We start from the raw sequence: 57,671 nt of genomic DNA, 5'->3' as shown, positions 1-57,671 counted from the left end.
CGATACCCTTCCACCCTTCAGCATAGTTACTGAGAATAAAAGGGTCTGGAATGAGTGAATGAGAGGTTGTAAAAATACTGGCGCTTTCTTTAAACGAGCTGACAAACAGCCAAATGACCGGGTACAGCAGTAACACCGCCAGTGTTCCTGTACAAACATGGAACAGTATGCGTTTGGGACTGACGCGCCCGGCTTTTTTTCTTTCAAAAACCGGGGCTTTCCTGACAGGCTCGTTGACCGGCTCCATCCGTCATTCCTCCTTTGACTCGTAATGAACCCAATATGACGATGTTTTAAACAATATGAGCGTAATCAGCCCGACAATGACAAGCATGACCCACGCCATCGCCGATGCGTAGCCCATTTGAAAATAGTTAAACGCACGCTGGAACAAATAAAGCGAATAGAGAAGTGTCCCGTCAAGCGGCCCGCCCTCGCCCTTCGAAATGATATAGGCAGGTGTAAATGTCATAAAAGCAGAAATCGTCTGCATCACAAGATTAAAGAAAATAATCGGTGTAAGAATCGGAAGTGTGATCTTGAAGAAACGCTGCACCCGATTTGCCCCATCCACACTTGCCGCTTCCAAATACGAAGACGGAATGTTTTTCAGCCCGGCCAGAAAAATCAGCATTGACGACCCGAACTGCCAGACGGACAGCAGAATCAATGTCCACAGCGCACTTGTCGGATTCTGGTACCAAAGAATTTTTTGATCAATCCCGACAAAAAACAGCAGCGCATTGATGACCCCGTCATTGCCAAAAATATTGCGCCACATAATCGCCACGGCGACGCTCCCGCCGATGATCGAAGGCAGATAAAAGAGCGTTCTGTAAATGGCCGTTCCTTTTGCTGCATTGTTTAAAATGACAGCGATAAAAAGCGCGAAGCCGAGGCGGAGCGGAACCCCGGCAAGCACATACGTAAACGTCACCTTCAGAGACTGCCAATACTTTTCGTCACCCGTAAACATTTCCTTAAAGTTGTCGAGCCCGATCCATTTCGGCGCCGTAAACAAGTCATAGCTCGTGAAGGACAGAAACAGGGACGCCCCCATCGGAATTACTGTAAAGCATAGGAACCCGATGATAAACGGAGAAATAAAAGCATATCCCGCCAGATTGTCTTTTCTTATACTCCGGCTTTTTTTCATTGCGTCAGCCCCATTTCCCGTCAATTATTCCTTTCTAATATCTCATTGGCCTTTTTCCGGAACGTTTTGGCGGCTTTTTCCGGCGATACCTTCTGATACAGAATCTGATCTGACGTATCCTTCAGCAGCTTGATGACCTCCGCGCTTCCCACAGGCTCTGGCGGATCGGCTTTGCTGATGTTTTTTGACGCGGTTTCTACATACTCCACGATGTTGGCTTCTTCCTCATTCAGCTTCGGTTTAATCGCATCCGCCACCTTGTCGGAGACTGGAACGCCTCGCTCGCCTTTAATCAGCTGGTTCGCTTCCTCATTATTCACGAAGAAATTAATAAATTTCGCTGCCTCTTTTTTATGCTCAGAGCTTTTCGGAATGGAAAACAGCATACTCGGCTTCATTGTCAGCGCCTTTTCCTTCATTTGCTCCGGCGGCAGATAGAGAGACAAAGGCGAGTCTGTCAACCGGGCAAAGCCCAAATATTGGTTGGAGTAGTTCCATGTAATCGCTGATTTGCCTTTGACGATAAAATCGTCTTCCATCCCTTTAATCTGTGCGCTTTCATCAGGTGTTGGGGACGTTTTCGCTTTCACCAGCCTCAGCTGCCGCTCAAAGTAATCGACAAACAGCTGATCATCTTGATACGCGAGGCCAGTGCCGTCTTCTTTATAAAAGCGCTCACCCTTTGTGCGCAAATAATAAGGGAAGAAAATATCAGGCGGATGCATTCCGTTGGAACCGTAGACACCGGCTTTTTCCTGAAGATCATACGCCAGCTTCTCGTAATCCTCCCACGTCCAGTTTTTCTGATTGATAGACACACCGGCTTTTTTCAGCAAATCTTCATTGGCAATCACAGACAGCACGTTGACACCTAGCGTAAATCCATATAGCTTATTGTCGATTTTTCCGCCCGACAGCATATTCTCGTCGATTGAACTGACGTCAATCGTTCCATCCTTTGTATACGGCGTTAAATCCTCCAGCTGGTTCTTCTTTCCGTATTGGGCTAAGTAAGCGGTATCCATTTGAATGACATCCGGAAGCTGGCCGGCGGCAGACATGGGCGCGAGCTTTTTCCAGTAGTCATCCCAGTTCGCAAATTCCGCTTCAATATGGACGTGCGGATTCTTTTTTTCGTAAAGTTCAATTACCTTTGTTGTATAATCATGCCTTGGCTGCCCGCCCCACCACGCGATTCTGAGTGTAACGTCTTCTTTTTTTCCCGAGGCCTCTTCACCTGCTGAACATCCGCTGAAAATAAAGACGCAGACAAGGGATAACAGCACGTAACAAATCTTCTTCAAACCAATCCCCCCTTTTAATGTAAGTGCTTACATTTTATTTTAAAGCGTTCGGATAGGGCGAAACACTCAAAAAACAGTGGCGAAAGTCAAAAAAACAGAGATGGCTATCCTGCGGAAGCGCCTCCCTGTTTTCTTCTGAATTCTGACGGTGTCAGACCGGTATATTTTTTAAAAACAAGACTGAAATACTTCGGATTATCGCCAAACCCGATTTCTTCAGCAATTTCTGATACACTCGCATCCCGCCTCATTTTCATCTGTTTCATCGCATGTTCAAGACGCACTCGTGTAACATATTGGGAAAATTTCTCGCCTGTTTCCTGCTTAAATAACTTCCCGAGATAATCAGGATTCATAAACAGCATATCCTTCGCCGCCCATTTTAAGGACAGATTCGGATTTCCGAGCTCGTCGGCAATAAGCCTGATCATTTTTGAAATCACTGCGCTCCCATGCAGGTCACCAGACGCTTCAGCTGTGTCACGAAACAACTGCCCCGCGTGCCGGAGTTCTCCCGCCTGACTGATGGCCATCTTGCGGTCCGCAAAAACCTCCGCCGCCTTTTCAGCGGCGTTCTCCTCTACGGCGAGCACTGTCCATTCTCCGCTGCTGCAAACCGCTGTCAGTGCCGATCCGAGTGCCTCTCTGGTTGTGGCATCAATAGATTGTTCCCCTTTTAAGATCAAGAGGCGGATCTTTTTTCCGGCAAGTGAAGGCGGCGGAGACAGCTGGGCCACACCGGCGATCAAGCCTTCCAAGTATTGATCGGCTGCAAAGGAACGGATATGGTCCAGCTCGTGTTTCAGATGGGCTGTTTTCTTTTTGTGCACATCTTGCCGCTTCAGCTCAGCAATGATTTCCTCCAGCGAGCTGATAATCTGCTGTTCATTGCAGGGCTTCAGCAAATAATGCTTCACCCCATATTTCATGGCTTCCTTTGCGTACTCAAACTCTCCAAACCCGGACAGGACGATAAATTGCACCGACGGGCTGACGGCTGACACCTTTTTGATCAGCTCAAGCCCGTCCATGCCGGGCATTTTGACGTCTGTGATGACGATATGCGGCTGCTTATGTACAATCTTTTCATATGCTTCATGTCCGTTCTGCGCTTTACCGATCAATGAGGCGCCAAGCGACTCCCACTCAATGATTCCTGCCATTCCATCAAGGATAATCCTCTCATCATCAGCCAGCAGAATTTTATACATCACACCACCTCATTTTGGCACGGTATTGTGATCACAATCCTCGTCCCCTTTCCATGCTCACTATGAATCCGCAATCCGTATGGCTCTCCGAATGTCAGGCTGATGCGCTCGCGAATATTCCAAAGTCCGATTCCTCTTCCGCCCGTTGATTCAAGAATCCGTCCATCCATGCCAGGGCCGTTATCTTCGACCGTAATACAGACACATTCCTTCGCCTTTTTCGCCTGAATCCGGATGGCGCACGGTCTTGTAAAGGGTTCAAGCGCGTATTGAATCGCATTTTCCGCAAGCGGCTGGAGCGTCAGTTTCGGAATGAGGCAATGCTTCACCTCATCGTCAATATCCAACGTGAAATTCAGGCGCTCTTCAAATCGAAATCGCTGAATGGTCATATAGTGACGTACAATGTCCGCCTCCTCCTGAATGGTCACGATATCCTTTTTCATATGTATGCTGTTTCGCAGAAGAAAACCGAGCGATTCCACCATTTTTGAGATTTGCTTTTGCTGATTCGCCTTGGCCAGCCAATTGATGGACTCGAGCGTGTTATATAAAAAATGCGGATTGATCTGGGCTTGCAGTGCTTTCAATTCGGTTTCTTTAATAATGAGCTGTTTTTCCACATTTTCTTCCATCAGCTCATTAATCCGTTTCATCATGACAGTAAAATGGCGGTTCAGCATGCCGGCCTCATCCTGTGTATGTTCCGGCAGAGAAAGCGACACACCCGCTTCAATGCCGCCGTGCTGTACCGATTTCATCGCGGTCACAAGCTGTTCAATCGGCTCCGTGATACTGTTAGCGATTTTCCTTCCGAAAAGCAAAACCACACAGAAAAAGAGGAGAAAGCATGTGCCGATCACTGTTTTCATAAAGGAAATTTTCGCGAACATCTGATCAAAGGGGATAACGTTATAGTAGCTCCAATTTTGGTAGGATGATTGAAGATAAGAAATAAAGTAACGTTTGCCATTCTTTTTTATCAAGTCATAACCGGGGTGCTTCAGCGTCTCTTTTGCTGCCTCAGGAACATGCGCTGATGCATGTGCCGTATACACCAAATTCCCGCCTTGGTCAGCAATCATAATGTCTCCGACTGAATCGCCCCAATCCTTCGGCACATCACGAATCATTTGTTTTACATTGACTTGGATCAGCACCATGCCCAAGCCGTTCAGACTCAGCTGGTGATAGGACCTGATCTGCCGTGCTGAAATCAGGACAGGATCTGACCCGCCGAGCGTCATCCAAAGATTTCTTCCATTTTTCGCTTTCGCTCGCTTAAATACCTCTTCCTGCTCCTGCTGCAAAAGATCTGAAGAACTGCTTCCGGCTGAATACTCTGAGCCGCGGGCATCAATCAAATGAATGGAATCGATGTACTTTTCATCACTGGCATATCCCGCAAGCTGATCCCAAAGCTCCTGCTTCATTTGATATTGATCATACGTATCATCCCGATTTTGCATACTCAGGATGCGCTGAATCTGTTCGTCTGTAATGATTTCATATGACACATCCTCTATCTTCTTCAGCTCGTCTTCGATCCTTTCAGAAGACATGCGAAGCACCTCCGAGGACTTGCGGTAAATCTGCTCATCATACACATGAAAGGCATACTGGACCCCGCTGTATACAAACAGAAAGGATACGGCCATAATCAACGATAGAAACACAAACAGCTTATCCTTAATCTTCATCCGCCTGTACCAGCCAGCAACTCTTTTCTTCATGCCGCCTTTTCTTTCTCCTGCCGCTGATCCATTGACCGAAACGCTTTAAAGGACAGCTTCGTTAAGATCAGGCTGAGTAAACTCCCGCTGAAAAACAATAGAAACGTGACATGAAACAGAACGAGACAAAGCACACCGAGAGCGCCCGCTGCCATCAAAAGCGTCACCGCCGGACGGCTGAAAGCAATCAAAAAGCTGATGCTCAGCACCTCTCTGATTTTTACATCAAAATGAGAAAACACCGGGAACACATACAGCACAACAAACGCGAAAATCAAACTAATGCTCAGGAATACATTGACGAGCACAGGCTGGTCCATCTGAGCCGCTATCCGCATATCCGCAAACAGAAACAGGGCAGCCGTCACAACGATAAGCCCGAGGATCTGTGATGCCCGCCATTCCTTTTTAAACGCCCGAATAAAGACAGAAAACACCGGGGCATCTGTATTCCCCTTCGCCCATTCTCTCGCCACTGTAAACATCGCGGCAGTAGCGGGCATCAGCCCAAACACAACCAGGCCTGCAAGAGAAAACAAAATCCAAAGCACATTCAAATAGGCCAGTCTCATCACCCACGTACAAAAACGATTCAGCCCATTTGTCACACTGTGTATCATCAACATCACCTTCCCGCTTCGGAAAACGCTTTCATTTTAAAGTAATATGTATTTCTCCTTTCGAAAGAAAATTCCTGCCGTTCTGTGAAAATTTCGACATAATGAGAGAAAGCAGCAGCCTTATCCTTTCCTGTAACGTCGGATGGCCTTATCGATCAAATATCCGGCAGTGGCTCCGAAAATGACATTGAATCCAAGCATTCCGAGCGCAGCCCCTTGCCAGCCGCGTACATACACGAGGCTGTACCAGATCGCAAACATACCAAGGACGATCAGCCCGGCCAACATCCATTCCGGCCGACTTTTGTCAGGAAACCTCATCCGCATCAAAACGGATACGCCAGCAAACAGACAAGCCGTCACAACCCTGTCACAAATAAAATTGGCCACAACATCGCCTGCCCTCCCTTTTAGAAAAGACAAAAAAGCCCCCTGCAAAGGACGCTTATTCTGCCGTAATCTCTTTCTCAAACAAATGATATCCGGACGCATCAGCACCCATGAATTCATATCCCATACGCCGATAAAAGGAATGCAGGGCGTCGCTATCAGCGACACAGTCAAGCCGTATCCGCGTTTTTTCCGGAAAGTGTATGCCCGTCTCCGCCCACTGAAGGACGCGGGCTCCAAGCCCCTGTCCCGCAAACCGGCGGCTTACTGCGAGGCGATGCAAATAAATGGACTCCTCATGCCCATCGTCTCCCCAAAGCGTCCGGTCCCACTCGCTCGGTTCAGGCAGCAGCATCACGACAGCCGCAAGCTCTTCATCTTTTTTAAACACAAACACATGTCCCTTTTCAATTGACCCCGTGATATCATGTATATCTTGCCCTTTCAGAAGTCCGCTCCATTGGTTAGAACCCCGATCCCGGAGCCATTCAGCTGTTCGGACGAGCAACCCGGTAATCGATTCTGCATCCTCATAGACGGCCGGACACGCGTAAAATCCATCTGCAATCGTTTCGTTCTCAATCTTAAAAGCTGACATAAAGGCCTCCCAATCAAAAAGTAAGCTTGCACACACACCTTGATTATAATGCAGACCAAACTGCAAAAACAGACCATTTTCTCTGTATGTAAAAGGGTGTATGAAAGAGAGGCCAATCTGCCTATTAGAAAATCTTCTTTTTATCCCGTTCTTCTTTTAAAATTTCAACCGCTTCTCTGAAGCGCATAGAGTGTACGATTTCACGCTCTCGCAAAAAACGCAGGGAGTCGTTTAAATCAGGATCATCCGAAATATCAATCAGCCATTGATACGTCGCCCGCGCCTTTTCTTCTGCGGCAATATCTTCGTATAAATCGGCAATCGGATCGCCCTTCGCTTGGATATAGCTCGCGGTAAACGGCACGCCCGCCGCATTATGATAAAAAAGCGCGCTGTCGTGATTGACGTAATGATCGCCAAGCCCCGCTTCACGCAGTTGCTCCGGTGTGGCGTCTTTCGTTAACTTATAGACCATGGTCGCAATCATTTCCAAATGGGCAAACTCCTCCGTGCCGATATCTGTTAAAAGGCCGATGACCTTATCAGGAATCGTATAACGCTGGTTCAAATACCGGAGAGCCGCGGCCAGCTCGCCGTCCGCTCCGCCATACTGCTCAATCAAATACTTCGCCAGCGTCGGGTTGCACGTACTGACCTTGACAGGGTATTGCAGCTTCTTTTCATACACCCACATTCAGGCATTCCTCCTTATACTTGCCACGGCCATGGCCCTTTTCCCCAATCCCAATCCTTGCCCGCGGGGCTGTTGCCGAACTGCAGAAGCGGTCCGTAAGAGGATTCGAACTGTCTTTTTAAGTGCCTTGAATAGCCGGAATATTGATTGAATTGCTTCAGCGCATCTTCATCATGAGGATGTGTATTTAAATAAAGACTCAGCTCAACAAGCACAAAATCAGCAGCCTGTATTTGCTCTAGCTGACGATAATATTCGGCATCAACCTTTTTTGCCATGTGCGTCTCCCCCTCGATAAGGGTTTTCATAAAAATCATAGAGATCCTTCCAAAGGGTGCCTTTCCTCAAAGCCTCCATCGGCGAAAACTGCTCCATGTGCTCAGGCTGAAAGGTCATATAAAGGTTAGGGGGCGTTCTGTAATATTTCTTCCCTATAGGCGGACAGGGATCAAAACGGCTGTGAAAGGGCGTATATGATTTGACAGGCGTAAACGGCTGCATATCCTTCATTCCGGCTCCTCCTTTCTCAAAAACAATGACCTTAATAGGTATGAGGCAGGGGGCATGATTATGACTGAAACACGGCTTAGCTTTTTCAATAAGAAGACCTTCGGAAGAGCCGAAGGTCTTTCTAGACTATTCAGTCCGAAATGAGGTCAGTGTTTCCAATATGCAGCATGAGCAGCCGCAAACTCTGACAGCGAACGAGGTTCTATTCCCGTCACACGCTTCACTGTATCCGTTACCCGATGTTCCGCACCATGGCTGATTGCCTCATCAAGCTTCGCCATAAAATGGGCATAATCCGCGGGCAAACCTCCTGCCTCCATTTTATGCTGCAGCTCGGAACGAGAAATGCTGACATGCTCCACCCGGCGTCCTGCCGCTGCACCGATCATCTCTGCCGCTTCGGCATAGCTCAGCGCCTCGGGTCCTGTCAGGATATGATGTGTCTGATGAGGGACGGCATCAGTCAAAGCACGCACGGCTGTTTCTGCAATGTCATCAGCATCAATGAATCCTAGCTTTCCCTCGCCCGAAGCCGTGATGATGCGCCCCTCAGTTTGAATCGACATTCGATGCTGGACATTGATGAAATTTTGCATAAAGTATGAAGGCCGCAGCACCGTCCATTCAGGGAATTCGCACACTGCCTGATGAAGCGCGCCAAACACGGGACCATTCTCAGGGACAACAGACGCACTTAGCATCACTACCCGCTTTGCACCGAGACGCTTTGCCTCCTTTAAAAAGGGGAGCACATAGGGAGCCGGATCAAATACACCGACCGGAGCAACAAGATAGATCTGTTTTACCTGTTCTAGAGCAGGCGTAAAACTGGAGGCATCCTTCCAATCAAAATACACATACTCCGCACTTGCAAGCGCGCCCTTTTTCCGGCTCGCAATACGCACCCTGTGCCCCAGCTCTATTAAACGGCTGCAGATGCGGCTGCCGGTTGTGCCGGTCCCGCCTGTAATTAAAATCGGATTCTGTTTCATCGTTTTCCACTCTCCTCTGTTTGCAAAAATGATCCTCCAAAGGCCTCTTTTACAACAAGCGGATTCCAATAATCCTTGTAACGCACAATGCGGCCATCTCTCGTTTCGATGACACTGATATAGCTTTGGCGATAAGGCAGCCCAGTCTCAATCACATGGCCGTCACATTGAAACTCCGCAATCATCGTATTCGTATCTGCTGAACGGTACACTGTCGGAGCGGTAAATGAAGAAAGATGGATCTGCTTAGGATAATCCTTAATATAATTGTAAATGGCCGCTTTTCCTTCTATTCTTTTTGGTGATCCCTCCGGCGCATAAGGAAACTCAAATACAGCATTCTCATCCCAAAGCTCCGTCCAGCTCTTCATGTCCTTCTCAAGCATATAAGCCATAAACTTTCTCAATGTTTCACATGCTTTTTCAAACTCATTCATCAACATTCATCATCACCTCATTTTTATTTCTAGACTATTCAGTCCAAAAAGTACATACATGGGCAAAGAATCCTTTACCACATGTTAATCAAGCACTGATAAACTCACGTCAACATGGTCCTGAAGACGATCAATATCTGCCGTCACTTTTGCAATAAATGTCAGTGACAGCCTACTCTGATTCAGGTACCGGGCGAGCGCAGATATATCAGGATCTTCGCCATTCAATTCTCCTTGATCCTTCGCCCTTAAAAGCGCCTGATAAAAAGCGTCCTCAAGCTGCTTGGATTGTCTTTCAAAATACCGGGCAAGCTCAGGGTCATGCGGAATCTGTTCAATCGCACTGTTAATGATATAGCACGCCTTCGCCCGTTCAGGATCCCTCAAAGCATTGACACCTTCTTGAAAAATATCACGAATGGCTTCCTTTACAGATCCTGGCGCTTCAAGCCTTTCCATAACGGCAGTGTTTTTCCCTTCAAGATACGTTTTCACAGCTGACAAAAACAAATCACGCTTCGTGCCATACGTATCATACAAACTTTGGCGCGCAATGCCTAAATGAGAGAGCAGATCCTGAAGAGACGTTCCTTCGTAGCCATACTCTCCGAAGACCTCTATCGCCCTGTGAAGAACAAGCGCCGTATCAAATTCTTTATTCCTCCCCAAAAAACAATCACCTCCTGAAACAAATGTTACCAGTTTCCAGACTGAACAGTCAAGAAAAAAGGTGAAAAACACTCTTGATCTGCAAGAGTGTCCTCTTTTTATCATCATCTTCTTTATTTATATCCGTCTTTTCCCCAGTGGCCCATATGGTGGTGATGGTGGCCATAATGACCATCATGATGGTGGTGATGATTATCCTTTCCAACATGGTGATGATGGTGATGAAGATTATCTTTTCCATCATGATGATGGTGATAATAGTGGTGATGGCCATCATTTTCATGGTGCATGTTCGGATAACTTACAGTTTCCGGAGAGCCTCCATAGCCGCCGCTTGGGTAACCGCCGGATCCTCCGTATCCTCCGTACGTTCCATATCCCGGATAGCCGCCGACACCTCCATGTATGCCGTGATCTGGGTAGCCTCCATACATGCCAAAGCCCGGGTGGCCTCCATACATGCCATAACCCGGGTGGCCTGTGCTTTGCATGCCATAGCCCGGGTGGCCAATACCAAAGCCCTGATAATGACCACAACCAGGTCCGCCATACATATGTCTTGTATCAGTCATATTCACTCTCTCCTTCACATAGGTTACAGTCCAGAGTATGAGAATATCTTACTGATCGTATAGGCGGCCGCCTACATACAGCTAAAACAATTTCCAGGACAAAAAAAGCAGGCCATAACAGCCTGCTCACTCCTTACTCGCCTAAATCAACGTTATGATATACCTGCTGAACATCTTCCAAATCTTCTAATGCATCAATCAATTTTTCAAACTGTTCCTTTGCATCATCCGGAAGCGTTACTTCACTTTGCGCAAGCATTGTCAGCTCCGCTACTGTAAATTCCTCGACACCCGCGTTTTTAAACGCCTCTTGCACCGCATGGAATTGATCAGGCTCGGCATACACGATCGCGCTGTCATCCTCTTCTAAAATGTCACGTACATCAACATCCGCTTCCATCAGGATTTCAAGCGCTTCGTCAGCAGTTTTGCCTTCCACACCGATTACAGCCGTCGCGTCAAACATGTAAGCAACAGATCCGCTCACACCCATGTTTCCGCCGTTTTTCCCGAACGCCGCACGCACTTCCGGCGCCGTCCGGTTTACATTATTCGTCAGCGCATCAACGATAATCATTGATCCGTTCGGCCCGAAGCCCTCATAACGAAGCTCATCGTAATTCTCTTCCGCTCCGCCCTTCGCCTTCTCGATCGCACGTTCAATGATGTTTTTCGGCACGCTGTAAGTCTTCGCACGCTCAAGCACAACCTTCAGCGCCTGGTTGGATTCCGGATCAGGCTCGCCCTGTTTCGCCGCCACATAAATCTCACGGCCAAACTTCGCATAAATTCGACTCGTATTTGCGTCCTTAGACGCCTTCTTCTCTTTAATATTGTTCCACTTACGGCCCATGATGTTCCACTCTCTTTCATATATATCAATCTAAATACTGTTATTCACTTTATCCATTATACCTCAAATGGTTTGGTTGTTTCGAGTGTCTTGCGTTAGAAATAGAAGGAATGCCGCGATGTGGAAAATGGAACGTCTTCCGTAAAGCAAGAAAAAGCCCTAGCTAAGGGCTTTCTTCTGATCACTAAGTTTGTAAGGGGAATGATCGATATACGTCGTATTTCGATCTGTTGATTCCTTAAATCCACTGGAGTTTGTCAGGAATGGAAACGACATGCTTCCGAAAACTAGAGTAACAGCCAGACACATCATCACTTTTTTCTTAATAGGCATATAAACACTCTCCTTTTAGAATATCTTCTTGGGCTTTCAGCACTTTCCGATAAAACGCAGCAGCTTGTTCAAAGTGACAGCTGCTTTCAAAAACAGCGGCAGCACTCCGGGCACATGCTTCAATGTACGCGTGCAGGTTCTTTTTTTCGAAATAGCTTAAAAGATCATGAATTTTTCGTTCGTCAACAGTCTCCTTGTACACGGCCTGCAAGAACAGAAACAATTCTTTATAAAATTTGTGAGAACGTGCTGTGATATGGTCTAATCCTTCCTCTATGAACTGAAACGCCTTCTGTGTTTGGCCCGCTTTACATAATGTCCAGCTTAACCCAAACAAGACTTTCGGAAGCAGATCAGGCACTTTCTCTCTGCTTACTTTCGCCGCTTTTTGGAAATGTTCTACAGCCATCTGATCGTCTCCTGATCTGTCATAGCTGTTCGCGATGTTCAATAGAGAAATGGCGATAAACCTGTCATTTTGAATGTCCATTGCCAAATCTAGCGCCGCCTCTAAATGCGGGAGCGCTTTATCATAATGTTTGAAATCATCATAGTTGCCGGCGATCACAAACAAGCTTTGTATCGTTCTAATGCTGTATAGGGGATTTTTTTGATAAATGTCTAAGGCTTGAAGAATATGATGCATCGACACATGGGTTTGCTTCATGTGATAATACGCTTCGGCCACTTTAAAATGGAATTCCGCTTTCTCAATTTCATCTGACACAAACGGCAGTTCTTTCTCCGCCTCGCGATAATACCCGATCGCTTCCACATATTCTTTTTGGTCAAATTCATACATGCCGCGGAAAAACAAAGAGTAGTATTTCAAAAGGCCTGTGAGTTTTTTCTGAGGGGTCTCAATCGTTTCAAGAAGCTCTGTCACTGTAGGGCGATTCCCGTATGTTTGTCCCGGCTCCAAATAATCAAGCATCAGCTGGTGCCGAAAACACATCAGAGAATAATAGATCAGCAAATCCTGATCCTCTTCCATCTGCTGAATGTCCTGCTCCACCTCCGCTTTCAGAATCTCAGCATCCGGAACACTGAACTGGCGAATCATCTTGTACCATTCATTAATCTTAACACCTACACGCGAAGACGGTATGGCTTGACTCAACGGCTTCCCTCCTTCTCTATGAGATATGTCATATTCTATCAATCCCAAATTTTGAAAACAATATAGAAGGAAGAAATTGTTTTTTCATCCTGTCAATTTGTTTTTTTTCGTAAAAAAGAACCCTTTATGCAAGGGTCTTTGTCATTCTATTTCATATACGTATTCACTTATTGTCAACCACAACAAAATCCTGCACCTTCACCTGTTCCTCAGGCAAATCAAACTGATAAAGCATCTTCTTAGAATGGATATCAAACACACCCACATACCCGCCGATGCCCTTTTTATGCTCTTCCTGGGCAACTATATACAATAGATTCCCCTTAAACTTTGCTTCCATATAAGGGAAATTCAAACTATATGTATGAAAAGAAAATTCCTTCCCATACTCCAGCAAGTTCGCCTCACCCTTTTTGTCCTCGTACGTAACGTAAAAACTGCCGCTTTCTTTGTCATAATACACAGTATCTGCATATTCAAGATCTTCAGGATACGCAATATATGTCGCCTTCCATGTCCCTTTTTCAATCACAGTCAATTCATGCTCCGAGCTCGCAACAATAAATTCCTTCGAGTCTGCGAATTGATCAGCGTATGAGGCTAAGCTCAGGGTCTCAATCATTTCCTCTGTTTTTCTGTCAATCACGTAAATAGCCATGCTTTGAATGATATAAATATAGTTCTCATCACTGGCCCCCATCGTGACAAGCGAAGGCAAGGTAAGGGTATATTCCTTCTTCATTTTTTTATCATTTATGCGGATCTCATTCCCCGTCGTATCAACATTATAGGCCTTAACAGACACATCCTTCCCCTCATGCCAAAACGCAAATGGATCTGAAAGCGGATGCTCTTTGATCGCATCCTTCTCCAGCGTGTAGTAAAAAGGCTCGTGTTCCGCCAATAATACAAGGTCTGTGGATTTGTATGACTTCATTTGAATATAAGGAACATCCGCCACCTTAAACGTACGCCTGTTAAACCGTTCGCCTGTTGAGGTTGAAAGCAGCACGCTTTCTTTTATGAAAAGATTGGAGTAGATAAAAAAGATCCGGTCTTCTTCGGGGTGGATGACGGGAGATTGGACAGGATGCGTATTCTTATTTTGAAAGGAAATATAGACAGCCAACATAAAAACACTTGCGAACAAACCCAATAATATAAAACGCTTCTTCATATAAACAACTCCCAATATATGGTCCGAAACTCTATATCGTTTTCAACATGCCCTGTACATATCCCTTGTAACCCAATAAAAAAAAGAACTTCTCAATGGAAGTTCTCACTTATTTTTCTCATAGGATTGTTTGATCAATCCCATGATATATTCAATGTGTTCATCATCTTTTATGAAAATCTCATAGTCGCCATTTCCCCAGTGGCCGGTCTCAGAGACATCGCGCATTCTGTCCTCGGGATCATGCAATTCTCCCTTTTTCATATTCACCCACAGCTTAAGTCCGCTTTTTAAAAGAAGAATGTCAGTGAAATTTCGCTTATTTGATGTAAACGCAATATAAAGCTTTGTCGGTTTGATTGAAATATGATCGTCTAAATTAAAAATGAATTCCTTTAGCTGCTGATAAAGCTCTATGATGTCAAACGGTTTATCTGCAAGATGATCCTCTTCAGAAAACACTTTAATTTCTTTGCTGACCTCTTGAATGGTCTCACTTTGCCGTGAAATGGTCTTAATCGACTCGGAGACGCCATCAGCCTTCATTTGATTCAACTGGATCAGATCATTTTCGTATCTTTTAATCTCCCACAATTCAATTGGCAGATCTTTAAAATGGATCGATTGCTTTTGATACACCGTAAATACAGGTGAGATAAAAATGACCTTCGACTGCGACCAGTCTACATCATCCCGCTTTAACGGAAGATCATGATTTTCATTGTACTCAAGAATGAAATCTGCTTTATGATTGAGCATTGCCGCTAAGTAGGCGTAGCCCTGATCAACAACACTGAAGTTTTTCGTATTTTTATACTCGATAATCACAAAAGATTTCGTCTCAGCATCAAACGCTAACGTATCAATGCGGAAATTACTGATTCTGAATTCAGATTTCACAAACCCTAGCCCCAACATTTGCTGAAGATTGGCTTCACATAAATCCTGAATCTCTTTTTCTTTTTTAAACGGTTTCTCGCGAATATCTTCTAGCTGATTTTGGTTGTTTACTTTATAGAGATACATGCTGGGCTCCTTTTATTTTACTAGTTCCATTAAGGTTTCTAAGGATAGACTCGAAACCGGATTTTGCGTTTTTGTTTTCAGTGTACTTCCAATTAAATAAGAATAGTCACGGCACTCTGCCAATTGAAACCGGACTCTATTATTCGTTTTAGTGATCTTGGCGGGTTCTTCAGATTCCCAAGCGTCAACGATCTTGTAAACATTTAAAATCACACCGCTCCGAACAACAATTGCCCGTTTACATTCCTTTGCTCTGGACAATTTCATATCCCAGTTCCCGCAAGCGCGGTTCGTTAGCGTGTCACCTTTTTGAATATCCTTGATCTTTATGATTAAGAAGTCTTTATCCAAATGAGCTCTTCCCCTTTTTATTGATCTATCATCATCTTATCAAAACCATGCACTTAGACACATGCCAAATGACTCATTTTTCCACCAAAACACGTTCTCACCCCCACCCTCATCCCGCCCCGTGGTAAAATTTTGATATTGAGTGAACAAAAGAAGGGAAATGGTCATGAAAGTATTTGAAGCGAAAACACTGCTTTCGGAAGCGACAGACCGTGCAAAAGAGTACAAAGAACTAAGAACGCAAATGGTCAACTTGAGAAAAGCGTTAAAAAGTGTCGCTGATCTCAGTGACAGCGAATTTTCAGGAAAAGGCGCCAGCAACATCAAAGCCTTCTATCACGACCACGTCGGCGTCACCGACCAATGGATCGACTACATCGACATGAAAATCGCATTTTTCAATAGCATCGCCGGAGCCGCGGAGGACAAAGCCCTCTCTGACGCATACATCGAAGAATCCTTCCTGGAGCACGAACTGGCAAATGCCAATAAAAAATCAAAATCCATCATGTCCGAACAGAAAAAAGCGATGAAAGACATCCTGAACGATATCGACGACATCCTCCCGCTCGACCTGTTTTCAACAGAAACCTTCAAAGACGAGCTGGCCGATGCCAACGACAAACGCAAAAAAACACTGGAAAAATTGGACGCCTTGGACGAAGACCTGAAGACAGAATACGCCCTGTCAGAACCAAACGAACAATTCATCAAGTCCGACTTCCAAAAGCTCCAAGAAGCAACGGGCAAAGGCAAAAACGCCACACCCATCCACTACAACGCCAAAGCGTACCGTGAGAGTGACATACATAAGAAAAAAGGCGACATTGAAAAGCGGACTGAGGCTTACTTGAAGATTAAGAAAGAGGAAGCGAAGGAACGCGAGATTGAAAAACTGAAAGAAAGACTGAAAAACTATGATTATGCGGATGCCGATGAATTCTACGAAATGGCAAAAACGATCGGCTATGAAAATCTGACAGCTGAACAACAGAGATACCTCACACAGATTGAAAACACGCGTGAGCTTGAAGCAGGCTTCAAAGGGGTCGCCGTCGGCCTTTATGATTCCGGGAAAGACGCGGTCGTAGGACTATGGGATATGGTCACAGATCCGAGCGGAACCGTTGAAGCGATTACCGGAGCGATGGCTCACCCGATCAAAACGTATGAAGCCATTTCAGCGGCAATCGAAGAATCGTATCAAAAAGACATGGTGAATGGTGACACCTACTCAAGAGCAAGATGGGTGTCATATGCGGTTGGCACTGTTGTCACATCAATTGTCGGCACAAAAGGCGTAGGAGCCGTCTCAAAAACTGGCACAGCCGCCAAAGTGACGACCAAAGTCAAAACAGCAGCAAGCAAATCAGCAACAGCCCAAAAAGCCATAACAGTCTCAAAACAAACCGTTGATCACATCAAACAAAAAGTAAACACAGGCATTGAAGTATCAAAAAAACACGTCAAAACCAAGTTAAATCAAATCGGAAATCTCACTCTAGCTGATATTCTCCCGTATCATCCGCGTCACGACTTAGTGCCGGCGGGCGTTCCTTATAACGCAGTCAACGGGGTCACACTTAAAGAGGGACTTCAGAAATTCGCCAAGGTCATCCTTCCGAAACCATACGGAACGTCATCAAGCGGAAGACGAACTCCAGCGCCACATGTACCGCCGGTAACAGTCAAATACGGCGAGCATTTCGCAAGATGGAGCAGAAAGAAAGTACTGAAGCCTAATATCATCTACAAAACAAAAGAAGGCTACACGTACACGACTGACAACTATGGTAGAATTACAAGTGTCAAAGCAGACTTACAGCTGGGAGAAGCAAAACGAAACCAATATGCACAGACGAATGCTGGAAAGCCCCAAGACCGAAAGCCTGACGATGACGGCGGCCATTTAATCGCCACCCAATTCAAAGGCTCAGGCCAGTTCGACAATATCGTGCCGATGAATTCTCAGATTAATAGGAGTGGCGGCAGATGGTATGAAATGGAGCAAGAATGGGCAAAGGCTCTTAAAGAAGAACCACCGCAAAAAGTTAACGTTAATATAAAAGCCATATATAAAGGTGATTCACTAAGACCAGACAAATTCATCGTTAAGTACAGAATTGGAGATGCTGATTTCGAAAAAGTAACATTAAAGAATCAATCCGGAGGTTGAGATCATGGAAACACCAAAAATGGGTGACTTATATCAAAGAATAGCAAATCAGATAAATGAAATCATTCCCTCTGAATGGGAAAACGTATATCTTTACGCTGAAATATTAGACGACTCTTCGGAAGTGTATTTTTATTTTAATATACCGGGCGAGAATGAATTCTTATACTCACATAACATTCCAGAATATTTTAATGTAAGCGAAGATATTTATGATGATTTATTAATCGAACTTCAAGAATCATTCGAAGAATTACGCGAAGAATACAAGGAAAATAATCCAGAAACTTGGACGAACTTGACTTTGAAACTAGATAGGACAGGCCAGTTTTCTATAGATTATAATTATGAAGATGTAATTGCTTCAGAGCTAAATGGATCTCAAAGAAAGGCTGTTTGGGTGTATAAAAATCTAGGTTTAATGCCAAAAAGGAAAACGGTAAGAGACTTTTTAGAGGATTATATCAAGACTAACGAAGGAAAAATTTAAATTAATTTCTAATATGGGACAGTTATATCAACAAATAGCAGAACAACTTAATGAAATGATTCCATCTGAATGGACAAAAATCGTTCTTTATGCGGAAATATTAGATGATTCATCAGAAGTTTACTTTTTCTTCAATACACCGCAAAGTGAAGAATATATCTATTCTCATGATATACCGAAACAATTCGATGTTAGTAAAAAAATATATGTGAGTTTATTAATTGAACTTCAAGAATTATTCGAGGAGTTAAGAGAAGAATTTAAAGCAAACAACCAAGATATTTGGACTAATTTAACGCTTAAACTAGAGAATATCGGCAAATTCTCAATAGACTACTATTACACCGATGTCATTGCCTCAGACTTAAACGGAACACAACGGCAAGTAGTATGGGAATATAAGAATTTAGGTATCTTGCCTGAAGATAAGGAAGACAAAAAATTTGTAATAAACTACTTTAATCTATAAATAAATAATGGCCCAGCTCCTTTCGGCTGGGTTATATTTTATAAATTTAGAGGTTCTATATGGATATGTTGATTAAAAATAATAAACTCCATAATGATGCAGACCCTTCCCAAGACAATTATCTATCATTATGCAAACAACCTATAACACTACCAAAAGAAATAAAGTCATTTGTAAAAACAATGAAGATACAATTTGAGAATATAAGCATGGGTGAAATATGGCCTTCAGCTGCCTTTCAGTTTGAATTTCCTAAATATGAGAAGAATGAGTTTCATGTAAACTATACCAGTAAACTTATAATTTCAAAACTGGCTCCTGTTTATTACCTGCAGCACCAATTCACAATAGAAAATGTTGATCCCGAAAGAGCAACTCCCGTGTTAGACGGTTTCAGTACACAATCTTATTCTATGCTTCAACAGAAACTAGACACAAAACTGAATCAAATCTTAAAAGAAATGGGATACAACCCTCTAACTTACCAAGAAATGAACGAAGTCATTTGTGATCTTGATATAAAACCAGAGCCTTTATTCGGTCTCCAAGTCACGGTAGAACTGGCATTATTTCATGATTTGCTAGAGCTTTGGCTAGAGTAGCAATGCCGGAGGTTGATTCTTTTTGAAAAATGAATTAAATGCATTATATAGAAGCATAGCTGAAACCGTTAACGAAATGATACCAGAACCATGGGAGAAATTTTTGTTCTATGCTCAGGTTTCAGAGACAGGCGGAGGCACTTACTTTTTTTTATAATTCTCAAAATGAACCTAATCATTTTAAGTACAGTCTTGAAATTCCGTTTGAATTTGATATTGACGAAAATGTATTCGATCAGTATGAGATGGAATTATTTAAACTAAGAGAAAAAATGAGAGATGTTTTCAAAGATCATGATCAAGAATTATTTTACTCCTTCACTCTTAGCCTAGAAAGATCAGGAAAATTAACTGTCCACTTTGATTATACAGATTGGTTTAAGACAGATTATAGTTTCAGTGATCAGCTTATCATCTGGAAATTTAAATATTTAGGGGAAGAACCTAAGGATCCATCATTACAAAAATTAATAAAAAAATATTTAGAAGAATATCCTGAAAATCCAATTTAATAAAGTTGAGATAATGATGTTAGAAAAAACTTATCTACAAATAACTGATGTCATAGGAAAAATAATTCCTGCTGATTGGAGTAAAATTGTTCTTTATGCAGAAATACTAGACGGTTCCAGAGAAGTGTATTTTTTCTTTCAAACACCAGAAAACGATGAATATATATACTCTCACTACATTCCAGAACAATTTCAAGTCAGAAAATTTATACCGAGCTATTCATAGATCTTCAAGAGTTATTTAAACAGTTACACAATGAGTTTAAAGAAAATAATCCTGAAGCATGGACAAATTTGACACTGAATCTTGAAAGCAATGGAACGTTCTCAATTGATTATGATTATGAAGATGTTATTGAATCTACATTGGACGAATACCAAAGACAAATGATTTGGGAGTACAATAACTTGGGTATTTTCCCTGAAGACGAAGAGGATAAAGAATTTGTTAATGAATATCTAAACATAAACTAATGCAATCATCGAATCAGAGTTAGAGGTTAATCGAATGGAAACTCAAAAAATGAGCGAAGTATATCAAAAAATCGCTGAGCAAATAAATGAAATTATCCCCTCTGAATGGGAGCACGATATTCCTGAACATTTTAATGACGAACTTCTATATGAATTGCATGATTATTTCGCAAAGTTACGAAAAAAATTTAAAACAAACAATGAAGGCTTATGGACAAACCTCACTTTACATTTAGAACGAAGCGGGAAATTTTCAATAGATTATGATTACACCGATGTCATTGCCTCAGACTTAAACGGTACTCAACGACAAGTAGTATGGGAATATAAAAATTTAGGAATATTGCCTGAAGTTGAGGATGATAAACAGTTTGTAATAAACTACTTCGGTCTTTAATTCAAAAATAGCTCAGCTTTTTACTGCTGGGCTATTTTTGATTTATAGGCATCGAGCAGAGTAAAAAAGATGGGAAGCTAAAAAATAGATGAATTATATTCATTTACTTTAATATCCCAAAATGTGAGAAATCAAATTCGAATTACTTTGGCTTATATGAGTTGTTGAGCAATTGAGAGATGGTTTGAAGTAAATAATGAACAAGTCTAGACTAAATTAACTTTTAAACAAAAACATTTTTAAAATAAGATAACAACTTCTGAATTTTGATTGACAATAAAAATACTAAACATCTATATTTGTTATAGACATCTATAGACTACTCAAAAAAAGAAACAATAGACTACTTTATATCTTAAGGGAGGATTACTTATGACTATGACTTTTTTTCCTGAAAAATTTTCTTATGTTGATGCTTGTCATCCTCACCCTCCTAACACACAGTATAGAATTGGGGTAGGTGTCGAGAATTGGAATGGTACGTTTGTTCCTGTGTACAAAATTCAGATGGTTTATGATGGAAAGGTTTCTGGTAGAAAGAGTCCTTCATACCCAGTAAACAGTAATGATTTCATTAAAGTTCATACAGAGTTACTAAAATTAATTGACAGTATTAAAAATGAAAAACAATATGAAAAAGAGGTTGAGGTAATTAAATGAATAACTTAAAGTTTATTGACTTATTTGCTGGAATAGGTGGTTTAAGATTAGGATTTGAACAAGCGTTTTTTCAAAACAACATTAAAACTGAATGTGTTTATACATCAGAGATTAAAAAATCAGCTATTAAAGTTTTAAAAGATAACTTCCCTCATAAAAAATTTGGAGGTGACATTACCAAAACTAATCTAGAAGAAATACCAGAATTTGATTTTTTATTAGCTGGGTTTCCATGTCAACCATTTAGTTCAGGTGGTAAAAGACTTGGTTTTGCAGATACCAGAGGAACCTTATTTTTTGAGATTCAACGTATCCTTGAAGCAAGGAGACCCTATGGTTTCTTATTAGAAAACGTAGAAGGTTTAGTAAAACATGACTTAGAAAGTAAAAAAGATCCTATAGGCAAAACACTGGCTACTATACTGAGAGTATTAGAGGACTTAGGATACAAAACCACTTGGAAGGTTTTGGATTCCAAAGATTTTGGTCTTCCGCAATCCCGTAAAAGAATCTTTATTGCGGGAACTAGGGTTGACGAAATACCTCTTGAAGGCTTTGAAGTAAAATCAAGTACGCTACAAAACATTTTACTAAAAGGCTTACCTACTATAGAAAGTGATTTTACCAAAAAACTACTTGAAAAATATAAACCTGAAGAACTTTATGGTAAATCAATCAAAGATAAACGTGGTGGAAAAAACAATATTCATAGTTGGGATATAGGATTAAAAGGTGAAGTTACAACTGAACAAAAACAACTTCTTGAAAAACTTCTTAAAGAAAGAAGAAAAAAACATTGGGCTGAAAAAAAGAAGATGGATTGGATGGATGGTATGCCACTAACATTAGATGAAATTCAAACTTTCTATCCTCATAATAATTTGGAAGAAATACTCGAAGACTTAGTTGAAAAGGGATACTTAAAATTCGAACATCCAAAATCCTTAGTCGAAGAATTTCGTGAAGATGGTAGTTTGGTTAAAGTTCGTAAACCCGATCCTAACATAGAGAAAGGTTACAATATTGTAACCGGAAAGTTAAGTTTTGAGTTCAATAAAATACTAGATCCACATGATTTAGCTCCTACACTTGTTGCAACTGATGTTTCAAGACTTGGAATTGTGGACGGTAATGGTCTGAGAAAATTAACTTTGCAGGAAGGCTTAAAACTATTTGGTTTTCCAGAAAATTTTATTTTTGATGTAAGTGAAGAAGAAGGTTTCGACCTTCTAGGAAATACAGTTTCAGTACCTGTAGTGAAAGCCATTTGTAATAAATTATGTAATTCTTATATCTCTAACCAGTTGGTTACACCTTCTTTTTAATTAAAATCCACCTTCAAATGGAATTGTTTGGACTAATTCCCCTTAAAAGACTATAATGTCTTTATAAAAGGGGGAATTAGTATGAATGAACAGATAAAAAAACCTATAAAAATAAACTTTGATGAATTCAAAAGAACTTATACACCATTTTTTGTTAACAATACATATGAAAACCAAGTTGATGATGAAATCAACACTATTGTAGAAACGTTACATGAAAAAATGCAGCAAATAGGCACTGAAGAAGGCCTGCTTGAATACATAAAGAGCGATGAGGACTCATTAGAAAATATTTTAAGTTTATTAGGTTTTTCTGCCCAAAAATTCATGAGGATTATCTCTATGTTTCGTATGAATGAAGGTGATAATTTTAATAGTGAATGGAATTTAAAACAAATAAGAACAAAAATATTATCAAATAAGTCCTATGCTAACAAAATTAGCAGGTTGTTATTAAACGGTGCTACTGATGAAGAGTTTACTGAATCTATTCCAAAATTCTATTTAGATAATTTAGTTTTAGATGATACCGCTTTAGGACAATTATCCGATAAAACAAGACTTAAAAGATTAGTTAAACAAAAACGTGACGGCAAGTATAACAATGACGTTGGGGATCACGTAGAGAACTTAATTGAAAATCGATTAAACATGATAAAAGCCAAGTATGGGGTAACATACGAAAGAGAGAAGTTTGTTAGTTGGATTGCCAGAAATATGGACTTCTGTGTACCCAGCAAAGAAGACCCTCATGTAATTATTGAGGTATCTTATCAAATTACAACCGCTAGTGCACAAACTACAAAAAGAGAGGTTGAGGTAAAAACTTCGGAAGAGATTAGACGCCATAATATACAGCATGGAAAAGATATTGCCTTTGTTAACTTTATTGAAGGTGGTGGTTGGTTAGGGCGCCAAAGTGATATGAAGAAATTGGTTCATTGTTCTGACTACGTTTTAAATATAAATACTCTTGATATGCTAGAAGCCATCATCATAAAACATGTTCCTGATATATATTTTAATGCTCCAAAACCGGATCTAGTTGATTAAATCAGCTATATATTTTTACACTTTTAGGATTTCAATTGTGAAATCCTTTTTTAATAATTTGATAAGTCATCCTATAAAGGAGGAACTCACCAGAAGTTAATTCAATACAAGAAGTATAATTGTAATATTAGAGATATCAATCCGACAATTAAGAATTAATATCTCTGCTAGAAAAATTAATAGAAAGAGCTTTATTCATATACACTTATTTAATATACGAATAAAGCAAAGTTTCCTGATTTATTTAGGTATAAAACTCACTAAATTATTTTTAGAAGTAAGTTCGCCACACACTCCACATGATTCGTATGCGGAAACATATCCACAGGCTGCACTTCGAGCGTCTGATACCCGCCATCCTCAAGCACCCGCAAATCTCTCGCAAGCGTGCCAGGATTACAGGACACGTACACAACCCGCTTCGGTTTCATCTCTACAATCGTGCGTAGGAGGGCTTCGTCGCAGCCTTTTCTTGGTGGGTCGACGACTAGCGTATCAGCTGTAATGCCTTCTTCATACCACTTTGGAATCACGGTTTCCGCTTCCCCGACTGCAAATTCTGCGTTTGTGATGCCGTTTAATTCTGCGTTTCGCTTTGCGTCCTCAATTGCCTCCGGCACAATCTCTACACCGTACACTTTTTTCGCCTGCTTCGCCAGAAATAGAGAAATCGTTCCGATGCCGCAGTAGGCGTCGATGACGGTTTCTTCACCTTGAAGCTCCGCGTACTCAAGCGCTTTGTCGTAGAGCACTTTTGTCTGCTCCGGGTTGATCTGGTAGAACGATCTGGCGGAAATGGCGAATTTGACGTCTCCGATGAGGTCGTAGATGTATTCTTCGCCCCAGATGACGTTTGTTTCGTTGCCAAAAATGACGTTTGTTTTGTTTGGGTTGATGTTTTGCACGATTGATTTAACGTGCGGGAATTGCCCTGTGATGTCTTCGATGATCTTCGCTTTGTGCGGGAAATCGTTTGTTCTTGTGATGAAGACGATCATCATTTCTCCCGTTACCACACCGTATCTGACCATGATGTGGCGAAGCCAGCCTTTGTGGCGTTCTTCGTTGTAGGCTTTGATGCCATAGTTTGCGCAAATGTCTTTGACAGCTTGGACGGCTTCGTCGTTTTTGGATTGCTGGATCAGGCAGGCGCTCATGTCGATGATGTCATGGCTTCTTTGCTGATAGAATCCCGCGACGAGTCCGCCTTCCCGTTCTCCTACCGGCACCTGTGCTTTGTTTCTGTAGTTCCACGGGTCTTCCATGCCGAGTGTCGGATGCACGGTGACGTTTGAAAGGTCCAGCTTGCCGATGCGTTCTAAGACGTCTTTGACTTGCTTCTGTTTAAACAGGAGCTGGCCTTCGTAGGTCATGTGCTGAAGCTGGCAGCCGCCGCATTGCTTGTAAATCGGGCATGGAGCGTCGGTTCTATGCGGGCTTTCTTCCTTCAGCTCGATCAGGCGGCCGAAGGCGAACCCTTTTTTTACACGTGTCACTTTGATTTGGGCTTTTTCCTCCGGCAGGGCGTTCGGCACGAATATCGGGAATCCCTGTACCTTTGCGACGCCCGCTCCTTCGTGCGTCAAATCCTCAAATGTCACGTCATAGTATTCGTTTTTTTCTACTGGGGGTTTCATTTTCATCTATAATCACCTCTAGTTTTAAGCGAAAGAAAAACTTGGCCTATTCAAGCCAAGTTTCAGCGTGTAGGCAAACCTTCGCATTCGTTGTCAGTCCTGTGCTTCGGTGCTCACGTAAAAAGACCAGCGGCTAAAAACTAGAGCATCCTGCTCAAACGCCGCTGTCACCGCATCCTGCGGAAGTACGCTCCAATGCTCGTCCTTCCTAGACTTCAAAGGTTTTCAATCACGCTGAAAAGATGACAAAATCCTAAAACGAAAACTGTTTTAGGATTTTGTCAACATTCTGAGCTTGGCTTACAAAGCCAAGTTTTAGTCATCCAGCTGTTCCGCTTTCTCCTTCGGCATGACGACGTGAATGTGTCGATACAGATTCACGAATTCGCCCGGCAGCATGCCGCCGTACTCGCCGTCCAGGTTCAGCTGCATCTTTTCTGATACATTGACTTTCACGCGGTTCGCTTTTGTATAAATAATGTGCTGGTCGTTGATATGTTCGCCGCGAAGCGCCATCGTGGCGACCCTGATAAATTCAGCAAGGTTTGCTTTCTTTAATATCATCAAATCAAACATGCCGTCATTCAGGCTGGAATCCGGCGCGAGCTTTTCGAACCCGCCGACGGAATTTGTCAGCGTGACCAAAAACAGCATGATTTCACCTTGAAACAGCTTGCCGTCATATTCAATCTCGACTTCTGTCGGACGAAGTGAAGGCAGCATTTCCATTCCTTTTAAATAATAAGCAAGCTGGCCTAGCATTGTTTTGAGTTTGCTTGGCACGTCGTACGTCAGCTCCGTCAGACGGCCTCCTCCGGCGATATTGATAAAATACTGGCCGTTGACCTGTCCGATATCAATCGGGCGGGCAACGCCGTTAATGACAGTATCTGCCGCTTTTAAAATATCCTCGCGCGGAATGCCGAGCGCTCTGGCGAAGTCGTTCGTTGTGCCGACAGGAATCACGCCGAGTGTCGGACGGTTGTCTAAAGGCGCAAGCCCGTTGACGACCTCGTTGATCGTTCCGTCTCCGCCTGCCGCAATGATCAGGTCAAACTCACGCAATGCCGCTTCCTTGGCAGCGTGTGTAGCGTCTCCTGCGCATGTCGTTGCATGGGTGGAGGTTTCATAGCCGGCTTGTTCAAATTTTTGCAGGACCTGGGCAAGATGCTTTTTAAAGATCTCCCGTCCTGAAGTCGGATTGTATATTATGCGTGCACGTTTCATTATCTCATCATCCTACTTAAGAGTATCCGATCCATTTTTACACTAACAACCTTTAATTATACTATGAGTTAAAAAAATCGCAACAAAATGTACATAATCTTACAGATGAAAACGCACAAAAGCCCCAGCAGAGCTGAGGCTTTTTGTTTTTTTACTCTTCTTCCGTTCCCGGTTTTTTCTTACGGAACTTCGCCAATACTTCATATACGATTGGCACGATCAAGAGCGTCAGAAGCGTCGAACTGATTAAACCGCCGATAACGGTTACGCCGAGTCCTTTTGAAATGACCTGGCTTCCACCTTCAAAGCCGAGGGCTAATGGAATCAAGGCGCCGATTGTCGCAATGGCTGTCATCAGGATCGGACGGAGTCGTGTAGATCCGGCTTCCAAGAGAGCTTCTCTCGTAGACAGGCCTTCCGCTTCCTTATGAATCACGCGGTCAATTAAGACAATGGCATTCGTGACAACGATACCGATTAGCATGAGCATACCGATCATTGCGTTCAGACTGATCGTTTCACCTGATACGTAAAGTCCGACCAGGGCACCGATGACTGTGAACGGCAATGAGAACAGAATCGCAAATGGCGCTAGTGCTCCGCCGAAGGTAATCACGAGCACAAGGTAAACGATCGCTATTGCTGCCAGCATCGCTAAACCGAGCTTCGTGAAGGAATCAGCGATATCCGCTGATACGCCGCCTGTGTCAATCGATACGTTATCAGGATGATCTAGCTTATCGATTTTCTTCTGGATAGCAGCTGATACGGCTGTGACATTGTCAGATGTAACCTCACCTGTGACATCCGCATAGACTTTTCCGTCACGTTTTGACACGGTATCTGATGTTGATCCTTCTTTCACTTTTGCCACATCGCCGATTTTGACTTCCTGGCCAGTCGCGGAAGTGATCTTTTTATTCTCTAAATCTTTCACACTCTTATACTCGTCTTTTTCTGTCTTAATGTTCACATCAAGCTCTTTGCCGTCTTTTTTCACGGTGGTGAGCGGTTCTTGCGATGTTTGTGACATTAAGGCCTGAGAAATTTGAGACGCGGTTAAACCGAGTTTGCTTAGTTTTTCTTGGTCAGCGACAAATGTGTACTCATCATATGTGCTGGAAAGGCCTGAATTTACGTTTTTCAGATCCTTTTCATCTTTCATGATTTTTTCAATGTCTTTGACCGTGTCTTTAATATCGTTTTCAGAATCGCCATACACATAGTATGTTAATTGGTTGTTATTGCCTGAAGAGCTGAAGTCCTGTGACTTCCATTCTCCGCGGTCAGATTGCTTTTGGATTTCCTTCAGAACGTTATCTTTTTCTTTATCAAAGTCAGGTGTGTCGCTTTCATATTTGATATAGAATAACGCACCGTTAGAATCTCCTCCGGCAAGCGGGCTGCCAGAGCCTAATGAATACTGAACCGTATCGACATGCTTGCGGTCAAGCAGGATTTTTTCTGCTTTTTCAGCTTCATTTTCGGCTTCTTTTTTCGTTTCACCCGGTTCTGGGCTGTATGTGAGCTGCATCGTTTTTTCTTCCTCGGACGGCAGATAGCTGGCACCGATTAACGGTACGAGGAACAAGCTTCCGAGGAGCATCAGAACAGCAATGATAGACGTGATCCATTTGTGGCTCAGCGCCCAGTTCAATACTTTTTTATAGATGTTTGCAAGTCTGCCAGGTTTGTGTTCTTTTGCTTTAATCGGCGCGCCCGTTAATGATTTTTTGAACAGGCTGTGTGCAAGCATCGGCACAAGCGTGATCGAAATCACCAGGGATGCGGCAAGCGCAAAAACAATCGTTAAGGCAAATGGAATAAACAATTCACCGATTTGTCCGCCTACAAGTGCGAGCGGCAGGAATACCGCGATTGTCACGATCGTCGATGACATGATCGGCTTAAACATTTCCTTCGTCGCTTCACGAACTAAGGCTTTTCCGCGGAGCGGCTCGTCTTTGAGTCTCATTCGGCGATAAATGTTCTCGATCACAACGATGGAGTCATCGACTACACGTCCGATGGCAACGGTCATTGCGCCGAGCGTCATAATATTTAATGTGATATCAAGCTGCTGCAGCACAAGGAGTGCGATCAGCAATGATAATGGAATTGAAACGACCGAAATTAATGTTGATTTGATATCTCTTAAGAATAAGAGAATAATCACAATCGCAAAAATAGCACCGAAAATGGCTTTGCTTAACATCGTGTCAACTGACTGTGTGATCGGCTCCGCCATGTCGAGAGTTGCGCTGTAATTGAAGCCTTTATGGTCTTCTTTGAACTTCTTCAGCTCAGCTTTGACATCGTCGGCAACCTCTACCGTATTCGCATCGTTTGCTTTGACGATGTTGATGCCGATGCTGTCTTTGCCATTTGTGCGTGAAACGGATTCAGCTTTTTTCACATCTTTAATTGTAGCAATGTCAGAAAGCTTGACCGTCGGCACTGCTGTGCTTGCGCTTTGCTGCGCCTGTGCTGCCGCTTGTGCGCTTTGGGCTGCCTGTGCACTCTGCGCCGCCGCTTGAGATGCTGCGCTGCTGCCTGCACTTGAAGCTGATGCCGTCGGGATTCTCATATTCTTCAAATCTTTAATTGTTTCAATATCGCCGCTGACGACGACAGATTTTTCTTCATTTCCGAATGTGTACAATCCAAGCGGAGTTGTCACATCTGAACCTTGAATCACTTGCTTGACTGTATCTTCATCAAGGCCGTATTCCTTCAGTTTGTCTTCTTTGAAAGAGAATTCAACCTCTTCCACCTGCTGGCCTGATACTTGGACGGACGCAACGCCTTCTATGCCTTCAAGCTTAGAAACGAGGCTGTCCTCCACTTGTTTCGTCAGCTCTTGCAGATTATCTTTATCACTGGACACGCTCAGCGTCAGAATCGGGAATGAATTCAAGCTGTAGCGTGAAATCTCCGGATCCTTCGCGTCATCAGGCAGGCTGACGTTTTCTAACGCTTCAGCTGCTTCTGTTTTCGCTTTGTCCATATCTTTCTCATAATCATATTCAATCATGACCGACGATGCGTTTTCATAGGACGTCGAAGTCACAACACTGACACCGTCCAAGTTCTGCACGGCTTGTTCAACCGGTTTGGTCACTTCATCAGCCACTTGGCTTGGTGTCGCACCCGGATATGTCGTGCTGATCGTCAAGTAAGGCATGTTCACGTCAGGAATAGACTCTTGCTTCATATTCATACCCGCATACAAGCCGGCTGCCGTTACAATAATCGTCATCAGCCATACGGCGAATTTGTTTTTCAGAACGAAATTAATAACGTGATTCATCATATCCTCCATTACATTTTTTATTGACTGACTGGTCATTCTATATAATACTAAACGTTATAATGCAACAACGTCAACTCATATACCAGAAAATTTTACTAAATTTTTCAAGGATTAAGGGGAAGCACGTCATGAATGAAAAAAAAGAGAGAATCATAAAAACCAGCATTCGTTTATTTGCGAAAAAAGGATTCGCAGCTACGACGATCCAAGAAATCGCCAGTGAATGCGGCATTTCGAAGGGCGCTTTTTATTTGCACTTCAAATCGAAAGAAGCGCTGCTGTTATCTGCCTGTGAATATTATATCGGTATGTCTATGAACAAAATGAAAAATATAGAAGAAGATCTCGCAGGAAAGCCGCCTAAAGAAGTTTTGAAAAAACAAATTGGCGCACAATTTGAGGATTTTCGTGATCATAAAGATTTTATCGTTCTTTTGCTTACCGAAAATATCATTCCGGAAAATCAAGAAATCAAGCAATACTTTTACAAAGTAACCATGGAGACGGATAAGCTGTACCGGAACGCCTTGCTGGTATCCTATGGCGAAGGAATCGAGCGGTATGTCGCAGATCTGTCCATCATGGCAAGAGGCATTGTGCATTCTTATATGAACGTGATGGTATTTAACGGTGAGCTTAATATCGATGCAGAAGAAATCTCAGCCTTTATTATTGAGAGACTGGATGATCTTGTACAGGGGCTGAGCCGTTCTGCACTCAATCCGATTGTGTCAAAAGACATTTTCAACCCGATGCCTGCGGGGAAGGACCAGCTGCTTGAGGACATTCAGAAAGTGAAAGAAAACAGCACGCTGCCCGAGGATATCACAGTGTCACTTGATGTTATCGAGGAAGAATTGACTCAGGATAAACCGCGCAAGCCGATTATTAAAGGCATGCTGTCCAATTTGACCGGAACCAACGACAAAGAAGTTGAAAGGCTCCGGGCCCTCATCTCAGTCTTTATCTCAATTTGACCATAAAAAAAGCAGCCTCTGCGGGCTGCTTTTTTATTAGCGTTTTTTAATTTCTTCAAGCAGAATTTTGTTGACCATCGGCGGGTTGGCTTGTCCTTTGGACGCTTTCATAATCTGTCCGACTAGGAAGCCGATCGCGCGGTCTTTTCCGTTTTTAAAGTCTTCGATTGATTGAGGATTGTTGTCAAGCGCCTCAGTGACAAGCTTCAGAAGCACGCCTTCGTCAGAAATCTGAACAAGGCCTTTCTCTTTCACAATCTTCTCAGCGTCGCCGCCTTTTTCAATCAATTCTTTAAACACTTTCTTCGCGATCTTAGAAGAAATGGTTCCTTTTTCAATCAATTTGATCATGCCGGCAAGGCCTTCAGGTGTCAGGGCAACGTCGGCAAGCTCTTTTTGCTCAGCGTTTAGGTAAGCTGACACTTCACCCATCAGCCAGTTAGACGCTTGTTTGGCTTCAGCGCCTTTTTGAACGGTTTCTTCGAAGAAATCAGCCATTTCTTTTGTCAGCGTCAGAACCATCGCGTCATATGCAGGCAAGCCAAGCTCTTCGATATAACGCTTGCGGCGCTCATCCGGAAGCTCAGGAATGCTTGCTTTTACGCGTTCCTTCCATTCATCATCAATGTAGAGCTCGACTAGATCCGGCTCTGGGAAGTAACGGTAGTCGTCAGATCCCTCTTTGACACGCATAAGAATGGTTTTCTTCGTTGCTTCATCATAACGGCGAGTTTCTTGCTGGATGACGCCGCCGGAAAGAAGAACCTGCTCCTGGCGTTTTTCTTCATGCTCAAGGCCTTTTTGAACAAACGCAAAGGAGTTCAAGTTTTTCAATTCCGTTTTTGTGCCGAATTCCTCTTGGCCGATCGGACGAAGAGAGATATTGGCGTCACAGCGAAGTGAGCCTTCTTCCATTTTACAGTCAGAAACGCCTGTATATTGGATGATGGATTTCAGCTTTTCAAGATACGCGTACGCTTCTTCCGGCGTGCGGATGTCCGGCTCTGATACGATCTCAACAAGCGGCGTTCCTTGGCGGTTGAAGTCAACAAGGGAATAGCCGTCGCCCGTATGCGTCAGTTTTCCGGCATCCTCTTCAAGATGAAGGCGCGTGATGCCGATGCGTTTTGTTTTGCCGCCGACTTCAATTTCGATCCAGCCGTTTTCGCCGATTGGCTTATCAAATTGAGAAATCTGATACGCTTTCGGGTTGTCAGGATAGAAATAGTTTTTGCGGTCAAACTTCGTATCCGTTGCGATCTCACAGTTGAGCGCCATAGCGGCTTTCATTGCGAATTCAACGGCTTCTTTGTTCAGGACAGGCAGGACGCCCGGATATCCGAGGTCAATAACGCTTGTCTGCGTATTCGCCTCCGCGCCGAATGGCGTTGGAGAGCTTGAGAAAATTTTTGATTTTGTTTTTAACTCAACGTGGACTTCAAGTCCGATTACCGTTTCAAAGTTCAATTCTTTTCACCCCTTACAGTTCAGGTTTTGCTTTATGATGGTCTGTCGCTTGTTCAAATGCATGAGCAACGCGGTATACAGTGCTTTCATCAAAGTGTTTTCCGATGATTTGCAGGCCGAGCGGAAGACCGTCTGCTAATCCGCATGGCACGCTGATTCCCGGTACGCCGGCAAGGTTGACCGGAATCGTTAAGATATCGTTTGCGTACATTGTGAGCGGATCCTTCGTGTTTTCACCGATTTTAAACGCAGGTGTCGGTGTAGTCGGTCCAACAATAACATCATATTTTTCAAATACGTCTTCGAAATCCTTCTTAATCAACGTACGCACTTTTTGCGCTTTTTTGTAGTACGCATCGTAGTAGCCTGAGCTTAAAGCAAACGTTCCAAGCATGATGCGGCGTTTGACTTCATTTCCAAAACCTTCAGCGCGCGTTTGCTTGTAAAGGTCGATCAGGTTATCCGCATTGTCTGTGCGGTAGCCGTAGCGGATGCCGTCAAAGCGTGCAAGGTTCGCTGACGCTTCAGAAGATGACAGCAGATAATATGTCGCAAGCGCGTATTTACTGTGCGGAAGAGACACTTCTTCCCATGTAGCGCCGAGGCCTTCAAGAACTTTTAGCGCTGCCAGGACAGATTCTCTCGCTTCTTTGCCGACACCTTCACCAAGGTATTCTTTCGGAACGGCGATTTTCAGTCCCTTGATGTCGCCAGTTAATGAAGAAAGAAAATCAGGCACGTCCACATTTGCACTCGTGGAGTCCATTTTGTCTACGCCGGAAATCGCTTGAAGTAAAAACGCGTTATCCTCAACCGTACGTGTAATCGGCCCGATTTGGTCTAATGAAGACGCAAATGCGACCAGGCCGTAACGAGATACACGCCCGTATGTAGGTTTTAATCCGACAACGCCGCAGAAAGATGCCGGCTGACGGATGGAGCCGCCTGTGTCAGATCCAAGAGAAAACGGAACTTCTCCCGCAGCAACCGCAGCCGCAGATCCGCCGCTTGAACCGCCGGGAACTGTATCCAGGTTCCAAGGGTTTTTCGTCAGCTTGTAAGCAGAGTTTTCGGTAGATGACCCCATGGCGAATTCGTCCATGTTCAGTTTTCCGATTGTGACCGCTTCAGCGTCTTGAAGGCGCTGAACGACAGTAGCGTCATAGATCGGATCAAAGTTTTCGAGAATTTTGCTGGAGCATGTTGTGCGCAGCCCTTTTGTTACAATATTATCTTTTACGCCGATCGGCATACCGAAAAGAAGACCGTGCTCAGAACGGCCGTCAACCGCCTCATCAAGCTCCTTCGCGTATGCGCGCGCTCTTTCTTCATCTAATGCCAAAAAGGCTTGTACCTTATCATCAACCGCTTGGATGCGTTTATAAGATTCGTCAACCAGATCAGAAATCTTAATCTCTTTTTTATGTATGAGCTGTTTTAATTCTGTGATTTTATGATCAAATAATGACATTCTTGTGTCCCTCCTTTAGTCCAGAATTGATGGCACACGAATATAGCCGTCTTTATGGTCAGGCGCATTTTTCATGACATCCTCAACCGGAAGACCTTTACCCGCTTCATCTTCTCTCATGACATTTTTCATTTTCAGCACGTGAGTTGTAGGCTCCACATTGTCTGTGTTAACCTCATTAAGCTCCTCGGCAAATGAAATGATACTGTCGAGCTGTTCAGTGAACATTTTTGCTTCTTCTTCAGTAATCGCAAGTCTTGCAAGGTGCGCAACGTGCTTTACTTCTTCTATTGAAATTCGTGACATATGATCCACCTCCACATATTTCTCCGTTAAGTCATATAATACTGATCATATCAAAAACAAGCCCTTTAAAGCAACAAAACGCCTTAAGACAGGCCTGTGTTTTCGAAACAATACCCTATATATTTTATACTAAAATGAGGAGAAGGAGAAACGAAATATTTTTCTGAATATTTTTACTTTAATTATTTTTTGAAAGCGTTTTATTCTTTATTCCCTTCTAGGTTTGTAACGCTATTTCTCGCTCATGATCAAGGTTTCATCGCTTGAATGGCCGGGAATACTTTGTTAGGTTAAGTTACCAAGTGCACCCGCAAAAGAATTTCTTTTGATTTGCACTTACGCCAGGCTGCTTAACTGGCACCATCAATTTGAGAGGTGATGCAACATTATTAGAAATGAAGAGAGGGTAAAACGTGAGTATTGAAATTATTATATCTTTAGGAATTTACTTTATTGCCATGCTGTTAATCGGCTGGTATGCATTCAAGAAAACCACTGACATCAATGATTACATGCTTGGAGGAAGAGGCCTCGGACCATTCGTTACTGCTTTGTCTGCCGGTGCGGCCGATATGAGCGGATGGATGCTGATGGGTGTTCCCGGCGCGATGTTTGCGACAGGGCTGTCCACCTTATGGCTTGCTTTAGGTCTTACAATCGGAGCGTACTCAAATTACTTGCTGCTGGCTCCAAGGCTGCGTGCTTATACGGAAGCGGCGGATGATGCGATTACGATTCCTGATTTCTTTGATAAACGATTCCAGCATTCTTCATCACTGCTGAAAATCGTATCTGCATTGATCATCATGATCTTTTTCACATTGTATACCTCTTCCGGTATGGTATCTGGCGGACGGCTGTTTGAATCTGCTTTTGGTGCGGATTACAAATTAGGCTTGTTTCTGACCACTGCAGTTGTCGTGTTATACACACTGTTTGGCGGTTTCCTTGCTGTCAGTCTGACTGACTTCGTGCAGGGTGCGATCATGTTTGCAGCACTAGTGCTTGTGCCGATCGTTGCTTTTACCCATGTGGGCGGCGTTGCTCCGACTTTCCATGAAATCGACGCTGTTAATCCACATTTATTGGATATTTTTAAAGGCGCGAGCGTCATTAGCATTATTTCCTATTTAGCCTGGGGGTTGGGCTACTACGGCCAGCCTCATATCATCGTCCGATTTATGGCCATTAAAGACATTAAAGATTTAAAACCTGCACGCCGAATCGGTATGAGCTGGATGATCATTACAGTTCTAGGTTCCGTGCTGACGGGTTTAATCGGTGTTGCATACGCCCATAAATTCGGAGTTGCTGTAAAGGATCCGGAGATGATTTTCATTATCTTCTCTAAAATCTTGTTCCACCCATTAATTACAGGGTTCTTATTGTCAGCTATTTTGGCTGCCATCATGAGTTCGATTTCCTCACAGCTCTTAGTCACAGCAAGTGCTGTAACAGAGGATTTATACCGGTCATTTTTCAGACGAAAAGCTTCTGATAAAGAATTGGTCATGATCGGGCGTTTGTCCGTCTTAGTCATTGCCGTTATCGCGGTACTCTTATCATTGAACCCGAACAGCACCATTCTTGATTTGGTCGGATACGCTTGGGCCGGCTTCGGTTCAGCTTTCGGGCCAGCGATTCTGCTCAGTCTGTATTGGAAGCGAATGAACGAATGGGGCGCGCTTGCTGCCATGATTGTCGGGGCTGCGACCGTGTTGATCTGGATTACAACCGGCCTGGCAAAATCAACCGGTGTGTACGAAATCATCCCTGGGTTTATTCTCAGTATGATTGCCGGCATCATTGTCAGCATGATCACAAAACGTCCTGCAAAAGCCTCTTACCGATTATTCGGTGTCATGGAAAAGCTGTTAAAACGCAAAAAGTAAGCAATAAGCCATCAAGCGCAGCTTGGTGGCTTTTGTGCCCTTGTTTTGCTATAAATACTGTGAGAAAATCATATTTATTTAAAAACACCTTAGAGAAGGGGGAAGTTGCTGTTGAGCTGGTATATTGATCCTGATATTTTATTGAAATTGGGCATTGCCACATTGATTGGCATGGTCATCGGGCTTGAACGCGAATTAAAAAATAAGCCGCTCGGATTAAAAACCTGTATCGTCATCGCAGTCAGCTCATGCATGCTGACGATCGTCAGTATTAATGCGGCATATCATTTCCCTAAATACTACCGCATCATGATGGATCCGCTTCGTCTGCCGGCACAAATCATCTCCGGCGTCGGGTTTATCGGCGCAGGTGTCATCCTGCGAAAAAGCAATGATGTCATTTCCGGCCTGACGACATCGGCCATGATCTGGGGGGCAGCGGGGCTCGGGCTGGCTACGGGAGCCGGTTTTTATAAAGAAGCGTTTGCCAGTCTTCTGTTCATCCTGATCAGTGTGGAATTTCTCCCATGGGTGGTCAGAAAAATCGGCCCCGACCGCCTGCAGGAAAAAGACATCCGCATCAGAATGTCACTTTCTGATAAAGACAAAATGACAGAGATTTTAAAAGAAATGAAAAGAAGAGATATCAAAGCACACTCCGTTCGGATCGACGACCTGGGCGAAAAGGATTTTCCAATTATGGAAGTGAAGGTCCGCGTCCATAAAAACAGATACACGACCGATGTCTACTATGACATTAAAGCCATTGAAGGCGTAGTCGGCGTGAAGTGTGATACATTATAAAAGCCAATGGGACTGGAATCCCATTGGCTTTTTCTATCTACACCAGTGCTGAAAAATCAAATGCTGTAATCGGCGTGCCATTCTCTATATCTCTTCTAAAACCGGCCAGCATTTCTTTTTCCTCTTCTCCTATTGTGTTAAGGTCAAACATCTGATGCAGCAATCCGTAAATCAGCATATGGCGAAGGCGGAGGAAATCAGGTATTATCATCAGCCATGCAGGATCAAGCTCATTTTCCTCCCAGTACCCTTTCATAAAATGCGTCATAAATTTTTCTGTAAACGCAGCTTTATCATCATATGGCACAACAGGATACCACAGGACATTGTAGAGAAGAATGCTAATATCGTTAACAAACCAGTTGTAGCCGATATCATCAAAATCAAATGCCGTGATTTTGCCATGATCCCAGTTAAAATTGCCGTGGTGCAGATCCGCATGCACCAAGCCGTAGCTGTCCTGGCTTTTCGGGAGCCTCCGCAGTTCATTCATCAAAGAATCGGCTTGCTGAAACACCTTTATCTGATCTTCAGGCACATATTTTCTCAGCTTTAATTGCTCCTCTTCATCCCATTCCTGTCTTTTGAAAGCGGGATTGCTCAATTTGTAGCTTTTTGTCAGGCTGTGCATGCTGCCTGTGTATCTGCCAAGCTCATAAAATAGCGTTTCATTCCAGTCCGATTCATCCACTTTTTGCCCTGGCGCTTTCTCATACACTCTCAATAAAAATGACCCGCCGTTTCCGTCCGGCACTGCTTCTACGTCTTTTCCGTTCAGCGACGGGAGCGGTTTGGCTACTGAAATTCCCCCTATTGCAAGGTGACGAAGCCATTCCATCTCTCCCATTATATAATCAGAAGATCTCCGAATCGTATGGGTAATCTTTAAAATATAAGGTTGATTGTCTTTCATACATTCATATACATAGTTTTCCGCATCAGCCAGAAAACGCACCTGATCTTTTGAGAAACCGTATCTCGCTGCAGCTTCTGCCAAAACCTGCTCTTCATGAAATATTTTTTTGATATCTTTATGCACGTCTAACATCCTTTCATTGCTATAGATTTGATAATGATTGTTTTCACACGATTTCCAGCATCAACATACCTCCCCTTGATTTGTGTTTCGGCAGAAGCGGAAATATTTTCCCTTTTCCTGTTAATTGTAACATAAAAACCCTTGTGCCAATATGGCACAAGGGTTTTCTATCAGTCATAAATGTGAACAGTCGGCTCTTTATCTCCAGCATTGCGGATAATGACCGCTTCCTGTCCGTCTGAGGACGTGATATTGACTTCGACATCAACTGAGCTCTTAGAGTAGTAGTCCATCACTTCACCCGTTAAGAACTGAGTAAACGCGACAACTTCACTTTTTCCGTAGAATTGCATTGGTATGTCAATCTTCATTTTCTTCATTTCATCATTATCATACAGCGCTGTACCGACAACGCCTGTATAGTTCGGGAAATATTCTTCAATTGAATTTTTGAACCGCTTAAAGACCTCGGTGTCATCCGGGTACTTTTCTGCTGTGGTTGTATCCGCCGGATAGAATACATATTTTTCATTGATGTCATCCCAATTTGAGATATCAGTAGAGCCTGCTTTGACCTCTGTTTTGGCGATGAAGTTCCCCGGCACAATCGATGTTTTTGACGCCTGCTTGTAGAGCGCGACGGTAATCGGCACATTCTTCAAATTATCCTTTTTACGGAGGCGGTTAATAACCTCCTGTGCAATTTTTTCTCCCTGCTGGCGAAGCGTGCTGTCTTTAATCTCCACTTCTTTTTGCGGGTCGCCAGTTTTTTCACGATAGTAATACACGGAGTTTAACGCCAGTCCGATCATGACGCCGCCAAGCTGGATAGAATTCTTGTCCTTTCTGACTAAATAATCGTGCTCAAGCATGGAGGCTAAAAAAATCGGGCTGCTTTCGTTCTTTTCTTCTGTTGAACCAGAGCTCGGGAGCGCTGGGTTCAAGCCTTCATTTTTGAAGTTTTTATCTTCTTTTTCGGCTTTTTTCAAATCAGAGCCCGTTTTTTTCCGTGCCAGCCAGCTTAATACTGTATCCTCATCTAAATATTGTCCTTCTTGAAACAGATAATCGTCAGTCGAGAAAGAATCTTGGGCAAGACGCATCAGCCCTGTTTCAAATTCGTCAATGTCCAGCCTTGTGTTCAGCTGTTCCGTTGTTAAGCCGCGCGCTTTGCCTGCCTTAAACGGCAGCACCATTTTGTAATAGGAGTCAGAGATATTATATTTCGGGACAATCGCTTTTTCTGACGATTTCGCCGTCTTTTGCGTAATCTCTTCCTCCTTCTCCCCCCCGAAACCTGACGAGCAGGCAGACAGCATTAATACTGCCGCCGTTGCCGCCAATGCCAACGTCTTTTTCAATAGAAAACACTCCTCTTATTTCTTTAGCTCTCCCATTAACTGTTCTTCATTCCACACTTCAATGTTCAGCTCTTGTGCTTTTGTCAGCTTGCTTCCCGCCGCTTCTCCGGCGATGACCAAGTCTGTGTTTTTGCTGACGCTTCCAGTCAGCTTTCCGCCCAGCGCTTCAATTTGCGCTTTGGCTTCGTTTCTTGACAGCTCTTCCAGCTTTCCTGTCAGAACAATTGTTTTACCGGCAAAGTAAGAATCGCTGTCCTCTGCTTTTACTTTTTTCGGGCCTTTGTAGAGTGTGTTTACGCCCAGCTCCTGAAGTTCATTCAAGAGTTCAAGCATTTCTTCTTTATGAAAATAGGTGATCACAGCATCAGCCATTTTTTCACCGATTTCATCTACCGCGAGAAGTTCCTCTTTTGAGGCTTTTTTCAGGTTCTCCAAGCTTTCAAAATGCATGGCAAGCGTCTTTGCAGCCTTTGATCCGATAAAACGGATGCCAAGCCCAAACAGCAAACGCTCTAACGAATTTTCTTTTGATTTTTGGATAGAGCTGATCAGGTTTTCAGTGGACTTTTCACCCATGCGCTCGAGCTGGATGACTCGTTCCTTCGTCAGCTTATATAAATCTGCCACATTGCGGACAAGGTTTTCCTCAAACAGCTGTGTGATCACTCGTTCGCCGAGCCCGTCAATGTTCATGGCATTGCGAGAAACGAAATGGATCAACCCTTCTCGGATTTGCGCCGGACATTCAGGATTTATGCAGCGAAGCGCCACTTCTCCTTCGATCCGGACGAGCTCACTGCCGCATTCAGGACATTCCGTCGGCATGCTGAATTCCTTTTCTTCTCCTGTGCGCTGTTCAACGAGGACATTCACAACTTCCGGGATGATATCGCCTGCTTTTTTGACGACAACCTTATCCAAAATCCGAATGTCCTTCTCTTTAATTAAATCTTCGTTATGAAGGGATGCTCTTGAGACCGTTGTACCGGCAACTTTTACCGGCTCAAGAATCGCGGTCGGCGTGATCACACCCGTTCTGCCGACATTTAATTCGATATCGAGAAGCTTCGTCACGACCTCTTCAGCAGGAAACTTATACGCGATGGCCCAGCGCGGGCTTTTCGCCGTAAAACCGAGCTCCTCCTGCTGATCGAGGGAATCGACTTTAATGACAATGCCGTCTATTTCATACGGCAGGTCAGCGCGTTTGGACTGAAACTCATCGATCAGCGTAATGACTTCTTCTATGCTGCCGCATTTTTTTCGTTCCTGATTCGTTTTAAATCCGAGTTCGTCGAGAAAATCAAGCCCTTGGCTTTGCGTCTCCACACCCATCTCGTCAAGCTCCGCTATACTGTAGACGAAGATATCGAGGTTTCGTTTCGCTGCAATTTTCGGATCGAGCTGCCTGAGTGATCCCGCCGCGGCATTTCGCGGATTGGCGAACGGTTCTTCCTCATTTTTAATTCGTTCCTCATTAAGAGCTTCAAACGAACGCTTCGGCATATACGCCTCGCCGCGCACTTCGATTGACAGCTCACGGTTCATTTTGAGCGGGATATTGCGGATCGTCTTCAGATTCTCCGTAATATCCTCTCCCGTCGTTCCGTCACCTCTTGTGGCCCCTCTGACAAAATAGCCGTCTTCATAACGGAGAGAAACAGCAAGACCGTCTATTTTCAGCTCCACATTATACGCCACATCGTCGCCGACGGCTTGGCGCACACGGCGGTCGAAATCACGAAGATCATCAGCATTAAAGGCGTTGCCCAGACTGAGCATCGGTGTGCCGTGGGTGACTTTCTGAAACGCTTCAAGCACGGCTTCGCCGACGCGCTGCGTAGGAGAGTCAGGCGTTCTAAGGTCTGGGTGCTCCTCCTCAATCGCAATCAGCTCCTGCATCAATCTGTCGTATTCGGCATCTGGGACGCTCGGTTCATCTAAGGTGTAATATTCATAGCTATACTTGTTGATGGTGCGGCGCAGTTCTTCTGCCCGCTGCTTCGCTGTTTCTTTGTCCATCTGCTTCTTCCTTTCCTCTTCAATTACTGCTTTTCAATAGGAGCAAATGCTGCTAACAGGCGTTTCACGCCGACAGGGCTCGGGAAGGCAATATCGAGCTCCGTCCCTTCTCCTTCGCCTTTCACGCTGACAACAGTTCCTGTTCCCCATTTTTTATGGCCCGCCTTATCTCCGACTGCCCAGTTCAAGGTGTCGCCGCCTGTTTTGCTGGCGTAGGATACCGGGCGTGAAACAGGGCCGCGTCTCGGCTGCATTTTTCTCGCAGACGTCGCTCTTGTTTCTTTTTTCTCATTTAGGTTTTCCAATAAATCATCCGGTATTTCAGCAATGAAGCGAGATTCCGGGTTCATATTTGTCCGGCCAAACAAGGTGCGCATTTTAGCATTGGTCAGATAAAGCTCCTGTTCCGCCCTTGTAATCCCAACGTACGCAAGGCGGCGTTCTTCTTCCATTTCCGCTTCCTCCATGAGTGAACGGCTGTGCGGGAAGACGCCTTCTTCAAGCCCCATCAAGAAAACAACCGGGAACTCCAGTCCTTTCGCGGCGTGCAGTGTCATCAGGGTGATCGCATCCTTGCCGCCTGACTCTTCCTCCTTCTGGTCGAGCTGATCAATATCTGCGATCAACGCCAAGTCTGTCAGGAACGCAACGAGTGTCTTGTCTTCACTTTTCTGTTCAAAGTTTTTCGTAACAGACAGGAACTCGTCGATATTTTCTAAACGGCTTTGGGCTTCGATCGATTTCTCAGCCTTCAGCATTTCTCTGTATTCCGTCTTATCAAGAATTTCTTCTGTCAGCTCTGTAATGGATAAGTAATCCTGCATATTGGTCAGGTTTTCAATCATCTGTCTAAAGCTGTCAAGCGCGTTTGCCGCTTTGGCACTGACGCCGATAAAATCAACCTGCTGAATCGCTTGGAAAAATGACAAGCCGTTTATGGCCGCATACGAAGCGATTTTTTCAAGTGATGTCGCGCCGACTCCGCGCTTCGGCACATTGACAATGCGCGTGAAACTGATATCGTCATCCGGATTGGATACGAGGCGCAGGTACGCAAGAATGTCTTTAATTTCTTTTCTGTCATAGAATTTTGTGCCGCCGACAATGTTATAGTTCAAACCCGCTTTGAGAAGCGTTTCCTCAATCACACGGGACTGCGCGTTTGTCCGGTATAAAATGGCGATATCCGACAGCTTCCGCTTGCCTGTGCTGTGAAGCTGATGAATTTTGCCGGCCACAAACTGTCCTTCACCGAACTCATTATCACCGCGATAATAGGAAATCTTGATGCCTTCATCGTTTTCCGTCCACAAATTTTTCGGTTTGCGGTTAGAGTTGTTTTTAATGACCTCGTTAGCCGCGCGCAAAATCCGTTTCGTTGAACGATAGTTTTGTTCTAGCAAAATCACGCTTGCATTCGGATAATCTTTTTCAAATGAAAGAATGTTGGTGATATCCGCGCCGCGCCATCTGTAGATTGACTGATCAGAATCCCCCACAACGCAAAGGTTCTGGAAACGCTCGGCAAGCTGCTTAACGAGCATGTATTGCGCCCTGTTCGTATCCTGATACTCATCAACATGGATGTACTGGAATTTGCGCTGATAAAATTCAAGCACTTCAGGCACTCGGTCAAACAGTTTAATCGTCGTCATAATTAAATCGTCGAAATCGAGCGACTGGTTTTTCAAAAGCTTCTTCTGATAATCAGCATATACATCGCTGACCACCTGATCGTAGTAGCCGCCGGCAACCTTAGAGAATTCCTCCGGTTCGGTCAATTCGTTTTTCGCACTGCTGATCGTACCGAGGATGCTTCTCGGGTCAAACTTCTTCGGATCAAGATTGCGCTCCTTCAAAATCCCCTTGATCACTGAAAGCTGGTCAGCCGTATCAAGGATGGAGAAATTTCGGTTGATCCCGATCCGGTCGATATCTCTGCGCAAGATCCGCACGCACATGCTGTGGAATGTGGAGATCCAGATATCGTCCGCGCCGGGTCCGAGGATGCTTTCCACACGTTCTTTCATTTCGCGTGCCGCTTTATTTGTAAATGTGATCGCCAGAATGTTCCACGGCGCCACATGCTTTTCCGCCATTAAATAAGCAATTCTATGTGTCAGGACACGCGTCTTTCCGCTTCCCGCTCCCGCCATCAGCAAAAGAGGCCCGTCCGTTGTTTTGACAGCTTCCTGCTGAACGGGGTTTAAACCGCTTAGTAATTGATTGCTAATATAATTCAAAATTTGTTCACCCGCCTATACAAAACATATGTTCTATCATAAACCAAATCCGTACAATTTACTACTCGCCTTTCACAGCCGCTACTGTTTTCAAAGCCATGTCGAAATCTTCATACACAGCATTGCCTACAACGATCACGTCCGCATGCTCTGCGTACTGTCTGGCCGTTTCCGCATCTTTGATGCCGCCGCCATAAAACAAGGTGGACGTTTCCAATACAGCCTTCGTTTTCTTGACAGCTTCTATGTCTCCAAGCATGCCGCTGTATTCTAAATAAAAAATCGGCAGTTGCAGCAGCTCCGACACACGCGCATAGGCGACAATATCATCCATATTCAGATCGGCGTCCGCTTCAGTCAGTGCCGCGGCTTTGCAATCTGGATTTGCGATGCAGTAGCCCTCCGCTACGATTTCTTCCATAGACATCAGTTCTCCGTATTCCTTCATGGCTTTCTGGTGCATTCCGACAATCCAATCCGCGTTTTTGCTGTTTAATACACTCGGAATAAAATATAAGTCAAAGCCTGGAACGATCGCTTCAATCGCTGATACCTCAAGGACACACGGCACCAAAAACCGTCTTACCTTAGACATCATCCGCAGGACATTATCCTCTGTCACACCATCGCTTCCTCCGATGATGACCGCATCCGTTCCTGATTCGCAAAGAATCTCCAGCTGTTCGTCAGGCAAATCTTTATTTGGATCGAGTTTAAAGACATGCTTCCACTCCGTTACATCGTACACGTCATACGTTCCTCCATTCGTTTGTTACCATTTAAACATTATAACAAATTCACATAGCGCGGAAAAACGGAAAAAGCCGTTAATCTCGTTATTCACTGAAAAAGGTGTTTTGATTCTATTTTCATAAAAAAAGAGCATATGGCAGTACCTGCTCGCTGAGTCCTGTATCGGCAGAAGCACACATTTTTCACCAGATTCCTTCTGCTATTGTTTGGAAAGTGTTCAACTGTGGAAATGGTTACATAAAAAGGGAGGCTGAGAGATGGAAACCATCATAATAGCACTCATCGCATTTATCATAGGGATCATCGCTATCCCGATCGTCTTGTTTGCCTGGATCTACATAAAGGATGAAAAACAGCAGGAGCACTCAATTCTGCGCAACTATCCCGTCATCGGAAGGTTTCGGTATATCCTTGAAAAAATCGGGCCGGAGCTCAGACAGTATTTATACAGCAATGACAATGAGGAGCAGCCTTTTTCACGAAAGGAATATGAGCAAACCGTCATCTCCGGCAAATACAAAAGCAGAATGATGGGCTTTGGATCTGTAAGAGATTTTGATAAACCTGGCTATTATATCCGTAACGCTATGTTTCCAAAACAAAGGGAAGAAATGCACGTAAATCAAACGCCAAAAATTGAAACCCAAATCTATAAAATGGATGCTGACAATCTGTTCAAACGCAAGGAGCATGCCGAACATATCAAGGCAGACCCGTATTTTCTCCATCCTGATGATGTACAGGTGATTGGCGAGCATACATGCGAGAAGCCATTTTATGTGAAGGGATTAGTCGGCCAGTCTGCCATGAGCTACGGTTCCCTTGGAGAACGGGCAATTACGGCGCTCTCAAAAGGGCTCCATCAGGCAGGCGGCACCTGGATGAATACAGGTGAGGGAGGATTGTCTGAGTATCACTTAAAGGGCGGCGCCGATATCATTTGCCAAATCGGGCCGGGCCTATTCGGCGTGCGCAAAAGAAACGGGGAATTTTCATGGGAGGAATTTAAAAGAAAAAGCAGGATTGACCAGATTAAAGCGTTTGAGCTAAAGCTGGCACAAGGAGCGAAAACCCGCGGCGGCCATGTGGACGGCGCCAAAGTATCAGAGGAAGTGGCAGATATTCGGAATGTCGAACCTGGAAAGTCGATTGACAGCCCGAACCGCTTTTATGAATTCTCAAACCCTCCTGAAATGCTCGACTTTATTGAAAAACTTAGAGATGTCGGACAAAAGCCAGTCGGCATCAAACTGGTCGCAGGGCATCCCGAAGAATTGCATGAGCTTTTCTCTTATATGCAGAAAAGCGGAAAGCATCCGGATTTTATCACGATCGACGGAAGTGAAGGCGGTACCGGAGCTTCCTTTTACGAGCTCGCGGATACAGTCGGCCTTCCAATTATGACAGCGCTGCCTATTGTTGACACGCTTCTTAAACAGTACGGCTTGCGCAGCCAGCTGAAAATCTTTGCTTCCGGAAAGCTCCTGACCCCTGATAAAATCGCGGTTGCCTTAGCCCTCGGCGCTGACTTTGTCAACATCGCACGCGGCATGATGTTTTCCGTTGGCTGCATCCGCGCTCTCGTCTGCCACACCAACACCTGCCCGGCAGGTGTGGCGACGACAGATCCGAAATTGCAAAAAGCGTTGAGCGTTGAGGAAAAACAGCATCGTGTCTGCAACTACGTCATTTCCCTGCGCGAGGGGCTGTTTAACCTTGCAGCCGCAGCAGGGATCAATTCGCCGATTCACTTTTCCAAGGAGCATGTTGTCTATCGGAAAGAGGATGGCAGCACAGTTGACATTGACAATCTGATTGAGAAAATTGTTTCATAAAAAAACCGCCCCTTGCCAGACGGGACTGACCCCATAAGATGAGACAAATAAAAACACCTTCAAGTTTGAAAACGGATGATTGTTATCCGAAATTAGACTTGGAGGTGTTTTTTCTATGGGGACAAGAGTGAGTTATCCGGTTGAAGTTAAACAGAAGGCTGTAGAAATGAGATTGGCAGGCGTGCCTATGAAAGAGATCATGCAGAAATTGAATATTAAGAATAAGACACAGGTTCAGACATGGGTTAGATGGCATAAGGCTGGGGATACACATCGATTCGAACAGCCTGTTGGAAAGCAATACACTTACGGAAAAGGTCCGGAGTATTCTTCCGAATTAGAGAAACTGCAGGCAGAGAATCGTTATCTGAGACAACAGAATGAAGTTTTAAAAAAGTACAACGAATTGGAAAGGAAGTTGATAGCGAAACGTCAGTCGAACTTGTAGAAGTATTGCACAGCACAATGACCGTGCAGGATATCTGTGTTCATTTAGGTATCTCACGTGCGTCTTATTATCGTTGGAAGAAGAATCTGACGAAAGATCATCCCAAGCGCCATTTGGAAAAACAAATCGGCACGTTGTGCCGAGAGCACAAGTATCGATATGGATATCGGAAAATCACAGCCATATTAAAAAAGGGAATGTGTATCAACCATAAAACGGTTCAACGTATTATGCAGGAAAATCAGTGGCAGTGCCGAGTTAAGGTGAAAAAGCGTAAGAAGAATGGGCAGCCATATGCCGTAGTCGATAATATATTGGATCGGAACTTTCAGTCTGATCGCCCTCTTGAAAAACTAGTAACGGACATCACTTATTTGCCTTATGGACAGAAACAATTGTACCTTTCCAGTATATTGGATTTATACAATGGAGAAGTGATTGCTTTTACGATTGGAGATAAACAGGACACAGATTTTGTTCTAAATACACTTGATCAGCTGCCAACACTTCCCGAGAACTGCGTGTTACATAGTGACCAAGGATCTGTGTATACATCTTACGAGTATCAGAAAGCTGTTAAAACAATAGGCATTACCATGAGCATGTCCCGCAAAGGGACGCCCGCTGATAATGCCACCATCGAATCGTTTCATTCCTCATTAAAGTCTGAAACGTTCTATCTGAACAGCATTGATCGTACTACGACCGCCATCGTAGAACGCACTGTCACAGAATACATTCATTATTATAACAATATTCGTATTCAAACGAAACTAAACAACCAATCACCGATAAACTATCGGCAATTGGCTGTTTAAAAGGTGTTTTGATCCCTGTCTCAAAAACGGGGGTCAGTCCCAGACGGCAGGGCGGTTTTTTATTTTGAAGAAGACTCAGTTTCCGTTTCCTTCACACGGTCAAGCGCCATTTCATAAGCGTCATTCCCGTAATTTAAGCAGCGTTTCACACGGGAAATCGTAGCCGTGGAAGCGCCTGTTTCTGTTTCAATCTTATGATACGTGTTTCCTTCGCGAAGCATGCGCGCCACTTCAAGGCGCTGAGCCAGCGATTGAATTTCGTTAATTGTGCATAGATCATCGAAGAATCGGTAACATTCCTCCAGGTCTTTCAGCGATAAGATCGAGTTAAATAACTGGTCCAGCTCTTTGCCGCGTAATTTATCGATTTGCATCGTTACACACCTTCTCCTTTACTAATGGAAGCCGCATCAAGATCAGGTACGATATTGATCCAAGTCTTTCCTGGCACAAACGGAAGCCACTTGCCGTCTTTTACCGGCACAATTCTGCCATTCACTTGTTTCCAGTCTGTTTCAATGACGTTTCCGTGCTGAAACAACAGACCTTTTCCTCCTGATTCCAAGTCGATGTCCCGCCTTCCATCTTGATCAATAATATGATGGCTGGCTTCAACAATGAAAATATTTTGCATTGCAACCGGCTTTCCGGTTTCCCGGTCTGTCGTTATGACACCATCAGAGCTTCTTGTATAAGATTCAGCTTTTTTATCATAGTTGTATTCGACAAGATTTGTAACGTTATTTGTTCCATAATCTACCCGAACATTGTAAGATTCATTTGCAGGTTTTGCATCTGATGTTTGAAACAGCAGCGGATTTGTTTCCTGCTTCAGCTTATACCCCTTTTGATCTGCCGCCTTTTTTATGTAATCATAAGACGTATAGGAATTGTGGGGCGGTTTGCTGAAATCAGCTCTCCAAAATAAGCTTCCGTCAAAATCCAATCCGTTCATATAATCGGCAGCTCCGGATTCCAGCTGCTCTTTGGCGCCGGGGCTCCAGCCGTGATGGACAAATATGCTGTCAAAGCCATTGCTGAGAGTGACGAAATATTCCCGCGCGCTCCGCACAGGTCCGACAGTTTCAGGCATCTGGCTTTGGAAAATGGCCAGAAATCTTGTGATTTGCCCTTCGGCTAGCGCTTCTATGACAATGTCGGCTTTAGACAGACCCGACTGCGGCCTCGCCTTCGGGTGATTGTTCACCACAACAGCAACAGGCCGGCGTTCAGTCACCTTCTGTTCAGTCTTTAGCCCCGTTAAAGGAGCTTTCTGCTTCTTTGCAGTATCCGGGACAGCATCCTTCTGCTGGCAGGATACCAGCAGAAAAAACACGAAACACAGCGCGCAAACTGTCATCCATTTTTTCATATGTCGGCTTCCTGCTCTTTTATATTTTAACGCATTATCGATGGAAAGAGTACAGTTTTTTTCATGACGTCGAAGATTCCTCTTGGCGTAATGCGTATATACGGAAGGTGCGTACTTTGCAAAAAGAGCAGCGTATAGATAGGATCGCAAAACTCATAGCCTCTTTCAGTCAAAAGATCTCTCAGCTTTTGTTCCTTCTCAAGCACGTCTTCATACGCTTCCGAAGAGGCGCAGCCGCACAGCGCAAGCGGGATTTCATGCAGAATGTTTCCATTCTCCGCTAAAACAATTCCTCCTCCGATTTCTTTCATGCGGGCAAAAGCGAGCAGCATATCCGCTTTATTTTTTCCAATCGCGACAATGTCGCCCGTCGTCGTAAAAGAGCTTACAAATCCCTGCACGCTTGAGGCAAACCCTTTTATCATCGTATTGACGCGCCATTTCCCGTGTCTGTCGAGCATCGTCAAATAACTTTCATCATGGTCAAACGAGAGCTGTTCCATCGAATTGTCGATCTCAATCATATACGGCTCCATAATAACCGCATTCCGCATTTTCACGCCCATCGGCATAGAAAACTGCAAGTCATCCATCGTCATATCATATGAAAGCTCAAGCGGGACAAGACCGCCTTTGTGCCAGTCCGTCTTTGTAAACGCCTTCAAATCACAGCCGTCTTCACGCAGATTGGTCCCTTTTGACAGAACAGTCACGGGATTCGGATTTAACGGATCTTCCAGTATGTTGAGCGATGCCAGTCTACCCGGTCCGACAACTCCTAAATAATCATCCATTTGGTAATACTTTGCGATATTAAATGATGCCATATTGTAGGCATCGATTGCAGGTACACCTTCTTCTAAAGCGATGCGAATCAGCTCGTTTGTCATGCCGCCTTTATAGAAATTCGGGGTTGCGCCATCTGTCGTGTAAAAGAAGTGGTCATAATAGCGGAAGCCCTTCTCATGCAGCTCTTGCAAGATTTTTCTTACATCGGGGCGAATAGAAGAGTTCCGAAGGGAAACATAATAGCCCAGTTCCAGCCTTCTCATCACTTCATCACCTGTCATCGCTTCATGATCACAATCCGCACCGAACAGCTTCATTTTTGTAAGCGTTTTATCAGAAGCGCCGGGAAAATGCCCTTCAATGCGTTTTCGCTGTTTCTTTGTAGCTTGCATGCAGTGGAGCATTAAATCATCACCATCTACCAAGCGAGGCCATCCGGTCATTTCTCCGCCTTGAATCACATCCGGATGTTCAATCCACTGTTTTCTGACGTCAAATGGAAGGACGTGGTCCTCGTTCAGAACCTCGGTCTGGAGGTCATAGCGTGACCACCAAAAATACTGGACAGGCTGCTTTTTGAGTTCATTCAAAATCGTAAGCGCTTTCTTTTTTCCGCTTTGCAAAAGCAAAAATAAGTTATCATTCACGAATGTCGTTGTTCCGTATTGAGACACATATTCCGCCAGTGTTTGGGGATTATATATTTGAAAAGGATGTGCGTGCGGTTCAATATAACCTGGCACAATGTATTTTCCTTCACAATCAATCGTATGAATTTCTTCGGCTCTATTCGGAAGTTCATGACCCACATAAACAATGCGGTCCTGATAAATCCAAATGTTTTTTTTCAGCCATTGTTTTACATATGGATTTAAGACGAGAGCATTCCGTAAAAGGAGCGTTGGAAGCAGCTTTGAGTCTACAACATCAACCTGTGCCCTGATGTCTTTGTTTTTCCAGTTAAAGGTGCGTTCGGACATTCACATACTCTCCTTTACATGTATTAGACTCATGGTATCACATCCTTCCTCATCACGCACGATAAAAACGTTACAAATTTTTGAAGGTTCGATTAAAAAACTTTTTTAAGTAAAAGGAGCGGATTTCCTTGAAGCCAAACATCAGTCTCATCAATGCCGTGTTCAGAATCGCCTGCGGATTGACGATTATGTCAGCCGCCAGCGCAAAGTTTACGAAAAAACCTTGGTGCAGAATGCATCTCTTTTACATCTTTATGGGGGCCATGAAAGCGGGTTCGGGAATCCTTCGATTCTGCCCTGTGACCTACATGTTTCAACACAGCGATTCTGGAAATAACGGCCAGCATAACGGATAAATGAAAAAGCTTGATCACGAAACGTGATCGAGCTTTTTTTTATGCCCACTCTTTGTTTTCATATAGAAATATCCTGCAGCTGCCAGCACTGCCGGATAAAGAAGTGCCCAGCCGCTGAATGAGTAAATCACTGTGCACGCCACAAACGCTCCGAGCGCCATCCACCAGCCTAAATCTCTCCAGCTCAGGAGTTTCAGTGCTGCCGCCATTGTACATATGTAAGATGCGATGAAAGCTGCGCTCGGCCCTTTCAACAGAGTTGTCAAATCGATTTGAAACACGCCATGCGCTGCAAGCACTAAACCAAACACTGCAGTCATCGCTGTCAAAACGCGAATAGGCGTACGTTTTGTCGCATTCAGTTTTCCAAAATATACGGGAATGTGCCCCTCCCTCGCCAATGCGTACACCATTCTGGAAAAACCAGCAATATTGGCATGAATGGTGGCGAATGTAATAAACAGCGCTAAACATACCGTGACATATACATCGCTTTCCCCTGCTCCTTTTGAGATGAGCATGGCAAGCGATGCAATTTCTCCATTCTCACCGTATGAATGAGTTCCCACCGTCACAAATGACAGCATGATATACAGCCCTGCCACACAAGACGCTGCCAAAAACAAGCTGAGCGGGACATCTTTTTCAGGGCGATGAAATTCCTCAGCCAACGGGGTAATCATTTCCCAGCCTACAAAAGAGAAAAAAATCATAACTGAAACAGATCCCGCGGCAGACCAGCCATGCGGAAGAAACGGCTTGAATTCTGCTATCGTGACGTGTGGCAATGACACAGCAATAGAAGTGACAAGCAGAAATACGATGACACAAATAACGAGTGTACTGATGTTTGCAGATAGTTGAATTCCTCTCATATGAAGCAAAATAGATATAGCCAGCATACAACCAGCAATCAATGTAATCTGCCAATCCGCCGCCTCTGTGACGTAACTGACGTAATGCGCGCCAGTCAAAGCAATGACGGGAACGCCTATCGGCACAGACCCTAACATGATCCAGCCCAAAATCGCTCCGGCTTTTTGCTGAAAAGCCAGCTGCACATAAGCCGTGATTCCTCCCGCGCTGGGCGCGATTTTCACAAGCCGTGCCAGCGTGCCGACGAGAAGAAAAGATAAAAAAGACATGAATACCCAGATAAATAAAGAAGCCGGACCGGCCGTATCCGCGGTAACAGACGGCAGGATTAATATCCCGCAGCCTAAAACCGCCCCAATCGTTAACGCCGTTCCTTGCATCCAAGTAATAGAGCGCTGTAATTCTGGCAACATGATGCCTCCTCTCCCGTTGATGGCTTTATTATAGAAAAAATAAGACGGCATCCATATGCTACAATGAAGGTAAATCAACAGCATTACCTTACGATCAAAGGAATTTTCATTCATTCGCCTAAATATGTAAAGGAGCCGGACAAATGGACGATACAGACCTTCAGATTCTCTCGCATTTGCAGCGAAACGGCAGATTAACGATGGTTGAGCTGGGAAAGCTTGTCGGACTCAGTTCGCCAAGCGCGGCGGAGCGTGTCAGGAAGCTTGAAGACAAAGGAGTGATTACCGGCTACAGTGCGAATATCTGTTACGAAAAACTAAACAAGCATGTCACCGCTTTTATTCTCATGGAGCCAAAAAGCTGCAAGCACTACGCCGCCTTTGCAACATCGCACCCTGATGTAGCAGAAAACCACCGCATCACGGGTATGTACAGCTATGTGACAAAGGTCGTGACTGAATCGGTACATACGCTTGAGGATTTTATTGACGCCTCGATGGCCCATGGAAAACCAACCACGCTCGTTGTGCTTTCTTCTTCCAGCTGCCATCCCGCTTTTTGATAACAAAAAAACCCGCAGCTAATCTGCGGGTTTTCCTCACTTATTTTTGAGCAGCCTTTAAAGCGCGTGCCCCAATGTCTTTTCTGAAAAAGAGTCCCGGTTTGAAAATTTCATCAACCGCTTTGTACACTCGGTCTCTAGCCGCTTCAAACGTTTCATCAAAAGCCGTTACATTGGCAACGCGGCCCCCGTTTGTAACGAACTCTCCGCCTTCAGCTTTCGTTCCGGCATGGAAAACCACGACCTGCTCTGTTTCTGCTGCAAGGCTGCCGATCGGCGTGCCTTTTGCGTAGCTTTCCGGATACCCTTCTGATGCAAGCACAACACTCACTGCCGCGGTATCCTTCCATCTTAAGTCAACTTCCTTATCATCTAAAAGATCAAGAAGCACCTGTACCAGATCAGATTCCATGCGCGGAAGCACGACCTGTGTTTCCGGATCGCCGAAACGGGCATTAAATTCGATGACCTTCGAGCCATTTTCAGTAAGCATCAATCCAGCGTACAAAACGCCAGTGAAGGAACGGCCTTCTTGTACCATTGCTTTTGCGGCCGGCTTCACGATGGTTTCTACAGCATGGCGGACCGTTTCTTCCGAAATTTGCGGAACTGGAGAGTAAGCGCCCATTCCGCCCGTATTCGGGCCTTTGTCTCCGTCAAACGCACGCTTGTGATCCTGGGCAATCACCATCGGATACACCTTTTCCCCTTTGACAAAGGCCATCAGAGAAAATTCTTCACCAGAAAGATATTCTTCAATGACAACGGACGCGCTCGCATCACCGAACTTTTCATCTTCAAGAAAGTCATGCAGACATGCAATTGCTTCTTCCTCTGTCATAGCCACAGTAACGCCTTTTCCAGCTGCAAGTCCATCTGCTTTTATCACAATCGGAGCACCTTTTTCCTGCACATATGCCTTCGCCTCTTCAAAGGATGTAAACGTGTCGTATTCTGCGGTCGGAATGTCGTATTTCTTCATTAAATCCTTAGCGAACTGTTTGCTTCCTTCGATGATCGCCGCGGCTTTTGAAGGGCCGAACACGCGCAGACCCGCTTTTTCAAATTGATCCACCAGACCTTCAATTAAAGGAACCTCAGGGCCGACAATGGTCAGGCCGACCTGGTTTTCTTTTGCAAACGAGACAAGCCCTGCGTGGTCGCTTTCCTCAATGTTTACAAGCTGTGCGGAAGCTTCCATGCCGTCATTTCCGGGAGCGGCAAATACATTCTCGACGAGGCTGCTTTGCGCTGCCTTCCACGCCAGCGTATGTTCTCTTCCGCCTTTACCGATAATTAATACATTCACGTCGTTTTCATCCCCTTAATGTTTGAAGTGTCTGATGCCGGTGAATACCATGGCAATGCCGTATTCATCCGCTTTTTTGATGGAATCCTCATCACGGATCGATCCGCCTGGCTGAATGATGGCTGTAACGCCCGCTTTTGCCGCTTCTTCGACAGTATCTGGCATTGGGAAATATGCATCCGAACCGAGCGCGCTGCCCTTCGCTTTTTCCCCTGCTTGCTCGATGGCGATTTTTGCCGATCCGACACGGTTCATTTGGCCTGCTCCCACACCGACTGTCATGTTGTCCTTCGCGAGAACAATCGCATTTGATTTCACATGCTTCACGACTTTCCAAGCAAGCTTCAAGTCTTCCCACTCTTGCTCGTTCGGCTCTCTTTTTGTCGGAATGCTAATCTCAGCATCATCGAAGCCGTGCATATCTAAATCTTGAATCAGCAGCCCGCCTTGAACAGATGTCAGCTGTTTTTCCTTTTGAACAGCGACGGATACGTCAAGCGTCAGCAGACGGAGATTTTTCTTCGCAGTCAGGACGTCGAGCGCTTCTTGGCTGAATGAAGGCGCAATGATGATTTCTAAGAAAATGTTATGAAGCGCTTCGGCAGTTGCCTTGTCCACTTCACGGTTCAGCGCGATAATGCCGCCGAAGATAGATGTTTTATCCGCTTCAAACGCTCTGTCAAACGCTTCTGCGATCGTTTTTCCTGTTCCTACGCCGCACGGATTCATATGCTTCACAGCAACCGCAGCCGGCTCAGTGAATTCACGAACGATTTGAACTGCCGCATCCGCGTCTTTAATGTTGTTGTAAGAAAGCTCTTTTCCGTGAAGCTGTTCTGCTTGCGCAATGGAGCCTTTGACAGGAAGAGCTGTTTGATAGAAAGTTGCTTCCTGATGCGGGTTTTCTCCATAGCGAAGCGATTGTTTTTTCTCAAATGTCACAGTGAATTGCTCTGGTTCTTTTTCACCGACAACATTTGTCAGATAGTCAGCGATCAGTGTATCATATGCCGCAGTATGACGGAATACTTTTGCCGCGAGCTCGCGTTTTTTCTGAAGAGATACGCTGCCTTCTTCTTTGATTTGATTCAGCACTGGGCTGTAATCGGCCGGATCGACAATAACTGTGACATCCTGATGGTTCTTTGATGCCGCACGCAGCATGCCCGGTCCGCCGATGTCGATATTTTCGATCGCCTCTTCATACGTGACGTCTTCTTTAGAAATCGTTTCTTTAAATGGATAGAGGTTGACGACAACGAGGTCAATCGGCTGAATCCCGTGTTCATTGATCTGCGCCATATGCTCTTCATTGCCGCGAACCGCCAGAAGGCCGCCGTGAATATTCGGGTGAAGGGTTTTTAACCGGCCGTCCATAATTTCAGGGAAGCCTGTCACTTCCGAAATTCCGATCACATCCACACCGTTTTCTTGAAGAAGCTTTTTCGTTCCGCCTGTGGAGATGACTTCAACGCCAAGCTCTGTCAGTTCTTTTACGAAAGGAACGAGATTTGTTTTATCTGAAACACTGATTAACGCACGTTTAATGGTCATGCCTTTTCACCTCTGTTATTTAATCCTAATAGCTGTTTAATCACACTCGGATACCATTTATGCTCAAGCTTGTGAATCCGCTGTTCGATTGTTTCCAATGTATCATGTTCATCAATTTCGATTGCCTTTTGAGCGATGATCGGACCTGTATCCATTCCTTCATCGACATAATGTACGGTGATTCCGGCCACCTTCACACCCGCCCGGTATGCCTGTCCGACTGCGTCGATTCCAGGAAACGCCGGAAGAAGCGACGGGTGAATGTTAATGATTTTCCCTCCATATGCTTGAAGGAGCGTATCACCGATCAGCCTCATATAGCCGGCAAGAACAATCAATTCAACCTCGTGAAGACGAAGCTGTTCAATAATGGCTTGTTCAAATGCGGCCTTGTTTTCATAAGACTTGGGCTCAAATGCAAAGGATGGAATGCGGAATGCTTCCGCCCGTTCGATGACTTTCGCTTGCGGTTTGTCGCAAACGAGTAGCGCTGCTGACGCATCCCAGTTCTCCTCCTTCAAACGCGTAACGATGGCTTCGAAGTTTGAACCGTTTCCTGATGCAAATACCGCAAACTTTTTCATGAAAGTGCCGCACCGCCGAATGTGACGCCTTCACCTTTTTTCACGCGCCCGATTAAATAGGCTTTTTCGCCATGGCTTTCAAGCGTTCCGATCACATCTGTCAGATGCTCTTCTTTGACAGCCAAAACAAAACCGATACCCATATTAAAGACGTTGAACATGTCTTCTTCCTTCAGCTTGCCATACTCTTGCAAGAAAGAAAAAATTGGCGGGATCGGCCATGAGCCATGATCAATTTCCGCACTTAAGCCTTCCGGAAGCATACGCGGAATATTTTCAATAAATCCTCCGCCTGTCACGTGCGCCATGCCGTCGATTTTTCCGCTTTTGACCGCGGCAAGCACAGGCTTCACGTAAATCCTCGTCGGTTCAAGCAATTCCTCGCCAAGCGGGCGTTCAAACGGCTCATATGTTGTATCAAGGTCCAGCTCCGCATCATCCAGAAGCACTTTTCTGACAAGGGAAAAGCCGTTGCTGTGAAGGCCGCTGGAGCTGAGGCCGATCAACAGATGGCCCTCTTCGATGTTTTCTCCAGTCACGATTTCATCCTTTTCTGCCACTCCGACTGAGAAACCGGCTATATCGTATTCATCAGCTGTATAGAGCCCCGGCATTTCAGCCGTTTCACCGCCGACTAAGGCTGACCCTGACTGCTCACAGCCTTCCGCAACACCTTGTACAATCTGTTCAATTTTCACTGGGTCCGCTTTGCCGACCGCTAAATAATCGAGGAAAAACAGCGGCTCTGCACCTTGTGCCAGCACGTCGTTGACACACATTGCAACAGCATCCACGCCAATCGTGTCATGCTTATCCATGGAAAAAGCGAGCTTTAATTTTGTGCCGACACCGTCCGTTCCCGAAATGAGAACTGGTTTTTGATAAGAAAGCTCAGACAGGTCAAACATGCCGCCAAAACCGCCAAGGCTGCCCATAACGCCAAGCCGTTTCGTGCGCTCCACGTGTTTTTTCATTCGTTTTACAGCTTCATATCCGGCTTCGATGTCAACTCCTGCGTTTTTATATGCTTCAGACATCCTATTCACTCCTTTAAGGCGCTTTTCAAAATATTTCCCCGAACGAGGGCAGAAAGAGAAAGGCAGCCGAACTGCGCTGCCTTTATGTCATTTTTCAAGTTTTATTTGGTTAATACTGCTTCTTTCACATGAGGAAGCACTGTATCCTGGTAAATTTCAGTCGGATATTTTCCTGTAAAGCAAGCGAGACACTGTCCGCAATTCGAGTCATCGTATTTTCTGCCGATGCCTTTCAGCAGCCCTTCCACACTCAAAAATGAGAGGGTATCGGCTCCGATTTCCTGACGGATTTCTTCAACAGAATGCGAAGACGCGATTAAT

The 57,671-nt window shown here is 44.5% G+C and carries 55 protein-coding genes and 3 pseudogenes (2 of these 58 running past the window's edge); 17 read left to right on the top strand and 41 right to left on the bottom strand.

Features of this window, described 5'->3' with window-relative positions; all coding sequences use genetic code 11:
- The 21 genes from AC0OMA_RS04040 to AC0OMA_RS03940 all read right to left on the bottom strand — a co-directional run.
- Nucleotides 1-247: the 5' portion of a carbohydrate ABC transporter permease gene (locus AC0OMA_RS04040; protein WP_047182239.1), read on the bottom strand. 644 nt of this gene lie to the left of the window's left edge; the window shows 247 of its 891 coding nt (coding positions 1-247); it begins with the start codon at nt 245-247; its stop codon lies beyond the left edge, outside the window.
- 3 nt (nt 248-250) lie between these two features.
- Nucleotides 251-1,180 carry a carbohydrate ABC transporter permease gene (locus AC0OMA_RS04035; protein WP_003233835.1) on the bottom strand — a complete coding sequence of 310 codons (930 nt, stop codon included), beginning with the start codon at nt 1,178-1,180 and terminating at the stop codon, nt 251-253.
- Nucleotides 1,177-2,460 (bottom strand): ABC transporter substrate-binding protein, encoded by a 1,284-nt coding sequence (locus AC0OMA_RS04030; protein WP_474221933.1) that lies wholly within the window; start codon nt 2,458-2,460, stop codon nt 1,177-1,179. The genes AC0OMA_RS04035 and AC0OMA_RS04030 overlap by 4 nt, the downstream gene beginning before the upstream one ends.
- A 104-nt stretch (nt 2,461-2,564) precedes the next feature.
- Nucleotides 2,565-3,671 (bottom strand): two-component system response regulator YesN, encoded by a 1,107-nt coding sequence (gene yesN / locus AC0OMA_RS04025; protein ID WP_327844138.1) that lies wholly within the window; start codon nt 3,669-3,671, stop codon nt 2,565-2,567.
- A complete protein-coding gene (gene yesM / locus AC0OMA_RS04020) occupies nt 3,671-5,404 on the bottom strand; it encodes a two-component system sensor histidine kinase YesM (RefSeq protein ID WP_181218515.1) in 1,734 nt (577 codons plus the stop codon). Before yesM ends, yesN begins: the two co-directional genes overlap by 1 nt.
- Entirely contained in the window at nt 5,401-6,030 is a 630-nt protein-coding gene (locus tag AC0OMA_RS04015) for a YesL family protein (protein WP_181218513.1), read from the bottom strand. Before AC0OMA_RS04015 ends, yesM begins: the two co-directional genes overlap by 4 nt.
- 114 nt (nt 6,031-6,144) lie before the next feature.
- Nucleotides 6,145-6,447, bottom strand: a complete 303-nt coding sequence (locus AC0OMA_RS04010) for a YesK-like family protein (protein WP_181218510.1) — start codon at nt 6,445-6,447, stop codon at nt 6,145-6,147.
- 22 nt (nt 6,448-6,469) lie between these two features.
- The gene (locus AC0OMA_RS04005; protein ID WP_014479097.1) at nt 6,470-7,012 is read right to left on the bottom strand and encodes a GNAT family N-acetyltransferase; all 543 of its coding nucleotides are present in this window, start codon (nt 7,010-7,012) and stop codon (nt 6,470-6,472) included.
- Nucleotides 7,013-7,136: 124 nt separating this feature from the next.
- Nucleotides 7,137-7,706: a spore coat protein CotJC gene (gene cotJC / locus AC0OMA_RS04000; protein WP_003233850.1), complete on the bottom strand. Its 570-nt coding sequence runs from the start codon at nt 7,704-7,706 to the stop codon at nt 7,137-7,139.
- Between the two features lie 14 nt (nt 7,707-7,720).
- Nucleotides 7,721-7,984, bottom strand: coding sequence for a spore coat protein CotJB (gene cotJB / locus AC0OMA_RS03995; RefSeq protein ID WP_003219491.1), 264 nt, complete (start codon nt 7,982-7,984; stop codon nt 7,721-7,723).
- Nucleotides 7,968-8,216, bottom strand: a complete 249-nt coding sequence (gene cotJA / locus AC0OMA_RS03990) for a spore coat-associated protein CotJA (RefSeq protein WP_003219489.1) — start codon at nt 8,214-8,216, stop codon at nt 7,968-7,970. Before cotJA ends, cotJB begins: the two co-directional genes overlap by 17 nt.
- A gap of 146 nt (nt 8,217-8,362) precedes the next feature.
- A complete protein-coding gene (locus tag AC0OMA_RS03985; protein WP_474221932.1) occupies nt 8,363-9,208 on the bottom strand; it encodes an SDR family oxidoreductase in 846 nt (281 codons plus the stop codon).
- Nucleotides 9,205-9,651 carry a nuclear transport factor 2 family protein gene (locus AC0OMA_RS03980; protein WP_181218506.1) on the bottom strand — a complete coding sequence of 149 codons (447 nt, stop codon included), beginning with the start codon at nt 9,649-9,651 and terminating at the stop codon, nt 9,205-9,207. The genes AC0OMA_RS03985 and AC0OMA_RS03980 overlap by 4 nt, the downstream gene beginning before the upstream one ends.
- A 78-nt stretch (nt 9,652-9,729) precedes the next feature.
- Entirely contained in the window at nt 9,730-10,314 is a 585-nt protein-coding gene (locus tag AC0OMA_RS03975) for a TetR/AcrR family transcriptional regulator (protein WP_181218504.1), read from the bottom strand.
- A 113-nt stretch (nt 10,315-10,427) separates the two neighbouring features.
- Nucleotides 10,428-10,886 (bottom strand): spore coat protein YeeK, encoded by a 459-nt coding sequence (yeeK, locus tag AC0OMA_RS03970; protein ID WP_474221931.1) that lies wholly within the window; start codon nt 10,884-10,886, stop codon nt 10,428-10,430.
- A 133-nt stretch (nt 10,887-11,019) separates the two neighbouring features.
- Complete coding sequence (locus AC0OMA_RS03965) at nt 11,020-11,739, bottom strand: YebC/PmpR family DNA-binding transcriptional regulator (protein WP_003242611.1); 720 nt, start codon at nt 11,737-11,739, stop codon at nt 11,020-11,022.
- 159 nt (nt 11,740-11,898) lie between these two features.
- The gene (gene phrH, locus AC0OMA_RS03960; RefSeq protein ID WP_015482915.1) at nt 11,899-12,072 is read right to left on the bottom strand and encodes a phosphatase RapH inhibitor PhrH; all 174 of its coding nucleotides are present in this window, start codon (nt 12,070-12,072) and stop codon (nt 11,899-11,901) included.
- Nucleotides 12,062-13,192, bottom strand: coding sequence for a response regulator aspartate phosphatase RapH (rapH, locus tag AC0OMA_RS03955; RefSeq protein ID WP_047182232.1), 1,131 nt, complete (start codon nt 13,190-13,192; stop codon nt 12,062-12,064). Before rapH ends, phrH begins: the two co-directional genes overlap by 11 nt.
- 163 nt (nt 13,193-13,355) lie before the next feature.
- Entirely contained in the window at nt 13,356-14,369 is a 1,014-nt protein-coding gene (locus tag AC0OMA_RS03950; protein ID WP_072175463.1) for a hypothetical protein, read from the bottom strand.
- Between the two features lie 105 nt (nt 14,370-14,474).
- Nucleotides 14,475-15,395: a DUF5655 domain-containing protein gene (locus AC0OMA_RS03945; protein WP_181218497.1), complete on the bottom strand. Its 921-nt coding sequence runs from the start codon at nt 15,393-15,395 to the stop codon at nt 14,475-14,477.
- Between the two features lie 12 nt (nt 15,396-15,407).
- On the bottom strand, nt 15,408-15,746 hold the full coding sequence (locus AC0OMA_RS03940) for a hypothetical protein (protein ID WP_029726615.1): 339 nt from the start codon (nt 15,744-15,746) through the stop codon (nt 15,408-15,410).
- Between the two features lie 166 nt (nt 15,747-15,912).
- Here AC0OMA_RS03940 and yeeF point away from each other — a divergent pair, with 166 nt between their 5' ends.
- The 10 genes and pseudogenes from yeeF to AC0OMA_RS03890 all read left to right on the top strand — a co-directional run bounded on the left by yeeF (nt 15,913) and on the right by AC0OMA_RS03890 (nt 23,904).
- On the top strand, nt 15,913-17,922 hold the full coding sequence (gene yeeF, locus AC0OMA_RS03935; RefSeq protein WP_474221930.1) for an LXG family T7SS effector deoxyribonuclease toxin YeeF: 2,010 nt from the start codon (nt 15,913-15,915) through the stop codon (nt 17,920-17,922).
- 4 nt (nt 17,923-17,926) lie between these two features.
- Nucleotides 17,927-18,412: an LXG family T7SS effector immunity protein YezG gene (gene yezG / locus AC0OMA_RS03930; RefSeq protein WP_019713534.1), complete on the top strand. Its 486-nt coding sequence runs from the start codon at nt 17,927-17,929 to the stop codon at nt 18,410-18,412.
- Nucleotides 18,413-18,425: 13 nt separating this feature from the next.
- On the top strand, nt 18,426-18,881 hold the full coding sequence (locus tag AC0OMA_RS03925) for an antitoxin YezG family protein (protein WP_474221929.1): 456 nt from the start codon (nt 18,426-18,428) through the stop codon (nt 18,879-18,881).
- 59 nt (nt 18,882-18,940) lie between these two features.
- On the top strand, nt 18,941-19,483 hold the full coding sequence (locus AC0OMA_RS03920) for a hypothetical protein (RefSeq protein WP_474221928.1): 543 nt from the start codon (nt 18,941-18,943) through the stop codon (nt 19,481-19,483).
- Nucleotides 19,484-19,505: 22 nt separating this feature from the next.
- Nucleotides 19,506-19,995 (top strand): annotated as a pseudogene (locus tag AC0OMA_RS03915) (immunity protein YezG family protein).
- Nucleotides 19,996-20,011: 16 nt separating this feature from the next.
- Nucleotides 20,012-20,469: pseudogene (locus AC0OMA_RS03910) on the top strand (immunity protein YezG family protein).
- 34 nt (nt 20,470-20,503) lie between these two features.
- The gene (locus AC0OMA_RS03905) at nt 20,504-20,866 is read left to right on the top strand and encodes a TIGR01741 family protein (RefSeq protein WP_474221927.1); all 363 of its coding nucleotides are present in this window, start codon (nt 20,504-20,506) and stop codon (nt 20,864-20,866) included.
- 372 nt (nt 20,867-21,238) lie between these two features.
- Nucleotides 21,239-21,526 carry a hypothetical protein gene (locus tag AC0OMA_RS03900; RefSeq protein WP_406621452.1) on the top strand — a complete coding sequence of 96 codons (288 nt, stop codon included), beginning with the start codon at nt 21,239-21,241 and terminating at the stop codon, nt 21,524-21,526.
- Entirely contained in the window at nt 21,523-22,851 is a 1,329-nt protein-coding gene (gene dcm, locus AC0OMA_RS03895) for a DNA (cytosine-5-)-methyltransferase (RefSeq protein ID WP_474221926.1), read from the top strand. The genes AC0OMA_RS03900 and dcm overlap by 4 nt, the downstream gene beginning before the upstream one ends.
- An 81-nt stretch (nt 22,852-22,932) precedes the next feature.
- Nucleotides 22,933-23,904 carry a DpnII family type II restriction endonuclease gene (locus AC0OMA_RS03890; RefSeq protein WP_474221925.1) on the top strand — a complete coding sequence of 324 codons (972 nt, stop codon included), beginning with the start codon at nt 22,933-22,935 and terminating at the stop codon, nt 23,902-23,904.
- Between the two features lie 260 nt (nt 23,905-24,164).
- On the opposite strand, the gene rlmD is transcribed toward AC0OMA_RS03890, so the two are convergent.
- The 3 genes from rlmD to srfP form a co-directional block, all read right to left on the bottom strand.
- A complete protein-coding gene (rlmD, locus tag AC0OMA_RS03885) occupies nt 24,165-25,547 on the bottom strand; it encodes a 23S rRNA (uracil(1939)-C(5))-methyltransferase RlmD (RefSeq protein ID WP_474221924.1) in 1,383 nt (460 codons plus the stop codon).
- Between the two features lie 309 nt (nt 25,548-25,856).
- Nucleotides 25,857-26,768, bottom strand: coding sequence for a diacylglycerol kinase (locus AC0OMA_RS03880; protein WP_003233894.1), 912 nt, complete (start codon nt 26,766-26,768; stop codon nt 25,857-25,859).
- A gap of 151 nt (nt 26,769-26,919) precedes the next feature.
- Nucleotides 26,920-30,078 carry a surfactin resistance protein SrfP gene (srfP, locus tag AC0OMA_RS03875; protein ID WP_474222420.1) on the bottom strand — a complete coding sequence of 1,053 codons (3,159 nt, stop codon included), beginning with the start codon at nt 30,076-30,078 and terminating at the stop codon, nt 26,920-26,922.
- Between the two features lie 131 nt (nt 30,079-30,209).
- Here srfP and AC0OMA_RS03870 point away from each other — a divergent pair.
- A pseudogene (locus AC0OMA_RS03870) lies at nt 30,210-31,098 on the top strand (TetR/AcrR family transcriptional regulator).
- On the opposite strand, the gene gatB reads toward AC0OMA_RS03870, so the two are convergent.
- The 3 genes from gatB to gatC are packed head-to-tail and all read right to left on the bottom strand — an operon-like array spanning nt 31,095 to nt 34,302.
- Nucleotides 31,095-32,525: an Asp-tRNA(Asn)/Glu-tRNA(Gln) amidotransferase subunit GatB gene (gene gatB, locus AC0OMA_RS03865; protein ID WP_003219444.1), complete on the bottom strand. Its 1,431-nt coding sequence runs from the start codon at nt 32,523-32,525 to the stop codon at nt 31,095-31,097. The pseudogene AC0OMA_RS03870 and the gene gatB sit on opposite strands and share 4 nt — an antisense overlap.
- A gap of 13 nt (nt 32,526-32,538) precedes the next feature.
- Entirely contained in the window at nt 32,539-33,996 is a 1,458-nt protein-coding gene (gatA, locus tag AC0OMA_RS03860) for an Asp-tRNA(Asn)/Glu-tRNA(Gln) amidotransferase subunit GatA (RefSeq protein ID WP_003242878.1), read from the bottom strand.
- Nucleotides 33,997-34,011: 15 nt separating this feature from the next.
- Nucleotides 34,012-34,302 carry an Asp-tRNA(Asn)/Glu-tRNA(Gln) amidotransferase subunit GatC gene (gene gatC / locus AC0OMA_RS03855; protein ID WP_003219442.1) on the bottom strand — a complete coding sequence of 97 codons (291 nt, stop codon included), beginning with the start codon at nt 34,300-34,302 and terminating at the stop codon, nt 34,012-34,014.
- Nucleotides 34,303-34,715: 413 nt separating this feature from the next.
- Here gatC and opuE point away from each other — a divergent pair, with 413 nt between their 5' ends.
- Both opuE and AC0OMA_RS03845 read left to right on the top strand, forming a co-directional pair.
- Nucleotides 34,716-36,194, top strand: a complete 1,479-nt coding sequence (opuE, locus tag AC0OMA_RS03850; protein WP_003242814.1) for a proline transporter OpuE — start codon at nt 34,716-34,718, stop codon at nt 36,192-36,194.
- A gap of 105 nt (nt 36,195-36,299) precedes the next feature.
- The gene (locus tag AC0OMA_RS03845) at nt 36,300-36,998 is read left to right on the top strand and encodes an MgtC/SapB family protein (protein WP_010886431.1); all 699 of its coding nucleotides are present in this window, start codon (nt 36,300-36,302) and stop codon (nt 36,996-36,998) included.
- Nucleotides 36,999-37,035: 37 nt separating this feature from the next.
- Here AC0OMA_RS03845 and AC0OMA_RS03840 read toward each other — a convergent pair whose 3' ends face one another.
- From AC0OMA_RS03840 to pcrB, 5 genes are all read right to left on the bottom strand, one after another.
- Entirely contained in the window at nt 37,036-38,046 is a 1,011-nt protein-coding gene (locus AC0OMA_RS03840; protein WP_080030642.1) for a phosphotransferase enzyme family protein, read from the bottom strand.
- Nucleotides 38,047-38,207: 161 nt separating this feature from the next.
- Nucleotides 38,208-39,398, bottom strand: a complete 1,191-nt coding sequence (locus AC0OMA_RS03835; RefSeq protein WP_181218487.1) for a CamS family sex pheromone protein — start codon at nt 39,396-39,398, stop codon at nt 38,208-38,210.
- Between the two features lie 15 nt (nt 39,399-39,413).
- The gene (gene ligA / locus AC0OMA_RS03830; RefSeq protein WP_474221923.1) at nt 39,414-41,420 is read right to left on the bottom strand and encodes an NAD-dependent DNA ligase LigA; all 2,007 of its coding nucleotides are present in this window, start codon (nt 41,418-41,420) and stop codon (nt 39,414-39,416) included.
- Between the two features lie 23 nt (nt 41,421-41,443).
- The gene (gene pcrA / locus AC0OMA_RS03825; RefSeq protein ID WP_003233919.1) at nt 41,444-43,663 is read right to left on the bottom strand and encodes a DNA helicase PcrA; all 2,220 of its coding nucleotides are present in this window, start codon (nt 43,661-43,663) and stop codon (nt 41,444-41,446) included.
- 61 nt (nt 43,664-43,724) lie between these two features.
- Nucleotides 43,725-44,411 (bottom strand): heptaprenylglyceryl phosphate synthase, encoded by a 687-nt coding sequence (pcrB, locus tag AC0OMA_RS03820; protein WP_474221922.1) that lies wholly within the window; start codon nt 44,409-44,411, stop codon nt 43,725-43,727.
- Nucleotides 44,412-44,673: 262 nt separating this feature from the next.
- Here pcrB and AC0OMA_RS03815 point away from each other — a divergent pair, with 262 nt between their 5' ends.
- Together AC0OMA_RS03815 and AC0OMA_RS03810 are read left to right on the top strand one after the other, a co-directional pair.
- Nucleotides 44,674-46,251, top strand: a complete 1,578-nt coding sequence (locus AC0OMA_RS03815) for an FMN-binding glutamate synthase family protein (RefSeq protein ID WP_474221921.1) — start codon at nt 44,674-44,676, stop codon at nt 46,249-46,251.
- A 115-nt stretch (nt 46,252-46,366) separates the two neighbouring features.
- Nucleotides 46,367-47,517, top strand: a protein-coding gene (locus AC0OMA_RS03810; RefSeq protein ID WP_181220398.1) for an IS3 family transposase whose coding sequence is annotated in 2 segments (ribosomal slippage) — nt 46,367-46,640 and nt 46,640-47,517 — 1,152 coding nt in all. Because the reading frame shifts where the segments join, the coding sequence is not laid out codon by codon here.
- A gap of 59 nt (nt 47,518-47,576) precedes the next feature.
- On the opposite strand, the gene AC0OMA_RS03805 is transcribed toward AC0OMA_RS03810, so the two are convergent.
- The 3 genes from AC0OMA_RS03805 to AC0OMA_RS03795 are packed head-to-tail and all read right to left on the bottom strand — an operon-like array spanning nt 47,577 to nt 50,658.
- Nucleotides 47,577-47,891, bottom strand: coding sequence for a YerC/YecD family TrpR-related protein (locus tag AC0OMA_RS03805; RefSeq protein ID WP_003219429.1), 315 nt, complete (start codon nt 47,889-47,891; stop codon nt 47,577-47,579).
- Nucleotides 47,892-47,893: 2 nt separating this feature from the next.
- Nucleotides 47,894-48,889, bottom strand: a complete 996-nt coding sequence (locus AC0OMA_RS03800; protein ID WP_015383005.1) for a DUF3048 domain-containing protein — start codon at nt 48,887-48,889, stop codon at nt 47,894-47,896.
- Nucleotides 48,890-48,915: 26 nt separating this feature from the next.
- On the bottom strand, nt 48,916-50,658 hold the full coding sequence (locus tag AC0OMA_RS03795; protein WP_181218475.1) for an adenine deaminase: 1,743 nt from the start codon (nt 50,656-50,658) through the stop codon (nt 48,916-48,918).
- Nucleotides 50,659-50,786: 128 nt separating this feature from the next.
- Between AC0OMA_RS03795 and AC0OMA_RS03790 the strand changes: the two genes are divergently transcribed.
- Nucleotides 50,787-51,014 (top strand): YgaP family membrane protein, encoded by a 228-nt coding sequence (locus tag AC0OMA_RS03790; protein ID WP_047182212.1) that lies wholly within the window; start codon nt 50,787-50,789, stop codon nt 51,012-51,014.
- Nucleotides 51,015-51,028: 14 nt separating this feature from the next.
- Here the strand turns inward: AC0OMA_RS03790 and AC0OMA_RS03785 are convergent, their stop codons facing one another.
- The gene (locus tag AC0OMA_RS03785; RefSeq protein WP_181218474.1) at nt 51,029-52,303 is read right to left on the bottom strand and encodes an APC family permease; all 1,275 of its coding nucleotides are present in this window, start codon (nt 52,301-52,303) and stop codon (nt 51,029-51,031) included.
- A 143-nt stretch (nt 52,304-52,446) separates the two neighbouring features.
- Here AC0OMA_RS03785 and AC0OMA_RS03780 point away from each other — a divergent pair, with 143 nt between their 5' ends.
- Complete coding sequence (locus AC0OMA_RS03780; protein WP_015252648.1) at nt 52,447-52,866, top strand: Lrp/AsnC family transcriptional regulator; 420 nt, start codon at nt 52,447-52,449, stop codon at nt 52,864-52,866.
- A 40-nt stretch (nt 52,867-52,906) separates the two neighbouring features.
- Here the strand turns inward: AC0OMA_RS03780 and purD are convergent, their stop codons facing one another.
- The 5 genes from purD to purF form a co-directional block, all read right to left on the bottom strand.
- Nucleotides 52,907-54,175 (bottom strand): phosphoribosylamine--glycine ligase, encoded by a 1,269-nt coding sequence (gene purD, locus AC0OMA_RS03775; protein WP_015383001.1) that lies wholly within the window; start codon nt 54,173-54,175, stop codon nt 52,907-52,909.
- 15 nt (nt 54,176-54,190) lie between these two features.
- Nucleotides 54,191-55,729 carry a bifunctional phosphoribosylaminoimidazolecarboxamide formyltransferase/IMP cyclohydrolase gene (gene purH / locus AC0OMA_RS03770; RefSeq protein WP_474221920.1) on the bottom strand — a complete coding sequence of 513 codons (1,539 nt, stop codon included), beginning with the start codon at nt 55,727-55,729 and terminating at the stop codon, nt 54,191-54,193.
- Complete coding sequence (gene purN, locus AC0OMA_RS03765; RefSeq protein WP_474221919.1) at nt 55,726-56,313, bottom strand: phosphoribosylglycinamide formyltransferase; 588 nt, start codon at nt 56,311-56,313, stop codon at nt 55,726-55,728. The genes purH and purN overlap by 4 nt, the downstream gene beginning before the upstream one ends.
- On the bottom strand, nt 56,310-57,350 hold the full coding sequence (gene purM / locus AC0OMA_RS03760; protein WP_003233945.1) for a phosphoribosylformylglycinamidine cyclo-ligase: 1,041 nt from the start codon (nt 57,348-57,350) through the stop codon (nt 56,310-56,312). The genes purN and purM overlap by 4 nt, the downstream gene beginning before the upstream one ends.
- 101 nt (nt 57,351-57,451) lie before the next feature.
- A protein-coding gene (gene purF, locus AC0OMA_RS03755; RefSeq protein ID WP_003233947.1) for an amidophosphoribosyltransferase crosses the window boundary here: on the bottom strand, nt 57,452-57,671 show its 3' end. The gene runs 1,211 nt beyond the window's last position; only the last 220 of its 1,431 coding nucleotides appear in the window; its start codon lies beyond the right edge, outside the window; its stop codon occupies nt 57,452-57,454.

Source organism: Bacillus sp. AMCV2 (genome assembly GCF_056033925.1).
Note: the sequence above shows the minus strand (reverse complement) of the source record. Positions and strands in the feature narration are given on the sequence as shown.

Coding starts and splice junctions, on each gene's coding strand:
- yesN (WP_327844138.1), bottom strand. CDS start 3,671: ATGTATAAAATTCTGCTGGCTGATGATGAGAGGATTATCCTTGATGGA.
- AC0OMA_RS03890 (WP_474221925.1), top strand. CDS start 22,933: ATGAATGAACAGATAAAAAAACCTATAAAAATAAACTTTGATGAATTC.
- ligA (WP_474221923.1), bottom strand. CDS start 41,420: ATGGACAAAGAAACAGCGAAGCAGCGGGCAGAAGAACTGCGCCGCACC.
- AC0OMA_RS03980 (WP_181218506.1), bottom strand. CDS start 9,651: ATGTTGATGAATGAGTTTGAAAAAGCATGTGAAACATTGAGAAAGTTT.
- purH (WP_474221920.1), bottom strand. CDS start 55,729: ATGACCATTAAACGTGCGTTAATCAGTGTTTCAGATAAAACAAATCTC.
- purM (WP_003233945.1), bottom strand. CDS start 57,350: ATGTCTGAAGCATATAAAAACGCAGGAGTTGACATCGAAGCCGGATAT.
- gatC (WP_003219442.1), bottom strand. CDS start 34,302: ATGTCACGAATTTCAATAGAAGAAGTAAAGCACGTTGCGCACCTTGCA.
- srfP (WP_474222420.1), bottom strand. CDS start 30,078: ATGAATCACGTTATTAATTTCGTTCTGAAAAACAAATTCGCCGTATGG.
- AC0OMA_RS04005 (WP_014479097.1), bottom strand. CDS start 7,012: ATGTCAGCTTTTAAGATTGAGAACGAAACGATTGCAGATGGATTTTAC.
- cotJA (WP_003219489.1), bottom strand. CDS start 8,216: ATGAAGGATATGCAGCCGTTTACGCCTGTCAAATCATATACGCCCTTT.
- AC0OMA_RS03925 (WP_474221929.1), top strand. CDS start 18,426: ATGGGACAGTTATATCAACAAATAGCAGAACAACTTAATGAAATGATT.
- AC0OMA_RS03965 (WP_003242611.1), bottom strand. CDS start 11,739: ATGGGCCGTAAGTGGAACAATATTAAAGAGAAGAAGGCGTCTAAGGAC.
- AC0OMA_RS03950 (WP_072175463.1), bottom strand. CDS start 14,369: ATGAAGAAGCGTTTTATATTATTGGGTTTGTTCGCAAGTGTTTTTATG.
- AC0OMA_RS03800 (WP_015383005.1), bottom strand. CDS start 48,889: ATGAAAAAATGGATGACAGTTTGCGCGCTGTGTTTCGTGTTTTTTCTG.
- phrH (WP_015482915.1), bottom strand. CDS start 12,072: ATGCCTATTAAGAAAAAAGTGATGATGTGTCTGGCTGTTACTCTAGTT.
- AC0OMA_RS03985 (WP_474221932.1), bottom strand. CDS start 9,208: ATGAAACAGAATCCGATTTTAATTACAGGCGGGACCGGCACAACCGGC.
- AC0OMA_RS03785 (WP_181218474.1), bottom strand. CDS start 52,303: ATGTTGCCAGAATTACAGCGCTCTATTACTTGGATGCAAGGAACGGCG.
- AC0OMA_RS03920 (WP_474221928.1), top strand. CDS start 18,941: ATGGATATGTTGATTAAAAATAATAAACTCCATAATGATGCAGACCCT.
- purN (WP_474221919.1), bottom strand. CDS start 56,313: ATGAAAAAGTTTGCGGTATTTGCATCAGGAAACGGTTCAAACTTCGAA.
- AC0OMA_RS03945 (WP_181218497.1), bottom strand. CDS start 15,395: ATGTATCTCTATAAAGTAAACAACCAAAATCAGCTAGAAGATATTCGC.
- yezG (WP_019713534.1), top strand. CDS start 17,927: ATGGAAACACCAAAAATGGGTGACTTATATCAAAGAATAGCAAATCAG.
- AC0OMA_RS03900 (WP_406621452.1), top strand. CDS start 21,239: ATGACTATGACTTTTTTTCCTGAAAAATTTTCTTATGTTGATGCTTGT.
- cotJC (WP_003233850.1), bottom strand. CDS start 7,706: ATGTGGGTGTATGAAAAGAAGCTGCAATACCCTGTCAAGGTCAGTACG.
- cotJB (WP_003219491.1), bottom strand. CDS start 7,984: ATGGCAAAAAAGGTTGATGCCGAATATTATCGTCAGCTAGAGCAAATA.
- AC0OMA_RS04015 (WP_181218513.1), bottom strand. CDS start 6,030: ATGTTGATGATACACAGTGTGACAAATGGGCTGAATCGTTTTTGTACG.
- AC0OMA_RS03815 (WP_474221921.1), top strand. CDS start 44,674: ATGGAAACCATCATAATAGCACTCATCGCATTTATCATAGGGATCATC.
- AC0OMA_RS03880 (WP_003233894.1), bottom strand. CDS start 26,768: ATGAAACGTGCACGCATAATATACAATCCGACTTCAGGACGGGAGATC.
- AC0OMA_RS03795 (WP_181218475.1), bottom strand. CDS start 50,658: ATGTCCGAACGCACCTTTAACTGGAAAAACAAAGACATCAGGGCACAG.
- yeeK (WP_474221931.1), bottom strand. CDS start 10,886: ATGACTGATACAAGACATATGTATGGCGGACCTGGTTGTGGTCATTAT.
- yesM (WP_181218515.1), bottom strand. CDS start 5,404: ATGAAGAAAAGAGTTGCTGGCTGGTACAGGCGGATGAAGATTAAGGAT.
- AC0OMA_RS03805 (WP_003219429.1), bottom strand. CDS start 47,891: ATGCAAATCGATAAATTACGCGGCAAAGAGCTGGACCAGTTATTTAAC.
- AC0OMA_RS03840 (WP_080030642.1), bottom strand. CDS start 38,046: ATGTTAGACGTGCATAAAGATATCAAAAAAATATTTCATGAAGAGCAG.
- AC0OMA_RS03780 (WP_015252648.1), top strand. CDS start 52,447: ATGGACGATACAGACCTTCAGATTCTCTCGCATTTGCAGCGAAACGGC.
- gatA (WP_003242878.1), bottom strand. CDS start 33,996: ATGTCATTATTTGATCATAAAATCACAGAATTAAAACAGCTCATACAT.
- rlmD (WP_474221924.1), bottom strand. CDS start 25,547: ATGAAAATGAAACCCCCAGTAGAAAAAAACGAATACTATGACGTGACA.
- yeeF (WP_474221930.1), top strand. CDS start 15,913: ATGAAAGTATTTGAAGCGAAAACACTGCTTTCGGAAGCGACAGACCGT.
- AC0OMA_RS03905 (WP_474221927.1), top strand. CDS start 20,504: ATGGAAACTCAAAAAATGAGCGAAGTATATCAAAAAATCGCTGAGCAA.
- dcm (WP_474221926.1), top strand. CDS start 21,523: ATGAATAACTTAAAGTTTATTGACTTATTTGCTGGAATAGGTGGTTTA.